We start from the raw sequence: 56,693 nt of genomic DNA, 5'->3' as shown, positions 1-56,693 counted from the left end.
AAAAGGCGCTGAAATCGCTGCGATGAAACAGCTTGTAGGAATAGCTAGCTTCCCCCATGGGAACCTCCTTGGTTTGACCGGGGCGATCTGGTTTCTCCTCAAACCTGAACCGACCGGCATATCCTCACTGCGTCGCGACATGCAAAACAGCGCCCCCATGGGGGTGTCATCAGCACGCGCGCCACCAGCATCTGTTACCGAATGGATTTCGATGTCCCGTATCTCAAGCTCCCAGATCCGCTTGGCTTCGCGCACGCCTTTGGACTGACGGGGAGTGTACAGAATGGCCCTTGCTCACAAAATACCGGGCTTCGCAAAGTACCTTCAAATGAAATTTGAAAAACGCAGAATTGATCGGTGATTCTGCGGAATGCCGGTTCGGGTCTTGAAACGAATTCTCAAACCAAACCCCACTATGTGCCATGAAGCTGCATTTGCCACTGCGGGCATCACCGCCTGCGAGATGCAATAATTTCCCCCGAAGAGCGCTCCAATGATTGAGTCAACCAACTAACTTTGTTAACCGCTTATAAATTGCGCCACTGAAAGGGTAGGTAATGTCCAACAATGATTTTGAGTCTCGGCACCTCGAAACGCTGGATCGGGATCTTGGGCGCCTGTCCAATCTTGAACTTGCAACAGCCTATGTTGGACGCCCACTGGTTGGGCCAGGCATTGCGATGGTTTTCATCGTACTGGCTGGCATTCTCGCCACGATGTTCTTTGGCCAGTCCAACAATGCTTTTATCGTCGCCGTCGCCGCAATCTTTGGGGCCTATATGGCACTGAATATTGGGGCGAATGATGTCGCCAACAATATGGGGCCGGCAGTTGGCGCCAACGCATTAACAATGGGTGGCGCCATTGCCATCGCCGCCATTTTTGAAAGCGCAGGAGCCCTTTTGGCTGGTGGCGACGTTGTTTCGACAATTGCCAAGGGCATTATCGCCCCTGAAAGCATGCAGACTTCGTCAATTTTCATCTGGGCGATGTTGGCCTCTCTTCTTTCTGCTGCGCTTTGGGTAAATCTGGCAACGTGGATCGGGGCACCGGTCTCCACAACGCATTCTGTTGTCGGGGGTGTGATGGGTGCCGGAATCGCGGCCGCAGGATTTGCAGCCGTGAACTGGACAACGATGAGCAAGATCGCCGCCAGTTGGGTGATCTCTCCTGTTCTGGGCGGGGCGATTGCTGCCGGCTTCTTATGGTTTATCAAGGCCCACATCATCTATCAGGACGACAAGATAAAAGCCGCGCGAAAGTGGGTGCCTGTCCTGGTGGGCATCATGGGTGGTGCATTTGCATCTTATCTTGCCCTGAAGGGCCTGAAGAAGGTGATCAAGATCGATCTGCCGACTTCCCTACTGATCGGTGCCGCCGTTGGCACGCTCATTTGGGTTGTCATGGTCCCGATCATTCGCCGACAGTCAGCGGGATTGGAGAACCGAAACAGATCGCTCAAGGTTTTGTTTGGCATCCCGCTTGTCGTCTCTGCTGCCCTGCTCAGCTTCGCCCACGGCGCCAATGACGTTGCGAACGCAGTTGGACCTCTGGCGGCGATTGTTCAGGCCTCTCAGGACGGAAACTTCACGGATGCCATTTCAATCCCGTTATGGGTGATGGTGATCGGTGCGATGGGTATTTCGTTCGGCCTGTTTCTCTTTGGACCGAAACTCATTCGAATGGTCGGCAGCCAGATTACCAAACTCAATCCAATGCGGGCCTATTGCGTCGCCCTGTCGGCAGCAATCACCGTGATCGTGGCAAGCTGGCTTGGCCTGCCGGTCAGTTCGACTCACATCGCGGTCGGGGGCGTGTTCGGTGTGGGCTTCTTCCGCGAGTGGGATGCCGAGCGTCGCATGAAAAAGGCACGCATTGCGATCCCCAGTTTGCCCGAACAACAACGGGAAGAACGTCGTCGCCGAAAACTTGTTCGTCGATCTCACTTTTTGACGATCATAGCGGCCTGGATCATCACCGTTCCAGCTGCGGCGCTTCTGTCGGGGTTGATTTTCTTCCTGATCAGTTTGATCGCCACATGACAAACCACATCCGTTCATCTGCCGGATGGGCGGATGTGGTGTTCCGCCCGGTGAAAACTTATTAGCAGCCCGTCAGCGTAACTTCCTTGGGTAGCGCGATGATTGCAAACCCATGAATGCCACCGCCCGGCAATCAATGGCCGGTCGCGTTAACGTTTGTCCCCACCGTCGCAATACCGACAAAATACCGACGTTGCACCGCATCGGATTTTTCCAAGCTGGCGGAACTTCCTTCCCCCGCCGTTCGCAGGGTGTGATCAGGGTGGCTACACCACCACGGCCAGCCGTTCCTGCTTCCCCACGCCAAAGACCCGTTTGTAGCGCGCCACCTCTGCAGCGGGTCCCATCGCCTTTTCAGGATTGTCACTCAGCTTGACAGTCGGGCGCCCATTGGCGCTGACCGCCTTGCAGACAAGCGAAAACGGGGCAAGCCGGTCATCAGGCGTCAAGCCTCTGAAATCATTTGTCAAAAGCGTGCCCCAACCAAAGCTTACATTGACCCTGCCGGTAAATCTGGCCTGCAGCTCAACGATCTTTTCGACATCCAATCCATCGGAGAATATGATCAGTTTTTCACGCGGATCTTCGCCCCGTTCCTGCCACCAGCGGATCGCCGTTTCCGCCCCCGTGGTCGGGTCACCAGAATCAATCCTAATCCCCGTCCAGCCCGCAAGCCAATCCGGTGCATTGTCTAAAAACCCTTTAGTTCCAAAGGTATCCGGCAAAATGATCCGCAAATTTCCATCATGTTCCTCATGCCAATCCGACAGCACATCATAAGGTGCCCGCGCCAGTTCTGCGTCGCTATCTGCAAGGGCCGCATAGATCATCGGCAGCTCATGCGCATTGGTGCCGATCGCCTCGATATCGTGTTTCATGGCGATCAGGCAGTTTGAGGTGCCGGCGAAACTATCGCCCAGACCCTCGATCATGGCCTGCACGCACCAGTCCTGCCACAGATAGGAATGACGACGCCGGGTCCCGAAATCCGCGATGCGCGTCACAGATCCCTTTAAATTTCCTATTTTTTCCCACAGCTTAGTCATCGCGCGCGCATATAGGATCTGCAGCTCGAACCGGTCCATCGGGTCCAGAACAGCGCGGCTGCGCAGCTCCATCAGGACAGACAATGCCGGTATCTCCCACAACATCACTTCGGGCCAACTGCCCTCAAATGTCAGTTCATACTGATCCCCAACACGTTCCAAATGATAGGGAGGCAGGCGCAGTTTTTCGAACCATTCCATGAAGTCATGGCGAAACATCTGCCGTTTGCCGTAAAACATATTGCCGCGCAGCCATGTGCTTTCGCCTCGGGCGAGCGACAAAGATCGGATATGATCCAGTTGCTCTCGCAACTCGCCCTCATCAACCAGTTTGGCCAACGGCACCGACGTTGTCCGATTGATCAGACTAAATGTCACCTGCGTGTCGCGGCGGTTTCTGAACACGGACTGACACATCAGAAGCTTGTAAAAATCCGTATCGATCAGGGATCGGACGATCGGATCGATCTTCCACTTGTGATTATAAACGCGGGTGGCGATATCAACCATTCTGGCTCTCCATAAGCCCTGATAATTAGAGCAAATCTAACACCCGACAAGCAAGGACGAATATGTTAGTGTTTGATTTTCCTTGCTGCGACATAGGCGATCCCCCCGATTATCAGGCCCCAAACCGCCCCGCCCAGCCCAAAGATCGTTACACCAGAGGCGGTCGTCACCAATGTCAGGGCGGCGGCTTCCCGATCAGCAGGATCGGCCAATGCAGCGCTTGCCGAATTGGTCAGGACACCCAATAGTGCAATCCCCGCCAACGTTCCCAACAACACTGGTGGCCCCAAGGCCGCAAAGGCTGTTATAGCCCCGGCGAAGACACCAAAAACACAGTAGAAACCACCCGCTATCACTGCCGACCAGTATCGCCTGTTCGGATCAGGATCAGAATCGTCGCTCGCGCACATCATCGCCGTGATAGCGGCCAGACAGGTGGCGGGTGCCCCCAATGGCGCCGAGACGATGCTGAACCCGCCGACCGAGGTCATCAACGGCCCGGGCGCGGGTGAATATCCACATCCTTTCAATACCGCGATCCCCGGTACGTTTTGCGTGGCCATGGTCACGATGAACAGGGGCAGACCAATGCCCAAAACCGCATTTAGAGAAAATGCGGGCGGTATAACGATCGGGGTCGCAACCAAAGGTGCATCAATCTTGATGTTCAGGCCGGATTGCCAAAGGATGATCACAACAGCGGCGACCATTGCCGCCGGCACAGCCAATAGGCGGTGAATTCTGCCGCAGATAAACCAGGTCAACATAACCGGAACCACAACTTCTGGCGCGTCCGCCAATCCCTTGAACGGAACAATGCAAAGGGGCAACAAAACCCCAGCCAACATTGCTTGTGCCAAGACAGGTGGGATCGACCCGACAAGTCTGGCCAGCGGCTGCCAGAGACCGGAAATGGTCGTTAGAACCCCTGCCACCAAAAATCCGGCCACAGCACCGGCAAACCCTGCCTGATCTGGGGGTGTTACGGCCAATAGCGCCACCCCGGGCGTCGACCATGCAATGCTCACCGGTTGTCGGGTCCAAAGGCTGATCGATATGCCGCACAGCCCCATCGCGATAGCGGCGAACATCAATCCGGACGCAGCCTCCATCGGCGACGCGCCCACGCCATCAAGACCGCGCAATACAATCGGGAAAGAACTGAAAAACCCGACGACCGCGACGACGAACCCGGTAGATACTGTGCTAAGCGTTGGCGTTGAGTGCGTCACGTTCAATCGTCCAGATTGACACCAGCATTTTGCATGCCAGCCAATGCTGCGTTCAACGAGCCATCCAAATCAATCGCACGGCACAAGCTAAGGTCGACAGACACTGTGTACCCTAACTTGGCGGCATCAACCGCAGAAAAGTTAACGCAAAAATCCGTGGCGAGGCCCACTAACGTCAAATGTTCGATTCCACGGGTTTTCAAATACCCATCCAACCCGGTCGGGGTCGTGTGATCATTTTCAAAAAAGGCGGAGTAGCTGTCGATCGCGCGGCGAAAGCCTTTGCGAATGATCAGATCCGCTCGATCCGAATGAAGGTCAGCATGCAGCTGCGCCCCGTCAGATCCCTGAACACAGTGATCTGGCCATAGAACCTGCGGCCCATAGGGCATCTGCGTCACCTCGAACGGCCCAAGATCTGAGTGTTGGGAGGCAAAGGAGGAATGATCCGTCGGGTGCCAATCCTGGGTCAGGATAACCGTGTCAAACCCCGCCATCCGGTCATTGATCCTTGTGACAATCTCATCGCCTGCCGGCACCGAAAGCGCCCCCCCGGGGCAAAAATCGTTCTGCACATCAATGACGATCAACGCCGCCCTATCGTGATCCATCGCAACCTCCCTGATATGCAAATGGATGCGTTAGAAACTCAGGGCGGTCAACCCGGCTTGCAGAAGCACCTGCGCCAAGACGCAGCATCCCGGCCCCTTGATAAGATCAGGAGAGCGGAGTATCTCGCGCCTATGTTTACAGTTGCTGCACTCTATCACTTCACCCGATTCGATGATCTGCCTACCATTCAGGCACCGCTGCAAAAGCTGTGCGATGATGAGGGGATCAAGGGCTCCCTTCTGATCGCGCGTGAGGGGATCAACGGGACGGTTGCCGGAACACGCAAGGGCTTAGATCGGATGCTGGGCCATATACGCGCCCTGCCCGGCTGCGAAGGTTTGGAACATAAGGAAAGTCCGGCCGTAGAAATGCCCTTCAACCGGATGAAGGTGCGCCTGAAAAAAGAGATCGTCACGATGGGTCAACCTGATGTCGACCCGACGGCGGCGGTGGGACACTATATCGAACCGAAAGATTGGAACGATCTGATCCGGCAAGATGATGTTGTGGTCATCGACACGCGCAACGATTACGAAGTCGCGATCGGCTCGTTCGAAGGGGCCATCGATCCCTTGACCAAAAGCTTTGGCGAATTCCCCGACTGGTGGCAAAAGAACAAAGACCGCTTTCACAACAAGCGTGTGGCCATGTTCTGCACCGGCGGTATCCGCTGTGAAAAATCCACCAACTATCTGTTAGGCCAAGGGGTTGAAGATGTCTTTCATTTGAAAGGCGGCATTCTGAAATACCTCGAAGAAGTCCCCGCAGACGCCAGCACATGGGAAGGTGAATGTTTCGTTTTCGATCAACGCGTGTCCGTCGGGCATGGCCTGATCGAGGGACCACATCACCTGTGTTTCGCCTGCCGCCGCCCGATCCTGCCCAAAGATAAATCTCGCCCAGAATACGAGGAAGGCGTCAGCTGTCATTACTGCGTAGATGAAACCTCTGAGGCGCGCAAAGACGCCTTTCGCGAGCGTCAGAAACAAATCCAACTCTCCAAAGCGCGTGGTGAAACCCATGTGGGACCCCGATAGATTTTAGGATCACATCCAAATGACCCAAACTGCAGATGACCGCCTGATTGTTGCCCTGGATGTCCCTGATGCCCTCTCTGGGCTGGCGCTGGCGAATCAACTGGGTGATGCGGTCAGTTTTTATAAAATTGGCCTGGGCATGTTGACCGGTGGCGGCTTGGCCTTGGCGCGCGAGTTGAAAGATGAACAGGGCAAGCGCATTTTTCTGGATATGAAGCTGTTTGACATTGGTGCCACGGTCGAAGCAGCCGTGCGCGGTCTGTCACAGTTTGATCTGGATTTTCTAACCGTCCATGGCGACCCACATGTGGTGCGCGCGGCCCAAGAGGGCAAAGGCGGCAAAGATCTGAAGATTCTGGCGGTCACCATCCTGACCTCGCTGGAGCGTGAGGACCTTGATGACGGGTTGATCAAACCCGGCGACGTTCGGGATATTGTCCTGGAACGGGCCTCGAACGCGTTTGATGCAGGTGCCGATGGCGTGATCGCTTCTCCGCAGGAATCGGCCCTGATCCGTGCGTTACCAAATGCGGTGGGCCGGTTGATCGTCACCCCGGGTGTGCGTCCCGCCGGGGCCGATCTGGGTGACCAGAAACGGGTCACAACCCCAGCGCAAGCGATTGCCGATGGTTCAGACCATATTGTGGTTGGCCGCCCTATACATCGTGCCCCTGACCCTCGACAGGCCGTTTTGTCTGTGATCGCAGAGATGCGTTCACCGCAGGCGCAACACCCCAGCAGATAGACAACTCACTGCTTTGTCATTGATCAATTTGTGTTTCTGGCCCGTTTGATTTTCTCGCTCTTCGACCTGAAATGATCTATCCTGATCCGGCTATATCGGATTTCAGATGCCTGCCCTTTGCCGCGATTGCCTGACCTATGATCAGGACGACTTCACCCGCTGTCCCTCATGTCGCAGCCCTCGGGTCATCGCGCATGAAGAACTGTTTTCGCTTTCCATTGCGCATATGGATTGCGATGCCTTCTACGCCAGCGTCGAAAAGCGCGATAATCCAGATTTAGCAGACAAGCCTGTCATCATTGGGGGTGGAAAACGGGGCGTGGTGTCAACCGCGTGCTATGTGGCGCGTATTCGCGGTGTACGGTCGGCGATGCCGATGTTTCAGGCGCTTAAGAGGTGCCCAGACGCGGTGGTGTTGCGCCCACGCATGTCTGCCTATGCAGAGATGTCCCGGATAATCCGCGACATGATGTTGGAACTGACCCCGGCAATTGAACCCCTGTCTCTGGATGAAGCCTTTATCGATCTGACCGGCACCCAGCGCCTACACGGCGCCCCGCCTGCGGTGATGTTGGCACGCCTGGTCAAGCGGATGAATGATGAGCTTGGCCTGACCGGTTCCATCGGACTGTCGCATAACAAGTTTCTGGCAAAGGTCGCATCCGACCTCGACAAACCCAGCGGGTTTTCCATCATTGGTAAGGCAGAGACCGGCGACTTTCTGCATGACAAACCCGTGCGGTTAATTTGGGGGATTGGTCCGGCGGCGCAGGTGTCCCTGGACAAGGCGGGAATTCGTACATTTGATGACCTTCTGCGTTGGAACAAATCTGATCTGATCGAACGATTTGGGTCCATGGGGGATCGCCTGTGGCATTTGGCACGTGGGCAAGATCGACGGCGGGTCAATGCCCGGGCTCCGGTGAAAAGCATTTCAAAAGAAACCACGTTTTTTGAGGATACATCAGACCCAGATCTGTTGGACGGCCATATGTGGCGCCTGTCCGAACAGGTCGCCGACAGGGCAAAGGCCAAAGGCTATGCCGGGCGTGTCGTCACACTAAAACTACGCCGGGCCGATTTTTCGCTTTTGACGCGCCGGGTCAGCCTTATTGACGCCACGCAGATCGCAGATCGGATTTATCGAACTGCCCGCAATCTGTTTGACCAGCTGTCGGAGTCGGGGCCTTTCCGGCTGATTGGGGTCGGAATAAGCGATCTGCAGGCTGATTCTGAGGCTGACCGCAGCCCGGATCTGTTGGATCCGAACGCGTCCAAACGCCTAGAGGTGGAGCGGGCAACTGATAAAATTAAATCGCGGTACGGGAAAGAAGCGATTCTAAAAGGACGTGCTCTGCGCTGATCACACAGAACAATTCCATCACTCAGCCGCCATGGGCAAATCATTTCGACCGATGTCAGAGAGGCGTCTTATCACCCGTGTCATGGCCGAACGGAACGTGTTGAAATCATCATTCGGTGCCACGGTTTTCTCATCCATGTACAAAGAACGGTTGATCTCTATCTGGATGGCATGTTGCCGTTGGGCGGGCTGGCCATATCGTTGAACCATATAGGCACCTGCAAAGGGCGTGTTGCGGACGACATGCAGGCCAACAGACTGAAAGGCATCCTCAATCTGATCAACAATTTCTGAGCTGGCAGAGGTTCCGAACCGATCCCCCAAAACGATATCGGGGCGGGGCTCTCCGAACGGGCAAACGCGATCAACGGCCTCATAAGGCATAGAATGGCAATCAACTAATATCGCCTCTCCGAATCGGGCCTTGGTTTCAGATATCAGGTTCTGCAAAGCACGATGGTATGGGTGCCAGTTTTGGTCGATCCGCGACTCGGCCTCTGCCAATTTCATTTTGCCACGGTAAATTGCCCGCCCCGATGCAACGACACGGGGAATCACCCCAAGCCCAGAGAGTATCCGCGGATTATGTGAGCCGGGCTTCAGCCCCTCAATAACTGCCGGGTCGAGCTCATCAGGCGCGCGGTTCAAATCAACAAAGGCACGCGGCACCTGCGCGACCAGCAGCGTCGCGCCATGATCAGGCGCGGATTCAAACAATTGATCTACATAAGCGTCTTCAGAACTGCGAATCGCCAGGCGATCCAAAACCGACTGGCGCAGGAAGGCCCAGCTATAGTCGCGCCCACTATGCGGGGAGGCGAAAATAACGCTGGTTGACCACTCTTTTGGGCGTTCCAGTCGATATGGGGCGTTCTGCATGGCGGCTCCTTCTGAAATTAACTATAGACCGATTTGTAAAACGACCAAAAGCTCTTGATCCCCCTTGCTGAACCTTTTATAGACCCCTCGACAGACGCGGTGCCGCCCGCGTCCCTTTTGTTTGGACAGGTGGCAATGCTGTGTTATTGGGCGATTAGCTCAGCGGTAGAGCACTACGTTGACATCGTAGGGGTCACTGGTTCGATCCCAGTATCGCCCACCATCCCCCGGAAACGGGGACGAATTGAAACCTGGGGCGCCTGCGCGCCGCGATATGAGGAGAAGGCTATGAAAGTCCGGAACTCGCTCCGTTCGCTCAAGAACCGTCATCGCGACTGCCGCGTTGTGCGTCGAAAGGGCCGTGTCTATGTTATCAACAAGACACAACGTCGGTTCAAAGCCCGCCAAGGCTGAACTTTGACAAAACTAATGAAGATCAAGCCGCTCTTTTGGGCGGCTTTTCTTTTGCCTAAACCATAAACACGAAAAGGCCCCGACCGAATGATCAGGGCCTCTATCTGCGTGTTTCGAAGTGGATCAGACGCCAGCCTTTACGATCGCATCGGCCAGAATAGTCACGGTGGTTTCATTCAAACCAGCGATATTCAATCTCGAATCACCGATCATATAGATGCCGTGATCCTTACGCAGGGTTTCTACCTGTTCAGGTGTGGCGCCAAGACGAGAGAACATGCCACGATGCTGGGCGATAAACCCAAAGCGGTCAGATCCTGACAGGCGCTGCAATTCACCCGCCAATTGTTCGCGCAGCTTCAACATGCCCAGACGCACATCTTCCAGCTCTGCCTTCCAATCGGCGCGCAAATCATCGTCGTTCATGATCACGCTGACCAACCGCGCCCCGTGATCTGGCGGAAAAGAGAAATTCTGACGATTCAGGAAGGCAAGGTTCGCTTGGGTTACTTCCCGCAATGATTTATCCTGGGACACCGCCATCAGGATGCCGGTGCGTTCCCGGTAGATGCCAAAGTTTTTGGAACAGCTGGCGGCAATCAGTGTTTCAGGCATTTCCGATGCCACCATCCGTAAACCAGCGGCATCTTCCTCCAGCCCGTCACCAAAGCCCTGATAGGCAATGTCGATCAACGGTGTCACGCCTTTGTCCTGCATCAACGCGATGACCTCGGCCCATTGTGGCAGCGTCAGGTTTGCCCCTGTCGGATTGTGACAACAGGCATGCAACAAGACCACGTCGCCCGCCTTGACCGCGTCCAGATCGGCCATCATGCCGTCGAAATCGACCGCCCGGGCCTCATTGTCGAAATACCGGTACTCTGCCATGTTTATGCCAAGGTATTTCAGAATTGAGGGGTGGTTTGGCCAGGTTGGTGCCGACAGCCACACAGTGGCATCGGGCGCCGCACCTTTCACCAGCTCCAGCGCCTGGCGAATTGCGCCCGTCCCGCCGGGTGTTGCCACAGCTGCAACATTGCCGCGGTCCACACTTGTGCCAAGCGCCAGAGACACCATCGCATCGGCAAAGGCCGGATCACCCGCCAGCCCTGTATAGGCCTTGGTGGTTTCTTCCTGCCACCATTTTTGTTCCGCCGCCTTCACTGCCCGCATGACAGGCGTATTGCCGGAGGCATCCTTGTAAACACCGACACCCAGATCGATCTTATCGGTCCGCGGATCCTCGCGATACATTTGCATCAGCATCAGGATCTTATCGGGCGGGGTGGGTTTTAGATTGTTCAGCATAGTTTGTCAGGCTCCGGTTTCGACCTTCAGGTCGTTATACATGCCCCATTCCGACCAAGATCCGTCATACAAGGCGTGACGATCATGGCCGATCCGTTCAAGGGCGAGGTTGATGATCGCGGCGGTCACTCCTGATCCACAAGACGTGATCACCGGCTTTGTCAGATCCGCACCTGCTGCGGCGAAAACCTTTTTCAACGCGTCCGGCGATTTCATTGTGCCATCAGCGTTCAACAATGTCGCATAGTGGACGTTCCTGGAATTGGGGATATGCCCGGCCCGCATGCCGGGGCGGGGTTCTGGCTCTTCACCACTAAACCGGCCGGGACCGCGAGCATCCAGGATCTGATAATCCCCAAGTTTGGAGGCAGAGGCGACCTGCGTCACATCCTTGATCAGGTGTGATTGGCGCTGCACCGTCATATGCCGGTCACGGATGACCGGGGGCATGTCGTCGATCGGATGACCTTCGGCCTTCCATTTTGGAAAGCCCCCATCCAGAACCGCGATATCCGTTTTGCCCATCAGGCGAAACATCCACCAAACGCGGGCCGCAGAAAACAAGCCGGCGCCATCATAAACCACCACCTGATGTCCATCCCCAACCCCCAAAGCCCGCATCCGGGACATGAACTTTTCTACGGGCGGCACAGTGTGGGGCAGTTGCGAGCGATGATCGCTGATCTCATCGATGTCAAAAAACCGCGCCCCGGGGATATGGGCCGCATCATATTCGGCCCGCGCATCCCGTCCCATGTCCGGCAGATACCAGCTGGCATCAAATATCCGTAGATCCGGGTCTTTCAGATGTGCGGCGAGCCATTCGGTGGAAACGAGCGTCTTAGGATCATCAGCGGTCATACTGCACCTCGTCAGGGAGCTGGGCGTTATTCAGTGCCTACCGAGAGGGGAGGCCGGAGGCAAGGTCGGACAACAATGGAAGTGGCACCAAACGGAAAAATTCGCCTCAAGATTAGTCTTCATGCAGGCTGGATCAGCCGTTTCGCAGCAACCGTTGTTTTTGCCGTCCCCAATCACGCGCGGCCTCTGTCGCGCGCTTGTCATGAATTTTCTTACCCTTGGCGATGCCGATTTTCAGTTTCACGATGCCTTTGTGATTGAAATACAGAACCAGAGGCACCAACGTCATTCCCGCCCGGCTTTGTGCCTGATGCAGCTTTGACAACTCGCGCTTGCTGACCAGCAGTTTCCGGCGGCGGCGTTCTTCGTGCCCCCACTGTCGGGCCGGTTCATAGGGGGCGATATAGCTGTTGACCAGCCACAGTTCCCCATCTTCCACGTAGGCATAGCTTTCGGCAATGTTAGATTTCCCAACCCGCAGGGATCTGACCTCGGATCCCATCAGAACGACACCGCATTCCAGATCATCCTCGATCGCATAGTCATAGCGTGCACGCCGGTTGTCGGCGATCACCTTGTAATTCTTATCCTCGGGTTTCTTGGCCATTGCGCTGATCTATGGTGTCAGACGGGGCAAGTCCAGTGATGCTCACCCCATCTGATCTTAGAAATCCAGATTTTCCACGTTCAGGGCATTTTGCTGAATAAATTCGCGCCGCGGCTCAACCACATCGCCCATCAGCTTGGTGAACAGATCATCCGCCTCGACCATGTCATCGATCTTGACCTGTAAAAGCGTGCGCGCATCCGGGTCCAGCGTGGTTTCCCACAACTGATCAGGGTTCATCTCCCCCAAGCCCTTGTAGCGTTGCAAGCTCAAACCCTTTTCACCCTCAGCCAGGATCGCCTGAAGCAGGTCCGATGGACCATGGATCAGGGTTTCCTTGTCTTTGCGCACCAGTTTGGCTGGCTTGCCATAGATCTCTATCAAGGCGTCGGTAAAGCTGCCCAATTTACGTGCCTCGCCAGACCGGATCACGTGGCCATCCAACGTGCGAACCTCTTCGACACCACGCAACAGACGCGCCAGACGGATACCCTTGTCCTGCGTCGGGCGACCTTGCCAGCCACGTTCGTATTCCACGGCGATCTGATCCAGGCGCGCCGCTATTGCATCCGCTACACCCTGAAGGTTGGCATCAACCACCCCCGGTACGAACGCTGCCGCAATCGCCGCTTGTTCCAGAATGTGCTGCGGATAATGGGTCGGGAAAACTTGCAGGATGCGACGTATTGAGCGTGCCTCTTCGACAACGCGCAAAAGGTCCTGACCAACAATTTCTTCGCCCGTCGCCAGAAGCATCGAGGCACCCTCTGTGCCCTGCTCAATCAGATAATCATCCAGTGCCGCCTGATCCTTCAGATACACCTCAGACCGCCCGCGTGCCACTTTGTACAAGGGGGGCTGCGCGATATAAAGATACCCACCTTCAATCAGTTCTGGCATTTGCCGGTAAAAGAAGGTCAGCAAAAGCGTACGAATATGCGCGCCATCCACATCAGCATCAGTCATGATGACGATCTTGTGGTAGCGCAGCTTGGCGATATTGAACTCGTCTCGCCCGATCCCCGTGCCCAGAGCCATGACCAGATTACCGATCTCCTGGCTGGCTAACATCCGGTCAAACCGGGCACGTTCCACATTCAAAATTTTACCGCGCAGGGGCAGGATGGCCTGCGTGCGCCGATCCCGGCCTGTCTGTGCCGAGCCACCCGCAGAGTCACCCTCGACCAGGAACACCTCGCTCTTGGCCGGGTCTTTTTCCGAACAGTCTTTCAGTTTGCCCGCCAAAAAGTTCACATCCATCGCCGTCTTACGGCGCGTTAGCTCACGCGCCTTGCGCGCAGCCTCCCGGGCCAAAGCCGCTTCGATGATCTTGCCGACAATGGACTTGGCCTCATTGGGGTTCTCTTCGAACCACTCGGCCAGTTTTTCATTCATCAGGCCTTCGACAGCCGGGCGCACTTCGGAGCTGACCAATTTATCCTTGGTTTGGCTGCTGAATTTTGGGTCCGGCACCTTAACCGACAGAACACAGGTCAATCCTTCACGAGCATCATCGCCGGTAAAGTTGATCTTCTCCCGCTTCGCGATACCGCTGGACTGGGCATAATTGTTGATGGTCCGGGTCAGCGCACCCCGGAAACCCGCCAAATGGGCCCCGCCATCGCGCTGTGGAATGTTGTTGGTAAAAGGCAGCACCGTTTCGTGGTAGCTGTCGTTCCACCACATCGCGACCTCGATCCCGATATCGTCACGCTCTCCGCGGACATAAATCGGCTCGGCCAAGGCCGGGCTTTTATGGCGATCAAGGTATTTGACGAACTCCTTGACGCCACCTTCGTAGAAAAGTTCGGATTTCAACATCTCTGCCGGGCGATCATCTTCGAGCAGAATTCGCACACCAGAGTTTAGAAAGGCCAGTTCACGCAGACGCTTTTCCAGCGTGTCGAAATTGTATTCGAGATTTGAGAAAGTATCCGTCGAAGCCAGAAACCGGACTTCTGTCCCCTTGCGGCCATTGGCGTCCCCGACAACGCGCAAATGCTCTACGGTTTCACCACGTTCAAACCTTGCATAATGTTCCTTGCCATGCCGCCAGACCCGCAGTTCCAGCCAATCGGACAGCGCATTTACCACCGAAACACCGACGCCATGCAGCCCGCCCGAAACTTTGTAGGAGTTTGAGTCAAACTTCCCCCCGGCATGGAGCTGGGTCATAATGACTTCGGCGGCGGAAACGCCCTCTTCCTCATGAATATCGGTGGGAATGCCGCGTCCGTTATCGCTGACCGAGACACTATTGTCGGCATGCAGCGTTACAGACACAGCATCTGCGTGACCAGCCAATGCCTCGTCGATCCCATTGTCCACGACTTCATACACCATGTGATGCAAACCGGACCCGTCATCCGTGTCACCGATATACATCCCAGGGCGCTTGCGTACAGCCTCTAACCCTTTGAGAACTTTAATAGAATCGGCGCCATATTCTTCTGGCACCTGCGCGCTTTCGACCATTCTGCTCATTCCCATTTTATTGGCTCAAGTTATAGGCTTTTCAGGGGGGAATGTCACGCAATTGGCACAATATTTTGTGCCCTTGGGAAATGAGATTTCTGCCCCTCGCGCTGGCATAAAACGCACGGGTCAATGGCAGCAAACTTCTAACAGAATTCGCCGTCCAATCCGCACAAACGTTTCAAGGCACGGAAGCTGTTACGCTTGTTCCTTCACTCTCAGACACTTCGAAGTATTGTGCGCGTTGACCCAACGCCTCAAACAACTCCGCGCCGGTTCCGGTCATCCAGGCCTGCGCACCAAGCGCGCAAATTTCATCAAACAATGCCGCCCGTCGATTTTCATCCAGATGTGCAGCGACCTCATCCAACAAAAGAACAGGGGGCGCGCCGATTTGCTCTTTTAGCGCCCTCGCATTAGCCAGGATCAGCGACAACAGCAATGCCTTTTGTTCGCCCGTAGAACAATCGCGCGCCAAGGCCCCTTTCGCCGCATAAATGGCCGACAGGTCCGCCCTGTGGGGGCCAATTAGCGTTCGTCCTGCGATGAGATCATTTTGACGCGACCGACCCAACGCGTCTTTCAGGTCATATGATTCCTCGGGGGTCTCAGCGCCCTCTGGATCAGATATCTCCAGCTCTGCGGTCGGGAAGCGCGCCTCAGAGACCGCCTGAGCCGCGATTAATGCCGCAAGCGCCTGTTTCCGGTTTCTGGTGATCATGGCACCAGATTCAGCCATCTGCGCTTCCAGCGCCCGATACCAATGAGGATCGCGAACCTGATCTTTCAACAGGCGATTTCGCTCTCGCATTGCTTTTTCGTAGTTTAGGGACGCTTCCGCATGGCTCGGCTCAAAACTCAAGGTCATGCGATCCAGAAACCGGCGGCGTCCTTCGGCACCTTCGATCCACAACCGGTCCATGGATGGAACCAACCACAACACCCTAGCAATTCGGCCCAAAGCAATTTGGCTCGCAGCTTTGCTATCGATTTTAACCTGCCGCGATTGTCCGGGCTCCGCCCAACATTCGACCTCGTGATTTTGTCCGAAGCTTTCAAACTCGGCCCGTATTTTCCACCCCAATCCTTCCGGCCGGCGGGCAAGGTCATCCACTTTTGCACGCCGCAACCCCCGCCCGGGGGACAGCAACGAAACCGCTTCCAGGATATTGGTTTTGCCTGCGCCGTTCGCGCCATAGATTGCAATCGGTCGCGCATCACACTGCAATCGGCAGATCTTGTGCGACCTAAAATGCGAAAGGCTTAGCGCCGTCAGGGCAAGGTTGGTCATCGCCGCAACTCATGTCTGAGTGATAGGAAAACGGCCTTCCGAGGAGATTCTGTTCCGTCTCGCTTCTTCGTCACACGCGCATCGGCATGACAACATAGATGGCGGTTGTGTCGCCACCTTCTCGCATCAATGTCGGATCGCCCGAAGAATTGAACAAAAATACCGCATTCTCACGATCCACCTGGCTAGCAATTTCCAACAGATATTTCGCGTTGAACCCAATTTCCAGCCGTTCGTCGTCATAGGCTACGGCCAGTTCTTCCTCGGCGGCGCCAGCATCCGGGGCGTTGACGGATAAGATCAACCGATCCTCGTCCAAGGATAATTTCACCGCACGCGACCGTTCTGACGACACCGTCGCCACACGATCAACAGCTTGTGCAAACTCTGCGGCATCCACTTCGAGCTTTCGGGTATTGCCCGTCGGGATAACGCGCGTGTAATCCGGGAAGGTTCCATCGATCACCTTGGATGTCAGGGTAATATCTGGCGTGGCAAAGCGCACCTTGGTTTCCGAGACAGAAACCGCAACCTGCAGATCGTCGTCATCCAATAACTTGCGCATTTCCCCCACCGTCTTGCGCGGTACAATAACGCCCGGCATATCGGCTGCGCCATCGGGCAGCTCTGCATCGATTTGCGCCAACCTATGACCATCCGTGGCGACACAACGCAGCACTTTCCCATCAGTACTATCGGCCACATGCATGTAGACACCGTTCAGATAGTAACGAGTCTCTTCGGTGGAAATTGCAAATTTCGATTTATCGAACAAACGGCGCAGCACTGGGGCTGGGGCCGAGAAATTCGCCGAATATTCGGACGACGCCATCACCGGGAAATCTTCCTTTGGCAAGGTCGCCAGTGAAAAGTTTGACCGGCCAGCCTCTACCGTCAGCCTGCCCGTTGCCCCATCATCTGTCAGCGTGACCAATGACCCATCCGGCAGTTTGCGAACAATTTCATGCAAGGTAACGGCGGAAACCGTAGTGGCGCCTGCGCGCTCAACTTGGGCAATGGCCTTGTCTACGACCTCGATATCCAGATCGGTAGCACGGAAACTGACCGCTTCGCCTTCGGCTTCGATCAGAACATTGGCAAGGATCGGAATGGTGTTTCGCCGTTCCACCACAGACTGTGCCTGAGACACTGCTTTCAGCAACGCACCACGTTCGACACTGATTTTCATTTGATCGCTCCCTCGCGCACATCCGGGGCAGCGAATGTACCTGACTCAATCCCCCGGTAAAGTCTTTTGTTGGACTGTCTGATGGATTGGCGGGACCGTCAAGGCCCCGACCGTTTAAAATCAGGCTTCGAGGCTGCGACGCAGCAATTCCAGATCTTCGTCCATCTGATTGTCGAGCAGGCGCAGTTCTTCTATCTTGCGCACTCCGTGCATGACGGTCGTATGATCCCGCCCACCAAAACGACGGCCAATCTCCGGCAGGCTGCGCGACGTTAGCTGCTTTGCAAGATACATGGCAATCTGACGCGGGCGGGCGATGGTGCGCACTCGTTTCGGACCGATCATTTCCGACAAGCGGATATTATAGTGTTCTGAAACTTTGCGCTGAATTTCCTCGACCGTAATTTTGCGATCGGATGCGCGCAAAATATCCGCAAGACAATCCTGCGCAAGTTCCAGCGTGATTTCACGACCAACCAGTGATGCAAAGGCAAACAGCCGGGTCAGCGCACCTTCAAGAACGCGCACATTTGTGGAAATGCGATGGGCCAGAAATTCCAGAACGCCATCGACCATCACAAGTTCGGGATGCTGAACCCGATACTGATCGACCTTGTGTTGAAGGATACCCAAACGCAATTCATAGTCCGTCGGATGCAGATCAACGACCAAGCCACATTGCAGGCGGCTGCGAATGCGATCTTCCAGATCCTTAATCTCACCCGGGGCCCGGTCGGCAGAAATGATTATCTGCTTGTTCTGATCGACCAAGGCATTGAACGTATGGAAAAATTCTTCCTGCGTACTGTCTTTGCCCGCAATGAATTGCACATCATCAACCATCAGAATATCAACGGAACGGAACAGTTCCTTGAAATCCATCATCCGGCGTTCTCTCAGTGCCCGCACAAAGCGATACATAAATTGTTCAGCGGACAAATAAACGACATTCAGGTCGGGTCTCTGGGTCTTCAGCTCATGCGCGATCGCGTGCATCAGGTGCGTTTTACCCAGCCCCACTCCACCATAAAGAAAGAGGGGATTGAACGATACCGGGCCGCCTTCGGCCACGCGCCGCGCCGCCGCATGGGCAAGCTCATTTGGTTTGCCGACAACAAACCGGTCAAATGTAAAACGCGAATCCAGTGGCGCACCGGGAAGATCGGATGGGGCAGCATCCAGGGTTTCTGATGAACGCGACGCTGTTGGTGCAGAACGGGTTGTTGGCTTTGCCGTTGTTGCTGCGGGTACGCGGCCCCCTTGTTGTAACACGGAAAATTCGATCCGCTTCACGGACTGACCCGCCTGCTTCATGTGGTGCAGGATATGATCGCCAAAGTTCCGAGACACCCAATTGCCAATGAAACTTGTTGGTACATTGAAAACCGCTACGCCTTCGCGCAGGTCGGCAAGCTCCAGCGGTTCGATCCAGTTTACAAAATTGCTTTGCCCAACAGTCTTTGCCAGTTCATCTCGTACACGTCCCCAAGTGTCATCTGTCATTCTTACTTCTACCTGTCTGCCGTTCTGTTCAGGACTGACGCCATGCCAACCCTCGGACTTTCCAGCCGTTCACACAGCCACGATGCCCCCGTGCATCCAGATCTCCTTCGAACCCTTCGGCAACATTTATGCAATCAGCTTCGACCCCATCTTTCGACAGGACTTCGGCGACTGCTTTAGCAGCTGAGAGGGACCGCACACCGGAACGGCAGATGAATAGCAGCTTTGCCGGCATATCCGGCCCAAGCGCTTCAACAACCTGCTCCGCAAAATGCGGGTTAACGGACATTTCAGGAAAGCTGGCCCATTCGACGAGCAGTGTCGATTGGCCCAACGCCGTCAGATCAGGAACGCCAATGAAACTCCATTCGGCTCTTGATCTGACATCAATAAGCACGGATCTGTCATCATTTTCCAGTGTATCCCAAGCCTGCTGAGGCGATACCTCAGCCACACACTGGGCAACGCGGCCCGTGCTCATCCCTATGTCCCCCCAAAGTAGACGTGAATCGCACCGCCAAGCTAACAAGCCGAAAGCCACGCGCGCAACAGAACTTCATCCTTGACTCTGACCTTTACGGAAACGAATCCCAATCGCGCTTAAATTTCCATTTGAATCCAGAGAGGATGTGGAAAGACAAAAAAAATGGCGTGACCAATTTGACACGCCATTTCAAATTTTAAGATGTCGGGAAAATTACCCCAGAGCTTTGACTCGGGCAGAAAGCCGGGACAATTTGCGTGCAACGGTGTTTTTGTGCAGAACACCTTTGGTCACACCGCGATGCAGTTCGGGCTGTGCGGCGCGCAGAGCAGCTTCTGACTCCGCTTTGTCGCCGGAGATGATTGCTTCTTCGACTTTACGCAGGAAAGTCCGGATGCGCGAACGACGCGCTTTGTTGATTTCGAAACGACGCTCGTTCTGACGGGCGCGTTTTTTTGCTTGAGGCGAGTTAGCCATGTTTATCAAACCTTATTTCGGGTCACATATATCTGTCGCACGTCTACGAGACCCAACCGGAAAGGCGTCAACCGGGGTGATTCTGGCCAAGGCGGGCCTCACGCGCATGTATAACGGGGGCATATAGATGGTTTTGCGGAGAATGCAAACGGGAAATTAAACCTACTTGTCGCGAAACTGAGGTTCCCGCTTTTCGCTAAAGGCCGCCATTCCTTCTTTTTGATCTTCGGTCGCAAAGAGAGAATGGAACAATCGCCGTTCAAACAGCAGACCTTCGGCTAACGTCACCTCGTAGCTGCGATTGACCGATTCCTTTGTCGCCATAAGGGACAACATGGATTTTTCTGAAATCTTCTGCGCCGTGGCGAGCGTTTCTTCCATCAGTTTTTTGGCAGGCACAATACGGCTGACCAGCCCGGCGCGCTCCGCTTCGTCGGCCATCATGAACCGACCGCTCAGGTTCATATCCATGGCTTTGGATTTGCCAATGTATCGGGTCAGTCGTTGTGATCCACCCATACCCGCCATAACGCCAAGATTGATCTCTGGCTGGCCGAATTTGGCGGTATCCGAAGCAATGATAAAATCACACATCATTGCCAGCTCACAGCCACCACCCAGCGCATAACCGGACACGGCAGCGATAATTGGCTTGCGAAACGTCCGAAACCGTTCAGCAATAGCCCCAAACAAATCAGAGCCAGCTACCTCTGCAAAGCTTTTATCAGCCATCTCCTTGATATCTGCGCCTGCGGCAAAAGCCTTCTCGGATCCAGTGATGACAACACAACGCACCCGACTATCCTGCTCTGCATCGTTCAGAACACCCGATAGTTCAGACAGCAATTGAACATTAAGCGCGTTCAGAGCGTCTGGACGGTTTAACTGAATGACTTTGACGTTGTCTTGCAGCTCAACGAGAAGGGTTTTATTGGCCATGGATAATTGCCTTTTGGAAATTCGTCAGGCTCAGAGCCATAACATCCTACCGCCCGGGATCAAGTCATCTTTGGCATTTGGGGCAATAGAATGTTGATCTTCCGGATTGCACAATTCTTGTGATTTGCGCATCACAATCCTCAGTGGGACACGCCTGCCCTTCTTTATCGTAAACTTTGAATTTGTGTTGAAAATAGCCCAGTTCGCCATCGGTTTGGCGATGGTCTCGCAAAGACGATCCACCTGCTTCAATCGCTTCTTCCAGCACTGTTCGAATGATTGGGGTCAGCGTCACAATGCGTGATGCGGCAATATTACCCGCAGCGCGCGTTGGACGAATCCCAGCGCGGAAAAGCGCTTCGGACACATAAATGTTTCCAAGCCCGGCAATGATTCTCTGATCCAAAAGGGCGGATTTGATCGGCATTTTTCGCCCAGTAAGGCGCGATGCCAGGTAATCCGCATGAAAGCCATTTCCCAAAGGTTCCGGCCCCAGCCCGGCCAACAGCTTGTGTGCTTCAAGCTGGGACGTTGGTGCAAGATCCATCGCTCCAAAACGCCGGGTATCATTGAACGTCATCCGTGCCCCGCTATCCATCTCCAATATCACGTGATCATGCTTCTCAGGCACCGCATGTTCGCGGTAAAAACCGCCCAGCATCGCGCCAGATATCAACATGCGCCCGGACATGCCCAAATGAATGATTAGGGTTTCGCCCGTCGAAAGATCGCACAAAATATACTTCGATCTACGCCTAAGCGACGTAACACGAGCATCTTTCAAGCGTTCCGCCATCCTGTCCGGGAAAGGCCACCGCAGATCGGGTCGGCGCACATCCGCGCGGACAATCCTCTGTCCCTCCATCACCGGCTGCAATCCGCGGCGAACCGTCTCGACCTCTGGCAATTCTGGCACGTTGCTCTTTCCTTGCTCTTTCACACATTGTATCGCGGCATGAGCGGCTTATAAGAATGCCTTGATAACGAAACGGCAAGACCCATGACCAACAAGACCACCCATTTTGGTTTCAAGACCGTGGACGAGGCTGACAAGGCCGGGATGGTGCATGGGGTTTTTAGCAATGTCGCCTCGAAATACGATGTGATGAACGATGCCATGTCGATGGGCGTCCATCGCCTTTGGAAAGACGCAATGATGGATTGGCTGGCCCCGCGCCCCGGCCAACATCTATTGGACGTGGCGGGCGGCACTGGCGACGTTTCCTTTCGATTTCTAAAACGCGCAGGCGATGCACATGCCACGGTTTTGGACATGACCGAATCCATGTTGGTAGAGGGTCGTAAACGGGCAGAGGCTGATCGGATGTCAGATAGCCTGGATTGGGTCGTGGGCGATGCCATGGCACTGCCGTTTCCTGATAACAGTTTTGATGTCTATACGATCAGCTTTGGCATTCGAAACGTTACGCGTGTTCCCGACGCCCTGTCCGAAGCGTGCCGTGTTCTGCGTCCCGGCGGGCGGCTGATGGTGTTGGAATTCAGCCAAATACCAAATGACATGATGCAAAAGGTCTATGACCTCTATTCCTTCAACATCATCCCGAAAATGGGCCAGTTGATCGCAAATGATGCGGACAGCTATCAGTATTTGGTCGAATCCATCCGACAGTTCCCGGATCAGGACACATTTGCGGCCATGATCCGTGACGCGGGCTTTGCCAATGTCAAGTACCGCAATCTTTCCATGGGCATCGCGGCCCTGCATTCCGGGTGGAAAATCTAGATGCGTGGTCCCCATAATATCTGGCGACTGGCGCGCACTGGCGCCACCTTTGAACGCACTGGAGCGATGCGCGTTATTCTGGATGCAATGGATGCGCCCAAACCCTTGCGTATCGCCGCACGCGTGCTGGGCTGGCCCTTCAAGTTGCTGGGGCTTCGGGGCGATCAAAACATGCCGCCTGTCACACGCGCGCTGACTGCCCTTGGTCCTGCCTACATCAAATTTGGGCAAATTCTTTCGACCCGGCCTGATGTGGTTGGCGACGACCTCGCCACCCAGTTGCGGGTTCTGCAAGACAAGCTGCCGCCCTTTGCCACCGACGTGGCAAAAGCAAGTGTAGAGACAGAGCTTGGTCAGCCCGCAGATGCGCTGTTTTCAGAGTTTAGCGACTCTGTCGCCGCCGCCTCCATCGCACAGGTGCACAAGGCACGGCTGCGCGACACCGGCGAAGAGGTCGCCGTCAAGGTGCTGCGCCCCGCAATTGAACGCGCCTTTCGCAAAGATATTGACGCCTTCTATTTCGCAGCGTCCGCTATTGAATTTCTTTCCCCTGCCTCCCGCCGCCTGCGGCCCCATGATGTGGTTGAGCATTTTGAGGGCGTCGTTATGGGCGAACTTGACCTGCGTCTGGAAAGCGCTGCCGCGTCGGAGTTTGCGGCAAAGACCGAAGGGGACGAGGGTTTTGCCCTCCCATCCGTTCATTGGCACGTGTCCAACCGCCGAGTCATGACCTTGGAATGGGCCGAAGGTGTTCCGCTGGGTGACAACGCCGCGCTGGACGCGGCAGGTCATGATCGGGTTGCACTATCAGAAAGGGTTTTGACGCTCTTTCTGTCACATGCCCTGCGGGATGGGTATTTCCACGGCGATATGCATCAGGGCAATCTGAAGGTTCAGGAAAACGGGTCCATCATCGCCTTTGACTTTGGCATCATGGGTCATATCGACGAATACACGCGCCGGGTTTATGCAGAGATTCTCTATGGTTTCATCAAGCGCGATTACATACGTGTGGCCGAAGTGCATTTCGAGGCAGGCTACGTTCCCGCAAACCAGGATGTCGATAAATTCGCCCGTGCCCTGCGTGCTGTTGGTGAACCGATATTCGGTCAGGATGCCACCAATATGTCGATGGGAAATCTCCTGAGTTACCTGTTCGAGGTGACCGAACGGTTTGGGATGCAAACCAGGACAGAGCTGATCCTTTTACAGCGCACTATGGTGGTGGTCGAAGGGGTGGCGCGCTCGCTCAATCCCAACATAAACATCTGGAAAACCGCCAAACCAGTGGTCGAAAACTATGTCCGAGACAGCATTGGCCCCAAGGCGCTGGTCCGCGATCTGGCTCAAACCTTGCGTGTCATCTCCAGATTTGGGCCGCATCTTCCGGCCATGGCAGAGGCTGCGCTGATACGTCAAACCACCGCAATACCGACGCAAAACCGACAAAGCTGGTGGACTGCTTTTGGGTGGGGACTGCTGGGCGCGGTACTGGCGTTGGCGGCGGCTGGGTTTTGTTCCTGGTACTGGGGTTAACCCTCAGATCAGCGCTGACAGTGCATTAAGTTCCAGGTCCATGGCATCACGATAGTCATGCGCCCCACGCTCTGACTTCCATAGGCAATACGCAGCCATTCGCCAATGATACCAAGGCGCAAGGGCACGGTAACGCTCTTCAACCTCTCCAGATCCGTAAGTTTCAAAAAAATGGTTTATAAACAATGCTGTTGGCACTGTGCCGCCATACAGGTTCTGCATTGCGGGAGATAAAAATATCCCAATATCCGCGGCGGGTTCACCCAACATCGGACATTGCCAATCAATAAGGCGGGTATCGTTTTCGGTCTGCAGAATATTATTGGCAACCACGTCACCGTGAAGCAAGCAACGCTGCGTATTTGGAGGGACGACCATCCGTGGCCTATAGCGGCTCAGTTTCTCTGCACTGCTGCGATCACAGGCAGACAGGATCTCATCGGTTTGGATTCGCAGCTCTTCCGATCCCGTTGGCGCAAATGGAAGGCTGACATCTGTTTTCAAACCGTGCAAGCGCGATAGCAATCGTGAAACAACGCCAACGTTGCTCGTCCACGGAGTTCCATCCACATAGTGATAGATAACGCAGGGCCCTTGTTCGCTTACGGTACTGACGTGTAGATCAGCGGAAAGCCCAAGTCCGGCAAGGCTGGTTAAAACTGCCGCTTCTGCAACACCGTCATTTCGAAACAGTGGTGTTTGCCTGTCATGGGGATAAAGCTTTACAACTAAGCAAGGGGCATGATCCTGATCAACGCGCCACAAGTAATTTGTCCGCCCACCCGCCAACGGCGACCATCTTGCCTGGGCTTCGATCAGGCCCCGAGATGTGAGCTCCGATGCAAGCAGATTTGCTGTCTCTCGATGTGTTTGCTGCGACACCAACTGCTTGCGCTCCGTCGTTCAATTCAGCGCAAACGCTAAATTCTCACGATGAAGAGAACAAGCATCAAATCAGGTTTCTACTGCCTTCAACTCCCCCTGAGTACGGGCGACCATCGGAAGATTGGGCCTGGTTTGGTTGAGCATTCTCTGGTGGCATAGCCCAAATACCACGCCACATGTCTTCCATATTATCCACAAATCCAACCAGAGCGTTTGGTTTTTCAGATACAGCAAATCCAACCGAGCCTTACGTGGAATGCACCGATTGTAATATATCTGTTCGGTTTCATTGACGGTCTGGCACTGTCGTAAAATACGCTCCTCATGCTCATAAAATACAAGGCTAGCCAAGCCTGTCACACCGGGAACTGATTGCAGGACATCTTTGTAAAATTCAGGACACTTTTCGACATGATACTGCAACGGTGGCCGAGGGCCGACAAAGCTCATATCGCCGCGCAGTATATTCCAAAACTGAGGCAATTCATCCAGCCGACTCGCCCGCAAGAAACGGCCAATATCTGTCACTCTGTCCAACGCCGCACCACCCGACACCCCGCAGGTATCTCCTGACCGCTTCATCGTACGGAACTTCCACATATAAAAGGACTTGTCTGGAGTGCGCATTCGTTCGGATCGGTATAGGATCGGGCGCCCATCACAAAGAGCAACCGCAATTGCAACCGCCAGCATCGGAAATATCAGTATCGGGACCAATATAGTGACGAGAACCAAGTCCAACACACGCTTGCCAAGCTGGTTCGAGTGGTTCGGTACATCCATATTGTTTTCACAACGGGATCGCATCGTCGACCTTTCACACAAGTATACAGCTATCGCTACCTTGCGTGATTCCAGTTAACTCCCGATTACTTGCAACCAAAACCCAGTCTGTTTTTGAGTCTATTTGAGAAGACCATCCCAGCCCCTGTACCAGTCGACAAATTCGCGGACCCCGCGGGATAAAGGCGTGACTTCGATCTCTCCAACCAAGGCGCGTATAAGCGACGTATCAGCCCATGTCGCGGGCACATCACCGGGCTGCATTTCCATATAGTTTTCCATTGCCTTGATGCCCAGTGCACCTTCTAGCGCGGATATGAAGTCCATCAACTGCACCGGTGAACCCGTCCCAATATTGACGACTCTATGTGGCGCAACCGGGGAAAGACTATCACCGCCAACAGGCTCCCCAACAACTGGTGCTGAAGGGATCAATCTGCATATCGCCTCAACCAAGTCGTCGATATAGGTAAAGTCTCGCAGCATGTCACCGTGATTATATATATCTATTGGCTCGCCGGCGATGATCCGCTTCGCGAATTTCATCGGTGCCATATCCGGCCGACCCCATGGGCCATAAACGGTAAAAAAACGAAACATTGTCGTGGGCAAATCGTAAAGATGGGCATAGCTGTGGGCCATGGACTCCGTCGCCTTTTTGGTCGCTGCGTAAAATGACATCTGATGGTCCGAACGATGCGTTTCCACATAAGGCATCTCTGAATTTGCGCCATAGGCAGAAGATGTCGACGCCAGCAACATATGCTTTGGCGGATAGTTGCGCGCCGCCTCCAACAGCTCAAACGTCCCGATGAGGTTGGATTCCAGATAGTCTCTAGGCGCATCGATTGAATGTCGCACACCTGCTTGGGCCGCCAGATGCACCACGATTTCTGGCCTGTGTTCGGCAAACAATTCCGCGAGGCGACCAGGGCTCTCGATTGAATCCTCAACTTCGGCAAAGCCGGAATACCCGCGCAGAATCTCCAATCGCGCCTTTTTTAGTTCGGGGTCATAATATGCATTCAGATTGTCGATCCCGATAATGTTTTTGCCTTCTGCTAACAGGCGGCGGCACAAGTGGAAGCCGATGAAACCGGCTGAGCCGGTGACCAGAATGCGCGTCATTTGTCCTCGCAACTTATTTGGTCGCAAGACTATTGCCTGATCTAGTCGGGAACAAGGCGCATGATGCAGGTCGGATTTTGCAGATATGTTTCGCAACTTGTGGCGCACGCTAAACATTTTGCGCCGTATAACAGGGCAGGGATAGAGGAGATCACTATGACAGTTCAAGACCGAGTAAGATTGCGCGCAGGTGGCCGCAGTGCGCGTCATGCTCTGCGTTCTGCTCCGCAACATGACATGTTGCCCGGTCTGACGCGCAATATACCGTTATGCGAGGTCATGAGCGGGGAACAAGTGCATCGCATTGACGAGGCATCAATGCATATCCTTGAAAATGTGGGGGTTCATTTCCGCGATCCCATCGCTTTGGAAGATTGGAAACGGGCGGGTGCAAAAGTGGTTGACGAAACCGTTTTTCTGGACCGTGGTCTGGTTCGTGAATTGATCAAAACCATTCCTTCTGATTTTACCTATCATGCCCGCGATCCGAATAAGAACGTACGCTTGGGCGGCAAGCATTCGATCTTTGTCCCCATGACCGGCGCACCGTTTTTGCGTGATTTGGATGATGTCAGGCGCAATCCGACGCTCGATGACTTGGCAATGTTTCACAAACTCAGCCACATGTCGCCAGCAATGCACAGCTCGGCCCACCATATTGTCGAACCTTATGATCACCCGATTAGCCAACGCCACCTGCGTATTACCTATTCGTCAATGAAATATTCCGACAAAACGTTCATGGGCATGACCACCAGCCCTAAGAATGCAGAGGACGTGCTGGATATGTGCGAAATCCTCTTTGGTGATGGGTTTCTGGAGGATCACCCCGTCGTAACCGGCAACTGCAACGGAAACTCGCCACTTGTCTGGGATGAAACGATGCTGGGCGCGATGCGAGCCTTCAATCGGCGCAATCAACCTGTACTGTGCTCGCCCTTCGTTCTAGGCGGGGCCAACACACCGGCCTCTGTTGCGCCAACTGTTGCCCAGTTGAATGCAGAGGCATTGTCTGCCCTCGCCTACACACAAGTCATTCGCAAGGGATGTCCAGCGATCTATGGCCATTACTTATCGACGGTGTCGATGAAATCCGGCGCGCCTATGGCTGGCACGCCGGAAATCAGCCTGATGAACTTCATGATCGGACAGATGGCGCGGTATTACGACGTGCCCTGGCGGACCTCAAACACGCTGGGTGGGGCCAAAACCTTCGACGCCCAGGCGGGTTACGAATCCGCCACTACCTTATCTTCGGTCATGCATGCCGGGGCCAACTATATCTGGCACTCGGCTGGCTGGAATGAGGCAGGTATGCATTGTTCTGTTGCCAAGTTCATTGTCGATGCCGAGCAATGCGCTATGGCCTACCGCATGGCCGAAGGGCCGAAATGGGACGATTTTGACGAAGCCCTTTCTGCCGTCAGCGATATCGGCCCGGGTGGGCATTATCTGGGCCACCCGCATACACTGGAAAACTTTCAACAGGCGTTCTTTATGCCGGAAATGTTTGACAACAACTCTATCGAGCAATGGCAAGCCGAAGGTGGTGTCGAAATCACCGAACGCGCCCTGACTCATGCGCGCAAAATGTTATCGGAATATCAGGAACCAAAACTGGACGAGGCAAGGAACGAAGCGCTTCTCGATTATATTTCCCGCCGCGAACGCGAAATTCCCGCCGCAGATGCCCTTAATCAGGACTATTGATCAATTCCATGTCTTCCTTTCACCCTAAATACCTCGGGGTCCGGGGCAGCGCCCCGGAAGTGCCCCCTTGGATCGTCGACACGGTGTCCATTATATGACGGGCCTTCTTGATCTGCTCCAAATACGCCACTTGACCCTGCGCAACCGCATCGTCAGCACTGCGCACGCACCGAATTATGTCGAGAACGGGCATCCGCGCGACCGCTATCGCCTGTATCACGAAGAAAAGGCCAAAGGCGGCCTCGCCATGACAATGGTCGGAGGCTCGACCAATATTGCGCCGGACAGCCCGTCGGTATTTGGTCAGCTTTATGCCGGTGATGACAGTATCATCCCATGGTTTCAGCGTCTGACCGATGGCGTTCACCAACAGGGCGCAGCGATCATGTGCCAGATCACCCATATGGGCCGACGCACCGCCTGGGATGACGGGTATTGGTTGCCTGTGATCGCACCATCGGGGGTGCGTGAACGTGCCCACCGCGCCTTCCCCAAGGTGATGGAGGTCGAGGACATCGCCCGTGTCGTTGACGATTTTGCCGCCGCCGCACGGCGGTGTCACCAAGGTGGTTTTGACGGGATAGAGATTTTGTCACACTCGCACCTACTGGGTCAGTTCCTGTCACCTATCGTCAACCAACGAGAAGATGACTATGGCGGGTCCTTGGAAAATCGGATGCGCCTGATGCGACAGGTGCTTGATGCCGTGCGCGCCCAAACCGGACCAGACTTCATCCTGTCCATCCGCATCACAGGTGATGAAGCCGCCCCGGGCGGACAAACCGCCGAGGAATGCGTTGAAGTTGCCCGAATGCTGGAGGCCGCCGGTCAAGTCGATCTGCTGAACATCATGGTCGGGGCTCCTTATGACGACTTGGGCCTGGCCGAATGGGTCCGCCCAATGGGTTTGCCCGCAGCCCCGCATCTCGGCATCGCAGGTCGCATCCGACAGGCGGTTAACCTGCCGATCCTGCATGCTGGTGGTATCGCCGATATCGCAACCGCACGCCATGCTTTGGCCGAAGGTCTGGTTGATCTGGTCGGTATGACCCGTGCCCACATCGCGGACCCACATCTGGTGGCAAAGCTTAAAGCCACGCAAGAGGATCGTATTCGACCCTGTGTCGGCCTCGGCTATTGCGTGGACCGCGTGAACCAAGGCAAACCGGCGGTTTGCGGCCACAATGCCGCAACGGGGCGAGAGGCCACGCTTCCGCACTTCATTCCTCACGCGGGCTCTGCAAAGCGCGTCATTGTGGTTGGTGGTGGACCCGGTGGATTAGAAGCTGCGCGTGTTTCCGCCCTACGTGGCCACCATGTGACGTTGAATGAGGCGTCAGATCGATTGGGTGGGCAGCTCAATCTCGCAGCAAAAGGGATGACTCGGCGGCAAATTTGGGGCGTGGCGGACTGGCTAATATCCGAGGTCGGCAACTTGGGAGTGACCACCCATCTAAATCACTATGTTGAGGCAGAGGATATCACGGAACATTCGCCAGACTTGGTCGTTATTGCCACTGGGGCTTGGCCCCATCCCCCCGATCTTCCGGGTGCGCAACTAATCCACAGCATCAATGATGTGTTGTCGGGCGAAGTTCGGTTGACTGGCGATGTGCTTCTGGTGGATGAGGTTGGCGATCATCCCGCGGCCGTCACCGCCGATGTATTATCGCGCGATGGCTGCAGGGTTCGGCTGATCACGCCCGACCGTACATTGTTGCATGATCTGGGCCCGACGACTTCATCCGTCGCACTACGAGATTTATCCTCGCAAGGTGTCGTGTTTTCCTGCCTACAAGAGCTTGCCGGCGTCCGCCCTGATGGAAATCGCAAACGTGCCATGCTGCGTCATGTCCTGACAGGTGACACCGAAGAAGTTGTCGTAGATGCAGTCGTTCACGAAAATGGTGCTGCACCTATGGATGAATTGTATTTCCAGCTAAAACCGTTCTCTCTGAACTTTGGTCAACTGGATCATCAGGCTTTGATCGATGGGCGCAACCCTTTCAAATTGCACAATTCGGGTGGTCAGTTTCATCTGGCCCGAATTGGCGATGCAGTCACCCGCCGCAACTTGCACGCCACGATCCTGGACGCCATGCGAGCCTGCATTTTTTTCTAACTTTCGTTGGTCGCTTTTGATTAAGCCTCGTGTCGGTAATGCGCGCGTCAATAGTAAAGCGATCGTTCTACCATAGTTGTCATGGAGAGTATCAAACTCAGAATCGCCCGCAATCTGGATGCGCAGTTTGCCGAAATGGGCTTTGCTATACCGGGCGTGGATTCCTTGCGCGAAAGCGCCGATGTCTCCCTGCGCACTCTCTACAAGTATTATCCCAGTCGCGAGGCGATGATCGTCGGTGCGCTGGAATATCGCAACGAGGTCTATCTGGATTGGATCTCTGGTGGCCCAAAAACCGGTCAGGGCCATATCCTGCATATCTTTGAGAGGCTTGGCGAATGGTTAGTGAAAGGTGCGAATAACGGCTGTTTGTTCCTGAATGCTCTTGCTGCATATCCGGATGCACCGGGCGTGCGCCAGATAGCTGAACATCACAAAAATTGCGTGCGGGTCGAATTCGCCCGTCGTCTGAAAAACATCGCCCCCCATTCTGACACCGAAGAGCTGTCGGAAGCTTTGCTAACCATTCACGAGGGGCAAACTGACACAGCAATGACACGTTCCCCAGAAATTGCCACACGCGCAGCCCTTCGGCTGGCCCGTGCCTTGCTGACAGCAGAAGGAATACCAAAATGATACCGGGCACCATGCATGGCGTACAGTTGATTGGCCATGGCGGGTTGGATCAGCTTGTTTACCGCGATGACCTTCCTGTCCCCAAACCAGGGGCAGGTGAAGTTTTGATCAATGTCACCGCTGCAGGTATCAACAACACCGATATCAACACGCGGATCGGCTGGTATTCCAAAGCCGTGGCCACTGATACCGAAACCGGCGGGGCAGACGGGTTTGATGCTGTCGATGATGACGACGCCAGCTGGTCCGGCATTCCCCTAACCTTCCCGCGCATTCAGGGGGCAGATGTTTGCGGCAATATTGTCGCTGTGGGGTCAAACGTGGATACAGTCCAGATCGGCCAGCGCGTGCTGGTGCAAACCATCCAACCGGTACACGGGTGTGCCCCCTTTACCTGCATCACGTTCGGATCCGAATGTGATGGTGGATTTGCCCAATATGCAGTGGCGAAATCGGAGTTCACGCACGCCATCGATTGCAATTGGACCGATGCCGAACTGGCCTCAATCCCCTGCGCATATTCCACCGCCGAAAACATGCTACACCGTGCCAGCGTGGGTGCCGAACGCGTGCTGATCACCGGGGCCTCGGGTGGTGTGGGATCTGCTGCTGTGCAACTGGTGAAACGCCGGGGCGGTAGTGTTATTGCGCTCAGCTCTGCCAGCAAAGCGGAAGATGTTCGCGCGTTGGGTGCGGATCAAATCGTCGACCGCAACGCCGATCTGGTGGCCGAGTTGGGCAAAGACAGTGTTGATGTCGTCATTGATTTGGTTGCCGGTCCCGCCTGGCCCAGCCTGTTGGATGTGTTGCGCCGTGGTGGGCGATATGCCACTGCAGGCGCGATAGCCGGACCAATCACAGAATTGGATGTGCGGACGCTCTACCTGAAAGACCTGTCATTATTCGGCTCAACCTTTCAGGCGGATCACGTTTTCCCAGATCTGATCGACTATGTCGAGCGCGGCGAAATCCGCCCCGCGCTGGCCGCGACCTATCCCCTGTCCGAAATCCATCGGGCACAAGAGGACTTTCTCGCCAAGACACATACCGGCAAGCTTGTACTGATCCCCCCGCAGGTGAAATGATGAAGATCACGGAAATCCATATCTACCAACATGACCTGCCGGTTCAAAACGGCCCATATACCATGGCCAATGCAGAAGTTTGGGCACTGGACACCACATTGATCAAAATCATCACAGAAACTGGCGTGGTCGGTTGGGGAGAAACCTGTCCCGTCGGCCCGACCTATGCGGAAGCACATGCCACCGGCGCCCGCACCGCGCTCTGCCAAATGGCCCCGGGCCTGATCGGCACCGACTGCCTGCCCCTAACCCTACACCGCCAAATGAACAGCCTTTTAACTGGCCACAACTACGCCAAAGCGGCGCTGGATATTGCAGTGCATGATGCGCTTGGCAAATCACTGGGCTTATCGGTAGCCGATCTGTTGGGCGGGGCTGCAACAAACCGCGTACCTTCCTATTACGCGACCGGTGTGGGGGCACCTGACGACATTGCCCGCCTTGCTGCGGAAAAACGTGATGAGGGCTATCCGCGGCTGCAAATCAAGGTTGGCGGCCGACCTGTCGAGATCGACATCGAAACCATCCGCAAAGTGTGGGAGGCCGTCGGCACCACCGTGCGCCTTGCCGTGGACGGTAATCGCGGATGGACCACACGTGATGCCATCCGTGTGAGCCGCGAATGTCCCGATATCCCGTTCATCATGGAACAGCCCTGCTACAGCGCCGAAGATCTGCGCCAAATTCGACCCATGGTCCAACACGCGATCTACATGGATGAAAATTCCGTCGATCTGCCTTCCGTGATCAACGCCGCAGGAACCGGGCTCGTGGACGGGTTCGGGATGAAAGTCACCCGCATCGGCGGTCTGCATAACATGCGCGCTTTTCGCGATATTGCAGAGGCAAAACGCCTGCCCCACACCTGTGATGACAGCTGGGGCGGGGATATCATTGCTGCAGCCTGCACCCATATCGGTGCGACGGTGAAGCCCGAATTGCTAGAAGGCGTCTGGCTCGCCGCGCCCTATATCGAGGGCAACTATGACCCAGTGAGCGGGATTAAGGTCGAAGGTGGTCATATCGCCCTACCTTCTGGGCCCGGCCTAGACATCAGCCCTGATGAAACGCAATTTGGCGCACCTGTCGCCTCTTTCGGAGGTTAATGATGAAAATCGCGAAAATAGACATGTACCGGATCGACCTTCCCTATGCCGGCGGAGCTTATGAGCTCTCTGGTGGGCGGGTCTACACCAGCTTTGATGCCTCGATCATCCGCTTAACCACGGATACCGGTGTCGAAGGTTGGGGTGAATCCACCCCATTTGGGCCCAACTACATCGCCGCACACGCCCTTGGGGCACGCGCGGGAATCACCGAAATCGCCCCGTATCTGCTGGGCCGTGATCCCAGGCAATTGGACCGCATAAATGACGCGATGGATGAGGCCCTGTCCGGGCACAATCATGCCAAAGCGGCCATTGATGTCGCCTGCTGGGATGCATTTGGTAAATCCGTCAACATGCCGGTGTGCGAACTGTTGGGCGGTTCAACTGGTCAACGCCTGCCAACGATCAGTTCTATCTACGCAGGATCACCCGACGACATGCGCGCCCGTGTCGCCAAGCACCGCGCCAAGGGTTACATGGGTCATTCCATAAAAATAGGTGCGAGCGAGGCAGAGGGCGGCCCCGCCCTGGATGCCGAACGCATCGCTGCAAGTCTGGCCGATCGTCAACCGGGCGAGTATTTCATCGTCGATGCAAATGGTGGGCTGATCCCAGAAACTGCGCTACGAATGTTGCGCTTGCTGCCCGAAGGGCTAGACTTTGTGCTGGAAGCCCCGTGCGCGACCTGGCGCGAAACCCTATCGTTGCGCAAGCGTTGCAATGTGCCGATCATCATCGATGAATTGGCGCAGCAGGACGCAGACATCGCCATGATCGTCGGGCAGGACATGGCCGATGGGATTGGATTGAAGATCACCAAGGCTGGTGGTCTGACCCATGCCCGCCGTCAGCGTGATATCTGCCGGGCGGCAGGCCTGACGATGAGCGTGCAAGACACTGTCGGATCTGCGATCGCCTTTGCCGCGATTGTGCATATGGGGGCGACCGTGCCCACCAAACTGCTAAGATGCATTCTGGACACGCGCGACATGGTCACCACTCAAACCGCCAGCTTTGATGCCCCTGTGGAACAGGGAGGTGTACTGCCGCCCCAAGCCCCGGGCCTCGGCCTTTTCGTCAACACTGAGATCTTGGGCGATCCGGTCGCCACATGGGGTGCATGATGGACTTCACGGGAAAAACCGCGCTGGTCACCGGCGCGGCAGGAGGCATCGGAACCGCAATCACCCGGATGCTGCGGGGCCAAGGCGCCTGCGTTGCGGTCGCGGATCGCAACACGGACGGGATAGAGGCCGATGCTCAGCTGCCCGGTGACCTGCTTGATCCCTCCTATGCAGACAACCTGCCTGCCCAAGCGGCAGAGGCGCTGGGAGGGCTCGACATTGTGATCAACAATGCAGGCGTCATTACGCGCGGATCGGTCACGGACACATCTGATGACGATTGGGCACTGTCGTTGGGTGTAAATGTCGAAGCCCCATTCCGCATCTGCCGGGCTGCGATCCCGATCATGGCTGATCAGGGCGGTGGGACAATTGTCAACACCGCATCGTGCTGGGGCCTGCGCCCCGGTCCCAACCACGCGGTTTACTGCATGACCAAGGCAGCGATTGCATCGCTCACCCAATGCATGGGTCGTGATCACGCCCATTTGGGCGTCCGTATCAACGCCGTCTGTCCGAACGAGGTCAACACGCCAATGCTGCGCACCGGATTTGAAATGCGGGGCTTTGATCCCGATACGGCCGTGGCGGAACTGGGCAAGTCCGTGCCCCTTGGTCGGATTGCTGAACCCGCGGATATTGCCGATGTGGTCCTGTTTTTAGCATCCGACGCTGCGCGATACATGTGTGGCACTTTGGTAGAGGTCAACGGTGGAAAGGCCGTGTCATGAACCGGTTTATAGGAAAGGTCGCATTGATCACAGGCGGGCGATCTGGCATTGGTCAGGCCATTGCCCGACGATTGCAAGATGAGGGCGCGCGTGTCTTTACAGCTCAACGCGGCGAAGACTCTGAGTTTGACTCGATTTCAGCTGATTTCACCGATCCCACCAACCCAGCCCAGGTGATCTCTGAAGTGATTAACCGTGCGGGGCAACTGGATGTTTTGGTCAACAACGCTGGCATGATGCAGGAAGCGCGGATCGAGGACATGGCCGTTGTGGATTGGCAAAAGACCTTAACCGTCAATTTGACTGCACCTTTTCTGCTGATCCGATCCGCCCTACCACATCTGCGAGAAACAAAAGGTGCAATCGTCAATATCGGGTCCATCGAGGGACTGGGGGCCAACCCCCACCACGCCGCCTATTGCGCTTCAAAGGCTGGACTGCACGGCCTGACCCGCGCTGTGGCCATCGATCATGGGCCAGAGGGCATCCGTTGCAACGCCGTCGCCCCAGGTTGGATAGATACCGAATTGAACACCGAATTTGTTGCATCCATGCCCGACCCCGAAACCTTCCGTGCCAAAATTGGATCCATACACCCCGTGGGTCGGACCGGCGCACCTGAAGAGGTTGCCGCACTGGTAGCGTTTTTAGCATCCGAAGAAAGTGGTTTTGTCACGGGCCAGATTTACACAGTAGATGGGGGGCGCATGGCGAAACTGAGTTTGCCATAGCAGAAAAAACTCACACCGAATGAGACCACAATCGACTTGGCATTTGACGCGACCCACCCCATATGCGGGCCATGGAAAACACACAGAATGCCTCGCCTGCCTCACTTCGGATAAAAGTCGCTGAATTTTTGGCCCGCCCCTTGATCAGACACCTGATTTTGGGCGTGATCCTGTTCAATGCAATTATCTTGGGGTTGGAAACTTCTGATACTGCAATGGCTGTTGCTGGCGGCTTGATTACACAGTTAGATCGACTGTGTCTGTCGATATTTGTGGCAGAAATCGCGGCAAAACTCTTTGCCCACCGCGCGCGGTTTTTCCGTGATGGCTGGAACATCTTTGACTTTGTCATTGTCGGGATTTCGCTGATCCCCGCGACGCAAGGGTTGTCGGCGCTACGTGCACTGCGGATCCTGCGTCTGTTTCGGGTGATATCTGTGGCACCGTCTTTGCGCCGGGTTGTCGAAGGATTGATTAACGCGCTACCCGGCATGGCGTCGGTGTTTTTGCTGATGGGCCTGATCTTTTACATAGGCGCGGTTATGGCGACCAAACTGTTTGGCGCCGCGTTCCCCGAATGGTTTGGCACTTTGGGACAATCTGCCTATTCGCTCTTTCAGATCATGACCTTGGAAAGCTGGTCCATGGGGATCGTCCGCCCGGTGATGGAGGTTTATCCGTACGCTTGGGCCTTTTTCGTTCCGTTCATTCTGGTTACAACAATTGCCGTAGTGAATCTGGTTGTGGGTTTGATCGTGAATTCAATGCAAGACGCCCATCATGTAGAAGCTGATGAACGGACGGATCACTACCGGGATGCAGTCTTGGAACGGTTAGAGAAGATAAAGGCGCTTTTGAAAGCACGCTCCAACTAGCTTCAGACCTTCAAAATAAGAACGCCGCCCCAAAGGACGGCGTTTCGAAATCGAATGAGTGAGTTCTTAGAAACCCAGACCTTCGTATTTCTTTTTGAACTTTGACACGCGGCCACCGGTATCCATCAGACGGGCGCCACCGCCGGTCCAGGCCGGGTGCACGCTGGGATCGATATCCAGTGCCAATGTATCGCCCTCGGACCCGTAGGTGGAGCGCATTTTCACGATATCGCCGTTGGTCAGTTTAACGTCGATAAAGTGGTAATCGGGGTGCAGATCTTTTTTCATAATCTCTGTCCTTCCACTCAGGCTTTGGGCTTGTAGTTGGTGTCTTCTGCGATCCGTGCGGATTTACCACGGCGCGAGCGCAGGTAATACAGTTTCGCGCGGCGTACACGGCCACGGCGAACAACGGTGATGCTATCGATGTTAGTCGAATGCAGCGGGAACACACGTTCCACACCTTCACCGAAAGAAATCTTGCGAACAGTGAACGAACCGGCAATGCCAGCACCGTTTTTGCGGCTGATGCAGACACCTTCGTAGTTCTGCACACGGCTGCGTGAGCCTTCGGTCACTTTGTAGCCAACACGGATGGTATCACCCGCTTTGAAATCTGGAATGTCTTTGCCGAGAGCAGCTACTTGCTCGGCTTCCAGCTGTGCGATCAGGTCCATCTGACACACTCCTATATTACCCGTGGTTAATCCACGAAGATTTGCGCGTCCTCAGAGCTCTGTGTCTTCAACCGGGTCCGCATCTGCGCCCGCCAGAGATCAGGTCGTCATTCCTTGTTCAGGGCCATCTGCGCGCCAGTTTAGACCGAAGAAAGTCAAGGTTCGCAAATAACCAAACGCCCGGAATCGCTTTCGCGCCCAGCCCCGCGCCTTTTAGGCGCAAAGCGTAGCAGGATCAAGGGATAAGCGCCGGGCAAGAAAGATTGGCGGAAATCGTGTATAGTCGAGGCTTGGAGAACAAATACGGGGGATTAATTATGTCATCTACACAGCTGAAAAATCGCGTGGGAGCCGCTGTCTCAAAAGAGGCAATAGAGGAATTCGGCAACCAAGTTCGCGGGCAGCTTATCGTTCCGGGCGATGCTGATTATGAAGAGGCACGTCGTATCTGGAATTACATGATCGACAAACATCCCGGTGCAATTCTACGCTGCCAGGGAACAGCCGATGTTGCGGCAGCGGTCAAATTTGCGAATGAACACAATATTCTGGTTTCAGTACGCAGCGGCGGGCACAATGTCGGGGGTCGCGCCTTGTGCGACGATGGGTTGGTCATAGATCTGTCGCGTATGCGTGCCATTCATGTTGACGCTGCGAACCGAACGGTCCGCGCACAGGGGGGCGCCTGTCTGGGGGATGTAGACCGAGAAACGAATCTGCACGGACTCGCTGTGTCGTTGGGCGTGGTCTCCATGACCGGAATCGGCGGACTTACGACTGGCGGTGGATTTGGTTGGTTGGCCAGAAAGTATGGCCCAGCCTGTGACAATGTTATCGAGGCAGAGGTGGTCACGGCTGACGGATCCATCAAAACCGCGAGCGCCGCAGAAAATCCGGATCTGTTGTGGGGGATTTGTGGTGGCAGCGGAAACTTTGGCATTGTGACGTCATTTCTTTACCGTGCCTATCCACTCTCCACCGTTCTTGGTGGGATGATTGCCTATCCACGGGAGTCTGCCGCGAATGTCTTGCGGGGATATCGGGACATTGTTGAAACAGCCCCTGATGAGCTAACGGTCTATGCCGCGTTATTGTGGGGGCCTGATGGTACACCGCTGACGGCATTCGTCCCCTGCTGGATCGGCGATGACAAAGAGGTCGGTCATGCCGCGATCAAACCCTTGACCGAGATTGAAGACCCCTTGGTCGTGGATCTGCACGAGCTACCGTTCCCGGCGATGCAGTCAATGCTGGATGCGGCCTATGGCCCGGGCAGCCGGAATTATTGGAAATCCACCTATTTGACTGGGCTCTCAGATGATGCAATCGACACGATTGTCGAACAATCCAAGGGAATGACCCCCGGGGGATCAGGCATGTTGATCGAACATTGTGCCGGTGCGACAGATTCCAAAAAAATAGGGGACAACGCCTTTGCGCAACGCGGTCATGACTATCTGATCGCAATCTTGCCTCTTTGGACAGACGCGGCAGATGACGACGCGCAAGTGGCCTGGGCGAGAGGTACAGAAGTCGCACTTAAACCCTATTCGGCCGGTGGGACCTATCTGAACTATCTCGGAGTTGATGAGGATGAAGCAATCAAGGCGGCATACGGGGCAAACCTGGATCGCTTGAAAGAAGTAAAGCGAACTTATGATCCCAATAACTTCTTCAGCGCCAACGCAAATATCGTGCCGTAAGAGTATCCATCTCGCCAGGAACAGAACGTGACGCCAAAGGTGTCATGTGATCCACAGTACCTAAGACAGTGGATCGGTTCTGTAGAGAGTGATTTTGAGGCTGCCATTCACAACCGATCCACCTGCGGGCAGAAATGGCAGGCCTGTTGCCTTGGCCAACCCGGCGTCAGTGGTGATCAGCCCGACGCGCCAGCCGGTAAATCGTTCTTTCAGCACCTTGCCCAGTGCCCCATAAAGGCCAAAGAGCAGTTTTTTATTGCCGATCCGCGCGCCGTAGGGTGGATTGACGATGATCAGGCCGGGCGGGCCGTCGGGCGGTTCAATGTCAGATATCGCTTTGGTGACAAACTGGGTATTGGTAACCACACCTGCCCGCGTGGCGTTATCAATGCTCATGCGGATTGCGCCTGCATCACGATCAGAACCATAGAATGTCAAAGTTATGTTCTGGCTCTTGTGCCGCTCTTTCATTTCCACCCATTCGATCGGGTCGAAAATGGCAAGGTGCTGAAAGGCAAATTCCCGGTCCCGGCCAGGGGCCAGACACAGCGCGATCTCAGCGGCCTCTATGACAAACGTGCCGGAACCACACATGGGGTCAAGAATGGGTTCAGAGCCATCAAAGCCGCATTCATGCAAGAACATTGCCGCCAATGTTTCGCGCATTGGGGCCTTGTTGACAGCAACCTTATGCCCGCGTTTGTGCAAAGACTCGCCCGATGTGTCGATGCTGAAAGTACACAGATCATCCTCGATCCGTACCTTTAGTACGACAGCTGCCTCTTTGGTGATCTGAACACCCAGCGTTTCTGATATGGCGCGTTCAATGCGCTGCGTAGCGGCCTTGGCGTGATAGATTTTCGACTTTCGGCTGGTGACTTCGACCCGGATCGGAACATCGGATCGCAAAGTATCGCCCCACGGAAATTTTCGCGCCCGCTTGTCCAGCTGTGCCAGATGAAACGCCCGGAAGCTTCCAATGCGTGCCAAAACCCGACCGGCCCCGCGTAAGCACAAATTGGCGCGCCAGACGTCGGGCCAATTTCCTTGAAACGTGACCCCGCCGACAGTTGACAGGGGATCAGGAAACCCCTGCTCGGCCATCTCAGCGCACAATACATGCTCCAACCCCGGTGGGGCCATGACGAAGATTTCAAAGGGCGTATCAGACACGGGATCAATCCTTACTGCGCCGATACGCATCCCACAGGTCAAGGCGGCGTTGACGGGTCAGTTCTTCTGCCTGCTCTTTGCGCCATTCAGCAATCTTGCCATGATGCCCAGACATCAAGACATCAGGAATTTTTCGTCCTTTCCACTCTGATGGGCGCGTATATTGCGGATGTTCAAGTAACCCATTGGAATGGCTTTCATCCTCGATACTCTCGGCATTTCCAAGAACCGACGGTAACAGGCGTACAGTTGCATCAATCATCGCCTGCGCCGCAATCTCGCCCCCGGTCAGGACAAAATCACCAAGGCTGACCTCTTCAATTTCATAATGATCCAGCACCCGCTGATCGACGCCTTCAAACCGGCCACACAGCATGGTCAGCCCGTCACATTCCGACCAGCGCCGCGCCGTAGCCTGATCAAAGAGCTGACCCCGAGGCGACAAATAGACGATTGGCCAGCGGGCGCGATCGTCTGGTGTGGCCTCGGCAGCTTCGTCCAATGCGCGTGAGACGACATCGGCCCGCAAGACCATCCCGGCCCCGCCACCCGCAGGAGTATCATCCACATTCTTGTGCCTGCCTTCTCCAAACGGGCGCAAGCCAATGGCTTCCAACCTCCACAACCCATCTTGCAAGGCCTTGCCGGTCAGACTGGTCCCCAACACCCCAGGGAAGGCTTCGGGGAACAAGGTGATGACCTTAGCCGTCCACGCGCCCTTCAGGCGCGGGTTATCTTGCATCAGTTCGCGCGGCTTTAGCGTCGCGCCGATCGACAGGCGGCCATGGGATTTAGGCTTGTCCGGCATCAAAACAATCCTTCGGGCGGGTCGGCTACGATGCGCCCTGCCGACAGATCCACGGTTGGGACGATCTCTTTGGTAAATGGGATCAGGACCGTTTCGCCACCCACATGTAGCTCTAACAGGTCCGAGGCGCCGTGGTTCAGCACCGCCTTGACTTTGCCCAACCGGTTTCCGCCAGCATCCAGAACCTCCAACCCGATCAGGTCAGAATGGTAAAACTCGTCATCGGGTAGATCCGGCAATTTGTCCCTGTGGACATACAGTTTTACGCCTTTCAGGGCATCTGCCTGTTCTTTGGTGGACACAGAAGATAAGCGTGCATTGAACCCGTTTTTGGTCGCAGATATCAGACCGACTGAGGTGACAAAGCTACCATCTTCAGACGTCAATTCACCATAGGTTTCAATGGCTTCTGGTTCAGCGCAATAACTCTTGAGCCTTACTTCACCGCGCACGCCAAAGGAGCCAGCGATAGACCCGACGCATATTTTGTCTTTCATGCCTAATCTCCGTCAACGCAGTATCCGGCGCGCTGCCATTCCCCACCTGATGTAACGCAGAGTTCTTTTTGATGCGAGCGTTCAAACCAAATGCCGGTCAGAAAGGCCAAGCCCATCAGAATGGGCAGGCGGAAGATCCGGAAAAGGAAAAACAACCAACCCGCCCTAAATCGTTTCGATGGGAAGAGTTTCGAGGCGCTCTTCCCAGCCCGCACGCTCCAATTCGGGGCTGTCCAGCTCCTCTTCGGGCCAACCGACGCAAAGATATGCAACCAAACGCCAGTTTTCCGTGATACCCAGATCCTGAATCAGCCTGTCTGGATCAAGAATTGACACCCAGCCAACACCAAGCCCATAGGCGCGCGCCGCGAGCCAGAACTGCGTGATGGCCGCAACCACCGAATAGCGCCGCATCTCAGGCATTGTGGCGGCACCCAAGCCTGCGCCCTTGTCGGTTTCTTCGTCACAAAAAACCGCCAATTGCACAGGCGCATCCTGCATGCCTGACAATTTTAAACCGGCGTAAAGCTTTGCTTTTTCACCAGAATATCCTGACAACGCATTGCTGTTTTCGGTCTCAAAATTCAATCGCGCCAATTCGCGTGCTGACCCGGATTCAACTTTGATCACCCGCCAAGGTTCGGACAGACCGACAGAGGGCGCGAGTGCGAATGTCGACAGGCAATCTTCTACCAATCCGGGATCAACCAGATCGGTGCGGAAGCGGCGGACATCCCGCCGCCACCGCATCAAGAGGTCAAGCTCTTGCCGGAACTGATCGCTGAACTCAGGCACGAGCGACAAGGACCGTCTTACTCTTCAGCCGCAGCTTCTTCAGCTGGTGCCGCAGCGGCTTCGGCAGCTTCTGCGGCCTTGGCAGCTTTTTCTTCAGCACGTTCCTGAGCTTTCTTGCCCGGGACGGCTTTCTTCGGATTGCTGCGTTCTTTTTTCTCAACAATTCCAGCAGCTTCCAGGAAGCGTGATACACGGTCAGTCGGCTGTGCGCCTTGGCCGAGCCAGTGCTGGACGCGCTCTGCGTTCAGTTTTACACGCTCTTCTGAATCTTTCGGCAGCAGCGGGTTGTAGGTGCCCAGTTTTTCGATGAAACGGCCATCACGCGGCATGCGGCTGTCGGCAGCAACAATTGCATAATGGGGGCGTTTTTTGGAACCGCCGCGGGCGAGACGAATTTTCATAGCCATGGTGAGTTTCTCCTATTTCGTAGCTATTTGAAGGGGTTATCCCCTGTCATTTCTGATGTTGTTCGTGATGATGGATGACTTCCTGAATAATGAAATTCAGAAATTTCTTGGCAAATTCCGGATCAAGGTTGGCACGTTTTGCCAAATCCTCCAGCCGGGCTATCTGCATTTCTTCCCGTGCGGGGTCGGACGGGGGAAGGTCGTGTTCTGCCTTGAGCACACCGACTTGCTGAGTGTGCTTGAAGCGCTCGCCAAGCGTGTAGACGAGGATCGCGTCCAGACGGTCGATCGACTCGCGGTGCTCTTTCAAAAGCGCGGCGGCGCGGGTGGCTTCACTCTTCATTTCGACCCTCCAACGGCTGTCTGTATTACGTCGGTATTACAACTGTATTGCGACGGTGCGGATTTGGCAGTGTCTTCAGCAGAAGGATGGCGCCAAATCTGACAAGGCTCGCCAAACAGTACAAAGTCTCTTTCAGCAACAGCGCCCAAACGTTTCGCCAGCGCAGCCGAACGGAGATTGGCGTGGGCGATATAGCTGACCGCCGTTGTCCACCCCAATACGTCATACGCGAATTTACGTGCGGCCAGTGCTGCCTCAAAGGCGATACCCTTTCCTTCGACGTTGTCCGACCACAGATGCCAGGCAATTTCCGCTTCGGGGTACTCAGCCGGGTGATGTGGCCCGATCAGTCCCAGAACCTCGGCGCTTTCCCGGCTTTCGACAATGAATCTGCCGAAGCCCTTTTCGGCCCAATGCTCCAGAACATCTGCAAACCGGGTCCGGGCCACATCTTCGGGGACTAAAACCCCGGTCGCAGTGCGACGCTCTGACCCATAAAACGCAATATAGGCGGGCTCATCCCGATGTTCGGGAGCCCTCAAGATCAAACGATCTGTTTCTATGATACGGTTCGCGGCCATCAGGCGTCAGTATCCAAAGCGGCAGTTGGCCAGCGCATAAGTAATGGTCGCGCGGGTGGTGTCATTGACCATCTCTTCGGAATGCTCCAGCAGTTCGACATCGCGGCACAGCAGTTTTTCGGCCACTTCAATTTCAGCCAGCAAACCACGGCGATACTTGCCGACCGATGTGCCGCGTTCGGTTGTTTGAACTTCGGCGCGGTTTTCAGAGACGTTGATGATCATCTGAACGCCCTCTGACGTGGCGTAGTATGTTTGATTTTTTTGTGCGACCGGATCACAGGCCGACAGGGTGATAAATACCATAGCGGACAAAGAGAGTAGGTGTTTCATTGAATGCCTCCTTCTGAAATACGGGGGGCCTGCGCCGGGGTGCCCGTCGTCAGGCGATACACGATCATACCAGCAATCATCGATGCAAAAAACAGAAGGCCCGAGCCACCCCCAAAGCTGAGCGTTGCCATGGCCGGACCGGGGCACAGGCCAACCATTGCCCATCCGAACCCGAACAGCGCCGATCCGATAACCAGACGACGGTCAATCAACGGGTTGGGTTTGGCGGGGAACGGCGTGCCCAGTGCGCTGGTTTTGCGCCCCTCGGCAAAGCGCCAGGCGATCGCCATCGGGATCAGCGCACCGCCCAGAACAAAGGCCAATGTCGGATCCCAAGCCCCAAAGATATCCAGCCAGCCCTGAACCTTGTCAGTGTTGGTCATGCCAGATGTCAAAAGACCCAGACCAAAGAGGGTCCCAGTGAGAAAGGCGTAAACGACGCGCATCAGATCACCCCCAACAAGTGGCGGGCAATCAGCATCACAATACCGCCGAACAAAAGGTAGATCACAGTGGCGGCAATGCCCCTGCGCGACAGACGAGAGATGCCACATACCCCGTGGCCCGATGTGCACCCATTGGCCATCCGTGTGCCGAAACCCACGGCAAGCCCGCCCAAAATGATCACGAACCAATTGTCGGTGATATTGGTCGCCGGGGCCATACCGAGCCAAGCAACAACTGCAGGCGCGCCAACCAGCCCGGCGATCAGTGCGATCCGTTCAGCCAGATTGTTGCGTCCAGTTCCGTCTACCAATCCGCCCAAGAGGCCACTGGCACCCATGATCTGACCGTTCAGGAGCAAAAACATCGCCCCCGCCCCGCCGATCATCAGACCGCCGATCAGGCCCAAGAGCCAATCAGAGGGGATCGCGTTCAACATTACTTCTTCTTCCCGAAACCGCTGAGCCCGGGGGGCAGGGCGCCACCGCCCAGACCTGGCAGGCCGCCGGGCATTTTTCCGCCCAGTTGCTTGGCCGCTACTTCCAATGCTTTGGGGTCCATTTGGCCCGGGTCCATGCCACCTGGTAGTCCACCGGGCATACCGCCACCCTTGCCGAACATGCCGCGCATGGCTTGTTTCATCATGCCGCCCTTGCCCATTTTGCCCATCTTTTTCATGACGTCAGACATCTGGCGTTGCATTTTCAGGAGCTTGTTCAGTTCGCTGACTTCCATACCCGCACCGGCGGCGATCCGCTTTTTGCGGCTGGCCTGCAAAAGGGCCGGATTGACGCGTTCGCGTTTGGTCATCGATTGGATCAGGGCGATCTGGCGTTTGATCACCTTGTCATCCATGCCGGCGGCCTCTGCCTGGGCGGCCATCTTTTTCATGCCGGGCATCATGCCCATCAGGCCTTCCATACCGCCCATTTTCAGCATCTGTTCAAGCTGCATCTTCAGATCGTTCATGTTGAACTGACCCTTGGTGAAGCGCTTCATCATCCGTTCGGCCTGTTCGGCCTCGATGGTTTCCTGCGCCTTTTCCACCAGCGATACGATATCGCCCATGCCCAAGATACGGCCGGCGATACGGCTGGGTTCAAAGGTTTCCAGCGCATCCATCTTTTCGCCAAGACCGACAAAGCGGATCGGCTTGCCAGTGACGGCGCGCATCGACAGGGCCGCACCACCACGTCCATCGCCATCCATCCGGGTCAGGACCACGCCGGAAATGCCGATCTTGCCGTCGAATTCCTCTGCCACCTCAACCGCGACCTGACCGGTCAGGCCGTCAACGACCAGCAGCGTTTCGCGTGGATTGACGGCGTCGCGGACATCCTCGACTTCTTTCATCAGGACTTCGTCGATTTGCAGACGGCCTGCAGTGTCCAGCATGTAAATGTCATAGCCACCCAGCGTGGCCTGCTGTTTGGCGCGTTTGGCAATCTGAACAGCGGATTCACCGGCCACGATGGGCAGGGTATCCACGCCGATCTGGGTGCCCAGAACCTGCAGCTGCTGCATCGCAGCGGGGCGGTAGATATCCAAGGACGCCATCAGGACGCGCTTGCCGTTCTTTTCCTTCAGACGCTTGGCGAGCTTACCGGTGGTGGTGGTCTTACCAGAGCCCTGCAGACCCACCATCAGGATCGGGGCCGGGGCATTGTCGATCTTCAGCTCACCCGGATCGCCCTCACCTTCCAGCACATGAACCAGTTCGTCATGGACAATCTTGACGACCTGCTGACCGGGGGTGACGGATTTGGTCACCGACTGACCGGTGGCTTTTTCTTGTACCGCTTTTACGAAATCACGGGCAACGGGCAGAGAAACGTCAGCCTCTAGCAGGGCAACACGGACCTCACGCAAGGCGGTTTTGACGTCATCCTCAGACAGCGCACCCTGTTTGGTCAGCCGATCAAAGACACCAGAGAGGCGTTCTGACAGATTTTCAAACATACTCTCGGCCCCTTCACCGTTGTTTCCATATGCCGGAGATAACCCCCGACGCCCAAATAGCCAATGACCCCCGTGGGCGAAACTCGCTGACGGGGGTCGATCCCTGCTCGACGCATTGGGACCGGAAGCATTGACAGACTCCCGGATTTGCGCGGGATTTACGGGGTTAGCGGGGGGGAGTCAAGGGTACGCGTAGAGCGTTTTTTCCAGTTCAGCTTGACTTCGGACGGGTCAATATCGGCAGTGCCGCACTGAAGGGGCCAATCCAGAATGACATGGAGATGACGCGCTCCTGCTCTTCAGCCGACCAGAATAGTGGGCCCAAAAATGTGGCAAACAGCCATGACCCCAGAATTGCCGCGATCATCGCCAAAGGGAAGGAAATGAATTCGCCGAATTTGTGTTTCACGCGCCGGGTGATGTACCACGACGTTGCATACCCAATGATGAATGGCAGCAATAGTCCAAAGATCACTTTTGTACCCCTTTGTAGTCTGACCTGCCCCCGATTGCGCACGGAAACCGGGGGCAGGCGATAATCAATCCCCGATGGCCTGATGGGCCTCGTTCGCGCTTTCAAAAATATGCGGCTGGACCCCGCGTTTTGTCAGGGCCTCTTGCATTTTCAGGCGCATGAAAGCGCTGGTTGTATAGCGCGTGGTCGAGGAAAAGTAGTGTTCCAGCATATATTCATTTAGCTGGGCATAGTCATCATACAGGTCATCGGCAATCCGACAGCTGTTGTGGTTAAAGACGGCTATGACGCGTTTTCCTGTGTCTTTGCAGGCATTTTCCAGGACTTTTGTCAGATCTTCCACATCGCGTTTCCGGGTGACGTGCCAACCCTCGAGATTGACGAAGAGGATGTTGCGGTCGGCGTCATAGGTGACGCGCTCCTTTAACTTCACGTTCAGCAAATCTTCGGCCAGTCCCATGGGTTCATCGCGGAAGATACGTGGATCCATCATCTCCACTTTGTCGATGATCGGCTTGAATTCCATCTGATCCAGGATGTCGCGCTGCATATCGACCCCAGGTGCGATTTCGATCAACGCCAGACCCTTTGACGTCAATTCGAACACGCACCGTTCGGTGACATAGAGCACGGGTTGCGACCGCGTACTGGAAAACGGGCCAGAGAATGTCACCTGCTCGATCAGGCGGACAAACTTTTTGTTCCGCCCCTCTTGCAGGATCTTCAGTTCGCCATCTTCAACGGCAACCCGCAGCCCACCGGCGGTGAAGGTCCCGGCAAACACAACGGCGCGTGAGTTTTGCGAAATGTTGATGAAGCCACCGCAGCCATTCAAGCGCCCGCCAAAGCGGGAGGCGTTAACGCTGCCCTCTGCATCGCATTCGGCCATGCCCAGACACGTCAGATCCAGACCACCGCCATCGTAAAAATCAAACATCTGGTTTTGGTCTATGATTGCATCTGCATTGGCAGAGGCGCCAAAGCTTGATCCCCCAGCCAGAACACCACCGACGGCACCGGCCTCTGTCGTCATGGTGATATAGGGGGTGACTTTTTCCTCCGCCGCGACGGCCGCAACACCATCAGGCGCACCAACACCCAGATTAACAGCCCCGTTTGGCGGCAGCTCAAACGCGGCGCGGCGGGCGATGATTTTGCGTTGATCCAACGGCATCTTGGCGATGCTTTTTACCGGCACACGAATTTCACCCGACAGGGCCGGATCATGCAGGACGCCATAGTTCATCCGGTGCATCTCTGGTGGGTCGGCAACGACCACGCAATCAACCAACAGTCCGGGCACCTGGACCTGCTTGGGCAAGATTGATCTGTCCTGCACAACACGTTCGACCTGGGCAATGACAATACCGCCATTGTTATGGGCGGCCATGGCCTGCGCCAGAACATCCAGCGTCAGCGCCTCGCGCTCCATGCTGAGGTTGCCGTAAGTGTCTGCCGTTGTCGCACGAATGAACGCCACATCGATCGGGGTTGCCTTGTAGAACAGCCAATCCTCGCCCTCGACCTCAACCAGACGGACGATGTCCTCTTTGGTAACATCGTTGACCTTGGCCCCGCCGTGACGCGGATCGATATAGGTGTGAAGGCCGACCTTGGAAAACAGGCCGGGCTGGCCTGCGGCACAAGCCCGGTAAAGCTGCGAAATGACACCTTGGGGCAGATTGTACCCGCAGATCCGGTTTTCCTGGGCGGCTTGCGCGACCTTTGGCATCCGGCCGAAATTGCCGGCAATCACTCGTTTCAGCAGCCCATCATGGTGCAAGCGCCCGGTCCCCAAACCTTTGCTGTCACCGGCACCCGCGCACATGATCAGCGTCAGATCACGCGGCGAACCCCGTTCGAGAAAACGTTTCTCTAACGCTGCGTGCAGCATTTCAGGAATGCAACTTTGAACAAAGCCGGTTGTTGTGACAACATCGCCATCCCTGATCAGGGCCATGGCTTGGTCGGCGGTGATGATCTTGTCCCTCACGATCTTTTCCTGACAATAAAGTTATATTCACATCATTATAGTAAATGCCGCGTAAGAATCGACAACATTTTTGCAGTTATGTGACATTTCATTTTAAGGGCAACGTATATTTGGGTATACCGTGGATAAGGAGCGCAGAAGACCACAGTTTGGGGCAATTGGTGAAGGGCACGGTTTTCTTTGTCCAAGAATTCAAGCTACTATGACAGCCAAATATAGCGCTTGGCCAAGTGAATGCACGGTGACCCATCTAGGTGCAGGCCAAAGACGAAGGATAAGAAATGAGCCTGAAATCGGAAAATCCGATTGAGAATATCAGTCACGGTGTCGGCGCGACGGTCCAGACGGTGGTGGACACATTGTCCGCACGAATCACCTATGAGGAATATCCGACCGATACACGCTTACCTTCGGAGCGGCATTTGGCATCCGAGCTTGGTGTGGCCCGTAATACGGTACGCGAAGCATTGGAAATTCTGGAAAACCACGGGCTGATCAAACGACGTGCAGGATCAGGAAGCTTTGTGACCTTTCGCAAGGGTCAAAAGGATACCCAGACTGCATCCTTGAACTCTATCGCCGACGAAACCAGCCCGATGGACCATCTGGTGGTGCGCGGAATTTTGGAACCCGAAATCGTGCGTTTGGCAGTGATCAACATGACCCCGAGGATGATTTCGGAGTTGGCGGAAATCCTGTCGCAGATCGAATCCATCCAAACAAACGTGAACAAGTTTATCGAGCTGGAAGATCGGTTATTCACCCAGATCGCCGAAGGCACCGGCAATCCGTTGCTGACATCTTGCTACCGTCTGACAATCGATACATTTCGCGAAAGTTACCGCACCAAGCTGCGCCGCCGAACATTGACGCCAAAACGTATTCAGGATTTTCAGAAACGCTATAATACGCTTTTCAATGCCATCGCGTCGCGCGACATCGCCTCTGCCGTTGAGTTCATCAAGTTACATCTGATTGAAGAGCAGAAATTGCTGCTGCAGGAGTTTTGAGACAACCCCGATAGGGGCAGGATCAAGTGGTTATCCCACGCGCGCCCAAATCCACGCCTTGATGCGAACGTTGGATACGCTGTTCCCATGTCTGACCAAGGGCCAACATTTCCTGGCGAAGCAGTTCCCCATGCTGATCCAGCCATTCTGGCAGTGACCCAAACTCTACTATCTTGGCCTTGCCATCCTCGATCGCGACGACCGGCCAATCCCCGACCAGTGCGTTGCTGATGCCAAACAGCTCTTCTCCCCACCATTTGGCCGACCCAAAGGCGTGCGTGACCTCTCCCAACTGTTTCATGGCGGCCATGACAGAGACGCTGTTCACCGTATCGGCCTTTTGCACCGCGGCGTGCCAGATATCCAGAATGACGGCGTATTCCCATGACACCGCGCTCCAACTGCTGGGATAGAGGGCATTGTATTGTTCGTAAAACAGATCGGGCTGGTTAAAGAAGAACTCATTCTCACGCAGGGCCGGATCATCAAAATCGGGAAACTGAAAGATCACGCCTTCCATAAATTCCTTTGACGTTTTTTCGACCAAAGCGTTGTAATAGTCGATGGTGCAGGAAATGATCTGCCCCTGAAACCCCTGTGCGTAAGCATATTCGGTCATCGCATGAACCATGGGCGTATAACTGCAGCACCAGCATAAAATGTCGGGGTTTTGGGCCAGCATTGGCACCACGATTTCTGCGGCGCTGACATTCTCTTCATACTGGATCTCTTTTACCACATTGATCCCGGCTGCCTTGAACGCCGCCCGATAGGAGGCAAGACCAGGCAGCCCGAAAGCGTCTTTCTGGCTGCACATGGAGACGGTTTTCAAATGTGGTTTCTGTCGCGCAATCCAATCAACGCCGGTCACAACATAGATGGGGTGCGCCTCGCTCGGGGCGATCAGGTAGGGCGAGTCCGGGGAAAGATCGCTGGGCAACAATGTCGAGGTCAAGACGCGCTTGTCCGTCAGATAGCTGGCCACGGGCGTGTAGGTGTCACCCCCCAGCATCATCAACAATTGCACATCATGTTTCTGGACCAGTTCGGTCGCCCCCTGAACCGCTAGCCGGGGGTCATACTGACAATCAACAGCGTGAATGCGGACCGGATATCTTTGGCCCCGAATGAGAATGCCACCAAGGTTGTTCAACCAGCTTTCCCAAATACGACAGCCATGCAAACCCGGCAGTCCCCATGATTCGACCTGACCGCTTAGAGGGGCGAGAAAGCCAATATTTATTGTGCTTCCCGCCCCTACAGAGAGGTTCGGGAAGGTTCCAGCCACCGCAAGCCTGTGCGCGAAGCTTGGAGAATTTATCATTATATCAGTCCTTTCCTGCACCCAAAGCTTAGACCATCCAGGCGCTTTGGTCCAGTTTCGGCATTTATTATTGACAAATGGGTCTCTCACCGGTTCAATTAGGTTCAGACCAATTGTACCAAATAGAAAGATTGGTACAGGACCGGAGGACACATCACACAAAGGGCCAAACGGCCTTCCATCATTTTCCGTTGACCCCGCAAAAGAACGGCTGCGCGGCAAATGATTACAAACTGCAAAAAACATCGCGAACAACATGGAGTTAGAAATGGCGAATTCTTGGAGATTTTCGACGCTGGCAGACCGCCATCGCGCCCTGGGGTCGAACCTGGAAGACTGGAACGGCATGGGGACTGCTTGGTCCTATGACAAGGATATCGAAGGCGATTATCTGGCCATCCGCACCAAAGCAGGCCTGATGGATGTATCTGGCCTGAAGAAAATTCACATCACAGGCCCCCATGCGGCGCAGGTGATCGACAAGGCCACCACCCGCAATGTCGAAAAAATCAAGCCGGGACGTTCGACATATGCCTGTATGCTGAATGATGAAGGTAAGTTCATCGACGACTGCGTCATCTATTGCATTAGCCCGAACAGCTGGATGGTGGTGCACGGCACCGGACACGGACATGAGCAGATCACCATGGCCGCTGTCGGCCGTGACGTATCAATTCAGTACGACGACAACATGCATGACCTTTCCCTGCAGGGCCCTGTTGCTGTTGACTATCTGGCCAAACATGTCGATGGCATCCGCAACCTGAACTATTTCAGCCATATGCATACCAGCCTGTTTGGGTGCCCGGTGATGATTTCACGTACCGGCTACACCGGCGAGCGCGGCTATGAGATTTTCTGTCGTGGACAGGATGCCCCGCAAATTTGGGATACCATTCTGGAAGATGGCAAAGACATGGGTATCATTCCTTGTCAGTTTGCCACTCTCGATCTGCTGCGCACCGAAAGCTATCTGCTGTTCTACCCGGGTGACAACTCTGAAACCTATCCGTTTGACGATGAGCCCTGTGGCGACACATTGTGGGAACTGGGTCTGGACTTCACCGTATCGCCCGGCAAAACCGGCTTCCGCGGCGCGGAAAACCACTATGCCCTGAAAGGCAAAGAACGGTTCAAGATTTACGGCGTGCGTCTGGAAGGAACCGAACCGGCAGAAGAGGGTGCGCCCCTTTACAAAGACGGCGAACAGGTCGGGTTTGTCACCTATGGTATGTATTCCAGCCTGAACAAGCACAATGTCGGTATCGCACGTATGCCGGTGGATTGTGCGGTCAACGGAACTGCCATGTCCGTCAGAAACAGCACTGGTGAAATTGCCTGTGTGGCCGAAGACATGCCGTTCTATGACAAAGACAAGAAGATCCGGGTCGCCAAAGGCTGAACCTGATTGCGGGCGCCCTGCAGCAGCGGGCGCCCTTTCCATTCCATTCACGTATGTGAGCAAACGAATGACGAAAACGAAATTCCCTCCCTCTATTCTCAGTCGCCCGGTTTATGGCGAACTGGAAATCCGGCCGGGCAAGGTGCATCTGATGGTTGCCGATGCCGAGGGCGCCGAAGCCATTTTGGAATTGGCCGCGTCCGCACCACAAGGTTTCTGGGAGAAGGCGCATATTATTTATCTGCCAAAGAAAACCGGTGAAACCTATACCGCAAAGCTGAAGGCGCTCGGCGCTGGTTCTTTCTATGTCGGTCCCTCTTATGAAGCCGCAAAACCGCGTATCGCCGACACATTCGCCAAGGCACATATGGGGTTGCAGATCTACCTTGCCGGCACCGAAGGCCTGATGGGTCAGGCGCTGGCAGCCGCGATGGCGGCGGGGTATCCGCATACCGCAATTCAAACCGAACATCGCGGATCGACCGCCCGGCGCATGCAATGTGTGCATTGCAAAGGCATCACCGAAGATGTGATCACAGATCCGTTTGTGTGCAGCCATTGCGGATTAAACTTGTTTGTGCGCGATCATTATTCGCGCCGGCACGCTGCCTTCCAAGGGGTTTGCATTGACGCCGAAGACCCCGGCGACGTGCCCGAAGCTGTGGAGATGTTCAAATGAGTGCCGGTACAGCAAAAATCAATGTCACCGTTGCCGAGGTCAAACCGATCAACGAAGTGGTGACGCGTTTCAAATTTGTACGCTCCGGCGGCGGTGATCTGCCGACCTTTTCCGGTGGCGCCCATACAGTTGTGGAAATGCGCGACGGCGACACGCTGCGTCTTAATCCCTATTCGCTGATGTCTGATCCGGCGGATCGCGGATCTTATACGATCTCGGTTCGTCGTGATGACGAAGGCCGGGGCGGTTCGCTTTATATGCACAATCAGGTGCAAGAGGGGATGGAGATGGTGATCTCTAACCCGGTGAACCTGTTCTCCGTCGACTTGCGCGCCAGAAAGATCCTGATGATTGCGGGCGGCATCGGCGTGACGCCGTTTATGGCCCAGATGCATGAGTTGTCGACCATCCACAGCAATTTCGAACTGCACTATGCCATTCGAAACGCATCGTTGGGCACCTATGCCAAGGAATTGTTAGAGCAATACCCCACCAGCGTTCATGTTTATAACGACAGTCTGGGGGAGCGGATCGATCTGCAAAACCTGCTGGATGGGCAACCTTTGGGAACACATCTATATGTGTGCGGCCCGAAAGGCATGATCGAATGGGTACGCAATACCGCGGCAGAATCCGGCTGGCCCGAAGAATCTGTACGCTTTGAAGAGTTTATCACCCCAGCATCCGGTATGCCGTTCACGGTAGAGCTGCGCAAAAGCGGTATCAGCTTTGAAGTTGGCGAACATCAATCACTGCTCGAGGCGATCGAGGCCGCTGGTGTCGATGCACCCTATCTGTGCCGAGGTGGGGCCTGCGGACAATGTGAAACCAATGTTGTCGAAGCCGATGGCGAGATCAAACATTACGATCACTGGCTCACAGAAGAACAGCAAGCCGAAGCAAAGCTGATCATGCCCTGTGTGTCGCGCTTTGAGGGCAACAAACTGGTCATCGACCGGTAAGGAGAAAGACAATGACAATTCAATTCAACGACGAAACCTTCCGCGACGATTTCACGTTCAAAAACTCTGCCAAAGCCGTGCGCCGGTTCCCGTTCCCGTTTCACGAAGACAGCTATATGTATTCGGTTAACCTGGAGCCGCACGTGTCTTACAAACCCGGCTCCCCCTTTCAGCACGCGTTTGATGTGGATGAACATTACCTGTCGGAGATGCGCGACCGCGCCATGGTGTTGGCGGATGATCCGCTTCGGTGTCAGTCGCTGCCGCATATGACATTGGCCGGTTGGGATTTGCTGGAATACATCATGGAGGCCAAGGCCCGTGACTATCCCGACATGTTCAGCCTGACCAAGGACGGCAACAATTGGCATTGGATCAACAAGCCAATGGAAATCGACCAGTCGTTCACCTTTCTGGATGAAAGCACCCTGCCCTATGGTCCGATGGAATATATCACCCGTCAGACCCAAGGTGATTTTGCCCTGTTGGACCAGCGCGAAGATAACCTGTGGATGGATGCGGGTATGATCACCACCCAAGCGGATTGGAGCCTCGATTTCGACATTGGCATGAACTTTTATGAATGGCATGCCCCGGTTCCGCTGGCCCATGAAATGGGCGTGTTCCAACGGGCGCTGAAGTTTCTACTGAACATGCAACAAGGGGTGCCGACACGGCGCCTGAATTGGACGATGACGGTTAATCCGTTGTTGGATACCAGCCCGGAAAACTATCACAAATGGGGCCCGACCAAGACCGGCATGACCCTGGATACGATCGGCCAAAAGCAGCATTTGCGGGTTGAACTGCAATCGCTGTTCCGACTGCCACGTTCAAATGCCATTGCCTTCCCGATCCGGGCCTATCTGTGCAGCTTTGAGGATCTGGTCAGCGTACCGAAATGGGGGCGGCGCCTGCACCGCGTCATTCGTGACTTGCCCGATGAACTGGCCGAATACAAAGGCTTTGCCCGAAACCGTCCGCTGATGATCGAATATCTGTCGCAGTTTGATGATGGGGCGGAAACATCCCCGGGCATCTTCCCTGATGATGCCTGATGCCGTGAAAAAACCAACCCGCCTGATCGACGAGATCGGCGGGGAGGAGGCGATCCGAAATCTGGTGGAGCGGTTCTACGATATCGTGGAATCGACCCCAGAGGGTGAGAATATCGAACTGCTGCATGGGCGCGGACATGGGCTTTCCCATGCGCGGATTGAGCAGTTCAACTTTCTATGCGGTTTTTTTGGCGGGCGGCAGTATTACAAGGAAAAACATGGGCATGCTGATGTAAAACTGATGCATGCCCATGTTCCCATCACGCTGGAAGACGCAGAAAACTGGTTGAAATGCATGGACCGGACCTTATCGGAGCTGAACCATTCCGGGCCAGGATTTGAAAGACTGCGCACAACATTCAGACGTGTGGCATTGGCCCTGGTGAATGAACCCAACCCGGCCTAGCGGCGCGCAGACACCGCCCACCGAGCCAGGGCGGTGATGGCAATAATCACCCACAAGACCTCGATCATGATCGCCCCGGCGTTGGGTCGGAAATAGAGCGACAGTAGGATAAATCCTGCACCGACCAGATTGATCAGGTTGTAACCGGGTTTTTCGGCGTGAACCCAGCCGCGCGTCACCGCCAGATAGGCCCCGGCGATCATGAATGATCCCAATACCCCGATCCAGTCAATCACCGTCATCTCGCCTAGCATACCAGAGCCCATTCATTGTTTTTCATTTGCCTGACGTGGGCATCGCGCAATACTCGCGATGCCCCGCACCATTTACAAGTTCGGATAAAGCGGGAATCTGGCGCAGAGCTCTGCGACTTTGGCGCGGACGGCGGCCTCGACCTCGGCGTTGCCGTCGGGGCCATTGGCGGCCAGGCCGTCAACAACTTCGACAATCA

The 56,693-nt window shown here is 55.2% G+C and carries 59 protein-coding genes and 1 tRNA gene (1 of these 60 running past the window's edge); 24 read left to right on the top strand and 36 right to left on the bottom strand.

The genetic code is table 11. The annotated features are described in order from the left end of the window. Positions 1–58, bottom strand: the 5' portion of a protein-coding gene (locus tag AC2D8P_RS07955) for a xanthine/uracil/vitamin C permease (protein WP_484701766.1). Its footprint begins 1,526 nt before the window's first position; 58 of the gene's 1,584 nt are visible here — the first part of the coding sequence; its start codon is at positions 56–58; the stop codon falls past the left edge of the window. Between the two features lie 499 nt (positions 59–557). On the opposite strand from AC2D8P_RS07955, the gene AC2D8P_RS07950 reads away from it, so the two are divergent. After that, on the top strand, positions 558–2,042 hold the full coding sequence (locus tag AC2D8P_RS07950; protein ID WP_484701765.1) for an inorganic phosphate transporter: 1,485 nt from the start codon (positions 558–560) through the stop codon (positions 2,040–2,042). Between the two features lie 266 nt (positions 2,043–2,308). On the opposite strand, the gene pncB is transcribed toward AC2D8P_RS07950, so the two are convergent. From pncB to pncA, 3 genes are all read right to left on the bottom strand, one after another. Then, positions 2,309–3,598: a nicotinate phosphoribosyltransferase gene (gene pncB / locus AC2D8P_RS07945; RefSeq protein ID WP_484701763.1), complete on the bottom strand. Its 1,290-nt coding sequence runs from the start codon at positions 3,596–3,598 to the stop codon at positions 2,309–2,311. A 65-nt stretch (positions 3,599–3,663) separates the two neighbouring features. Further along, entirely contained in the window at positions 3,664–4,830 is a 1,167-nt protein-coding gene (locus AC2D8P_RS07940; RefSeq protein WP_484701762.1) for a benzoate/H(+) symporter BenE family transporter, read from the bottom strand. A 2-nt stretch (positions 4,831–4,832) separates the two neighbouring features. Then, positions 4,833–5,441 (bottom strand): bifunctional nicotinamidase/pyrazinamidase, encoded by a 609-nt coding sequence (gene pncA, locus AC2D8P_RS07935; RefSeq protein WP_484701760.1) that lies wholly within the window; start codon positions 5,439–5,441, stop codon positions 4,833–4,835. A gap of 132 nt (positions 5,442–5,573) precedes the next feature. Between pncA and trhO the strand changes: the two genes are divergently transcribed. The 3 genes from trhO (at position 5,574) to AC2D8P_RS07920 (ending at position 8,587) form a co-directional block, all read left to right on the top strand. Beyond that, positions 5,574–6,479 (top strand): oxygen-dependent tRNA uridine(34) hydroxylase TrhO, encoded by a 906-nt coding sequence (gene trhO, locus AC2D8P_RS07930; protein ID WP_484701759.1) that lies wholly within the window; start codon positions 5,574–5,576, stop codon positions 6,477–6,479. Between the two features lie 19 nt (positions 6,480–6,498). Next, complete coding sequence (pyrF, locus tag AC2D8P_RS07925; protein WP_484701758.1) at positions 6,499–7,224, top strand: orotidine-5'-phosphate decarboxylase; 726 nt, start codon at positions 6,499–6,501, stop codon at positions 7,222–7,224. A 106-nt stretch (positions 7,225–7,330) separates the two neighbouring features. After that, the gene (locus AC2D8P_RS07920) at positions 7,331–8,587 is read left to right on the top strand and encodes a DNA polymerase IV (protein WP_484701756.1); all 1,257 of its coding nucleotides are present in this window, start codon (positions 7,331–7,333) and stop codon (positions 8,585–8,587) included. An 18-nt stretch (positions 8,588–8,605) separates the two neighbouring features. On the opposite strand, the gene AC2D8P_RS07915 is transcribed toward AC2D8P_RS07920, so the two are convergent. After that, positions 8,606–9,466 carry an N-formylglutamate amidohydrolase gene (locus AC2D8P_RS07915; RefSeq protein ID WP_484701754.1) on the bottom strand — a complete coding sequence of 287 codons (861 nt, stop codon included), beginning with the start codon at positions 9,464–9,466 and terminating at the stop codon, positions 8,606–8,608. A gap of 148 nt (positions 9,467–9,614) precedes the next feature. On the opposite strand from AC2D8P_RS07915, the gene AC2D8P_RS07910 reads away from it, so the two are divergent. Then, positions 9,615–9,689, top strand: a tRNA-Val gene (locus tag AC2D8P_RS07910). 65 nt (positions 9,690–9,754) lie between these two features. Then, complete coding sequence (gene ykgO / locus AC2D8P_RS07905) at positions 9,755–9,880, top strand: type B 50S ribosomal protein L36 (RefSeq protein ID WP_005850168.1); 126 nt, start codon at positions 9,755–9,757, stop codon at positions 9,878–9,880. Between the two features lie 123 nt (positions 9,881–10,003). Here ykgO and AC2D8P_RS07900 read toward each other — a convergent pair whose 3' ends face one another. The 11 genes from AC2D8P_RS07900 to mutM form a co-directional block, all read right to left on the bottom strand. Continuing rightward, positions 10,004–11,188: an amino acid aminotransferase gene (locus AC2D8P_RS07900; RefSeq protein WP_484701753.1), complete on the bottom strand. Its 1,185-nt coding sequence runs from the start codon at positions 11,186–11,188 to the stop codon at positions 10,004–10,006. Between the two features lie 6 nt (positions 11,189–11,194). Further along, positions 11,195–12,049: a 3-mercaptopyruvate sulfurtransferase gene (sseA, locus tag AC2D8P_RS07895; protein ID WP_484701751.1), complete on the bottom strand. Its 855-nt coding sequence runs from the start codon at positions 12,047–12,049 to the stop codon at positions 11,195–11,197. A 133-nt stretch (positions 12,050–12,182) separates the two neighbouring features. Beyond that, the gene (smpB, locus tag AC2D8P_RS07890) at positions 12,183–12,656 is read right to left on the bottom strand and encodes an SsrA-binding protein SmpB (protein ID WP_484701749.1); all 474 of its coding nucleotides are present in this window, start codon (positions 12,654–12,656) and stop codon (positions 12,183–12,185) included. Positions 12,657–12,713: 57 nt separating this feature from the next. Continuing rightward, complete coding sequence (gene gyrB / locus AC2D8P_RS07885) at positions 12,714–15,131, bottom strand: DNA topoisomerase (ATP-hydrolyzing) subunit B (RefSeq protein ID WP_484701870.1); 2,418 nt, start codon at positions 15,129–15,131, stop codon at positions 12,714–12,716. A 181-nt stretch (positions 15,132–15,312) separates the two neighbouring features. Beyond that, positions 15,313–16,422 carry a DNA replication/repair protein RecF gene (recF, locus tag AC2D8P_RS07880; RefSeq protein ID WP_484701747.1) on the bottom strand — a complete coding sequence of 370 codons (1,110 nt, stop codon included), beginning with the start codon at positions 16,420–16,422 and terminating at the stop codon, positions 15,313–15,315. A gap of 70 nt (positions 16,423–16,492) precedes the next feature. Beyond that, entirely contained in the window at positions 16,493–17,611 is a 1,119-nt protein-coding gene (dnaN, locus tag AC2D8P_RS07875) for a DNA polymerase III subunit beta (RefSeq protein ID WP_484701746.1), read from the bottom strand. A gap of 120 nt (positions 17,612–17,731) precedes the next feature. After that, positions 17,732–19,114: a chromosomal replication initiator protein DnaA gene (dnaA, locus tag AC2D8P_RS07870; RefSeq protein WP_484701744.1), complete on the bottom strand. Its 1,383-nt coding sequence runs from the start codon at positions 19,112–19,114 to the stop codon at positions 17,732–17,734. A gap of 28 nt (positions 19,115–19,142) precedes the next feature. Further along, positions 19,143–19,595, bottom strand: coding sequence for a rhodanese-like domain-containing protein (locus AC2D8P_RS07865; RefSeq protein WP_484701742.1), 453 nt, complete (start codon positions 19,593–19,595; stop codon positions 19,143–19,145). 216 nt (positions 19,596–19,811) lie between these two features. Continuing rightward, complete coding sequence (gene rpsT / locus AC2D8P_RS07860) at positions 19,812–20,075, bottom strand: 30S ribosomal protein S20 (RefSeq protein WP_484701741.1); 264 nt, start codon at positions 20,073–20,075, stop codon at positions 19,812–19,814. Positions 20,076–20,237: 162 nt separating this feature from the next. Next, the gene (locus AC2D8P_RS07855; protein ID WP_484701739.1) at positions 20,238–21,014 is read right to left on the bottom strand and encodes an enoyl-CoA hydratase; all 777 of its coding nucleotides are present in this window, start codon (positions 21,012–21,014) and stop codon (positions 20,238–20,240) included. A 64-nt stretch (positions 21,015–21,078) separates the two neighbouring features. Beyond that, entirely contained in the window at positions 21,079–21,930 is an 852-nt protein-coding gene (gene mutM / locus AC2D8P_RS07850; RefSeq protein WP_484701737.1) for a bifunctional DNA-formamidopyrimidine glycosylase/DNA-(apurinic or apyrimidinic site) lyase, read from the bottom strand. Between the two features lie 84 nt (positions 21,931–22,014). On the opposite strand from mutM, the gene ubiE reads away from it, so the two are divergent. Together ubiE and ubiB are read left to right on the top strand one after the other, a co-directional pair. Next, positions 22,015–22,758 (top strand): bifunctional demethylmenaquinone methyltransferase/2-methoxy-6-polyprenyl-1,4-benzoquinol methylase UbiE, encoded by a 744-nt coding sequence (gene ubiE, locus AC2D8P_RS07845; protein WP_484701735.1) that lies wholly within the window; start codon positions 22,015–22,017, stop codon positions 22,756–22,758. Beyond that, positions 22,759–24,294 carry a 2-polyprenylphenol 6-hydroxylase gene (gene ubiB / locus AC2D8P_RS07840; protein WP_484701733.1) on the top strand — a complete coding sequence of 512 codons (1,536 nt, stop codon included), beginning with the start codon at positions 22,759–22,761 and terminating at the stop codon, positions 24,292–24,294. It begins immediately after the preceding gene. Between the two features lie 3 nt (positions 24,295–24,297). Here the strand turns inward: ubiB and AC2D8P_RS07835 are convergent, their stop codons facing one another. From AC2D8P_RS07835 to AC2D8P_RS07825, 3 genes are all read right to left on the bottom strand, one after another. Further along, a complete protein-coding gene (locus tag AC2D8P_RS07835) occupies positions 24,298–25,176 on the bottom strand; it encodes a phosphotransferase family protein (RefSeq protein WP_484701732.1) in 879 nt (292 codons plus the stop codon). 72 nt (positions 25,177–25,248) lie between these two features. Next, on the bottom strand, positions 25,249–25,962 hold the full coding sequence (locus tag AC2D8P_RS07830) for a sugar transferase (RefSeq protein WP_484701730.1): 714 nt from the start codon (positions 25,960–25,962) through the stop codon (positions 25,249–25,251). A gap of 120 nt (positions 25,963–26,082) precedes the next feature. Beyond that, positions 26,083–27,090 carry an NAD-dependent epimerase/dehydratase family protein gene (locus AC2D8P_RS07825; protein WP_484701729.1) on the bottom strand — a complete coding sequence of 336 codons (1,008 nt, stop codon included), beginning with the start codon at positions 27,088–27,090 and terminating at the stop codon, positions 26,083–26,085. A gap of 156 nt (positions 27,091–27,246) precedes the next feature. Here AC2D8P_RS07825 and AC2D8P_RS07820 point away from each other — a divergent pair, with 156 nt between their 5' ends. The 9 genes from AC2D8P_RS07820 to AC2D8P_RS07780 all read left to right on the top strand — a co-directional run bounded on the left by AC2D8P_RS07820 (position 27,247) and on the right by AC2D8P_RS07780 (position 37,213). After that, positions 27,247–28,800 carry a trimethylamine methyltransferase family protein gene (locus tag AC2D8P_RS07820; protein WP_484701727.1) on the top strand — a complete coding sequence of 518 codons (1,554 nt, stop codon included), beginning with the start codon at positions 27,247–27,249 and terminating at the stop codon, positions 28,798–28,800. A gap of 94 nt (positions 28,801–28,894) precedes the next feature. Beyond that, positions 28,895–30,922 (top strand): oxidoreductase, encoded by a 2,028-nt coding sequence (locus tag AC2D8P_RS07815; RefSeq protein WP_484701726.1) that lies wholly within the window; start codon positions 28,895–28,897, stop codon positions 30,920–30,922. 81 nt (positions 30,923–31,003) lie between these two features. After that, positions 31,004–31,558, top strand: coding sequence for a TetR/AcrR family transcriptional regulator (locus AC2D8P_RS07810; RefSeq protein ID WP_484701725.1), 555 nt, complete (start codon positions 31,004–31,006; stop codon positions 31,556–31,558). After that, entirely contained in the window at positions 31,555–32,643 is a 1,089-nt protein-coding gene (locus AC2D8P_RS07805) for an alcohol dehydrogenase family protein (RefSeq protein ID WP_484701724.1), read from the top strand. Before AC2D8P_RS07810 ends, AC2D8P_RS07805 begins: the two co-directional genes overlap by 4 nt. Beyond that, positions 32,643–33,749, top strand: coding sequence for a mandelate racemase/muconate lactonizing enzyme family protein (locus AC2D8P_RS07800; protein WP_484701722.1), 1,107 nt, complete (start codon positions 32,643–32,645; stop codon positions 33,747–33,749). Before AC2D8P_RS07805 ends, AC2D8P_RS07800 begins: the two co-directional genes overlap by 1 nt. Positions 33,750–33,751: 2 nt before the next feature. Continuing rightward, complete coding sequence (locus AC2D8P_RS07795; protein WP_484701721.1) at positions 33,752–34,876, top strand: mandelate racemase/muconate lactonizing enzyme family protein; 1,125 nt, start codon at positions 33,752–33,754, stop codon at positions 34,874–34,876. Continuing rightward, positions 34,873–35,607, top strand: a complete 735-nt coding sequence (locus AC2D8P_RS07790; RefSeq protein WP_484701720.1) for an SDR family NAD(P)-dependent oxidoreductase — start codon at positions 34,873–34,875, stop codon at positions 35,605–35,607. Before AC2D8P_RS07795 ends, AC2D8P_RS07790 begins: the two co-directional genes overlap by 4 nt. After that, entirely contained in the window at positions 35,604–36,338 is a 735-nt protein-coding gene (locus tag AC2D8P_RS07785; protein WP_484701718.1) for an SDR family NAD(P)-dependent oxidoreductase, read from the top strand. Before AC2D8P_RS07790 ends, AC2D8P_RS07785 begins: the two co-directional genes overlap by 4 nt. A 71-nt stretch (positions 36,339–36,409) precedes the next feature. Continuing rightward, the gene (locus AC2D8P_RS07780) at positions 36,410–37,213 is read left to right on the top strand and encodes an ion transporter (protein WP_484701717.1); all 804 of its coding nucleotides are present in this window, start codon (positions 36,410–36,412) and stop codon (positions 37,211–37,213) included. A gap of 66 nt (positions 37,214–37,279) precedes the next feature. On the opposite strand, the gene rpmE is transcribed toward AC2D8P_RS07780, so the two are convergent. Both rpmE and rplS read right to left on the bottom strand, forming a co-directional pair. Next, complete coding sequence (gene rpmE, locus AC2D8P_RS07775) at positions 37,280–37,501, bottom strand: 50S ribosomal protein L31 (RefSeq protein ID WP_484701716.1); 222 nt, start codon at positions 37,499–37,501, stop codon at positions 37,280–37,282. A 17-nt stretch (positions 37,502–37,518) separates the two neighbouring features. After that, positions 37,519–37,890, bottom strand: coding sequence for a 50S ribosomal protein L19 (gene rplS, locus AC2D8P_RS07770; RefSeq protein ID WP_484701715.1), 372 nt, complete (start codon positions 37,888–37,890; stop codon positions 37,519–37,521). A 317-nt stretch (positions 37,891–38,207) separates the two neighbouring features. Here rplS and AC2D8P_RS07765 point away from each other — a divergent pair, with 317 nt between their 5' ends. Continuing rightward, the gene (locus tag AC2D8P_RS07765) at positions 38,208–39,593 is read left to right on the top strand and encodes an FAD-binding oxidoreductase (protein ID WP_484701714.1); all 1,386 of its coding nucleotides are present in this window, start codon (positions 38,208–38,210) and stop codon (positions 39,591–39,593) included. Positions 39,594–39,653: 60 nt separating this feature from the next. Here AC2D8P_RS07765 and AC2D8P_RS07760 read toward each other — a convergent pair whose 3' ends face one another. From AC2D8P_RS07760 to AC2D8P_RS07700, 13 genes are all read right to left on the bottom strand, one after another. Beyond that, a complete protein-coding gene (locus AC2D8P_RS07760; RefSeq protein WP_484701868.1) occupies positions 39,654–40,736 on the bottom strand; it encodes a THUMP domain-containing class I SAM-dependent RNA methyltransferase in 1,083 nt (360 codons plus the stop codon). A gap of 34 nt (positions 40,737–40,770) precedes the next feature. Then, positions 40,771–41,574 carry a tRNA (guanosine(37)-N1)-methyltransferase TrmD gene (trmD, locus tag AC2D8P_RS07755; RefSeq protein ID WP_484701712.1) on the bottom strand — a complete coding sequence of 268 codons (804 nt, stop codon included), beginning with the start codon at positions 41,572–41,574 and terminating at the stop codon, positions 40,771–40,773. Next, positions 41,574–42,071, bottom strand: coding sequence for a ribosome maturation factor RimM (gene rimM, locus AC2D8P_RS07750; protein WP_484701711.1), 498 nt, complete (start codon positions 42,069–42,071; stop codon positions 41,574–41,576). The genes trmD and rimM overlap by 1 nt, the downstream gene beginning before the upstream one ends. 165 nt (positions 42,072–42,236) lie before the next feature. Then, positions 42,237–42,866: a 5,6-dimethylbenzimidazole synthase gene (gene bluB / locus AC2D8P_RS07745; RefSeq protein ID WP_484701866.1), complete on the bottom strand. Its 630-nt coding sequence runs from the start codon at positions 42,864–42,866 to the stop codon at positions 42,237–42,239. Positions 42,867–42,883: 17 nt separating this feature from the next. Further along, positions 42,884–43,273 (bottom strand): 30S ribosomal protein S16, encoded by a 390-nt coding sequence (gene rpsP / locus AC2D8P_RS07740; RefSeq protein WP_484701710.1) that lies wholly within the window; start codon positions 43,271–43,273, stop codon positions 42,884–42,886. A 46-nt stretch (positions 43,274–43,319) separates the two neighbouring features. Continuing rightward, a complete protein-coding gene (locus AC2D8P_RS07735) occupies positions 43,320–43,616 on the bottom strand; it encodes a chorismate mutase (protein ID WP_484701708.1) in 297 nt (98 codons plus the stop codon). After that, on the bottom strand, positions 43,613–44,197 hold the full coding sequence (locus tag AC2D8P_RS07730; RefSeq protein ID WP_484701707.1) for a GNAT family N-acetyltransferase: 585 nt from the start codon (positions 44,195–44,197) through the stop codon (positions 43,613–43,615). The genes AC2D8P_RS07735 and AC2D8P_RS07730 overlap by 4 nt, the downstream gene beginning before the upstream one ends. Positions 44,198–44,203: 6 nt before the next feature. Continuing rightward, complete coding sequence (locus AC2D8P_RS07725) at positions 44,204–44,530, bottom strand: hypothetical protein (RefSeq protein WP_484701706.1); 327 nt, start codon at positions 44,528–44,530, stop codon at positions 44,204–44,206. Beyond that, on the bottom strand, positions 44,527–44,976 hold the full coding sequence (locus tag AC2D8P_RS07720) for a DUF6691 family protein (protein WP_484701704.1): 450 nt from the start codon (positions 44,974–44,976) through the stop codon (positions 44,527–44,529). Before AC2D8P_RS07720 ends, AC2D8P_RS07725 begins: the two co-directional genes overlap by 4 nt. After that, a complete protein-coding gene (locus tag AC2D8P_RS07715) occupies positions 44,976–45,401 on the bottom strand; it encodes a YeeE/YedE family protein (protein ID WP_484701864.1) in 426 nt (141 codons plus the stop codon). Before AC2D8P_RS07715 ends, AC2D8P_RS07720 begins: the two co-directional genes overlap by 1 nt. Before the next feature lie 11 nt (positions 45,402–45,412). Continuing rightward, positions 45,413–46,933 carry a signal recognition particle protein gene (gene ffh, locus AC2D8P_RS07710; RefSeq protein ID WP_484701703.1) on the bottom strand — a complete coding sequence of 507 codons (1,521 nt, stop codon included), beginning with the start codon at positions 46,931–46,933 and terminating at the stop codon, positions 45,413–45,415. Positions 46,934–47,144: 211 nt separating this feature from the next. Next, positions 47,145–47,408 carry a hypothetical protein gene (locus AC2D8P_RS07705; protein WP_484701702.1) on the bottom strand — a complete coding sequence of 88 codons (264 nt, stop codon included), beginning with the start codon at positions 47,406–47,408 and terminating at the stop codon, positions 47,145–47,147. Between the two features lie 64 nt (positions 47,409–47,472). Next, positions 47,473–49,401 carry an acyl CoA:acetate/3-ketoacid CoA transferase gene (locus tag AC2D8P_RS07700; protein ID WP_484701701.1) on the bottom strand — a complete coding sequence of 643 codons (1,929 nt, stop codon included), beginning with the start codon at positions 49,399–49,401 and terminating at the stop codon, positions 47,473–47,475. A gap of 281 nt (positions 49,402–49,682) precedes the next feature. On the opposite strand from AC2D8P_RS07700, the gene AC2D8P_RS07695 reads away from it, so the two are divergent. Next, entirely contained in the window at positions 49,683–50,411 is a 729-nt protein-coding gene (locus tag AC2D8P_RS07695; RefSeq protein WP_484701700.1) for a FadR/GntR family transcriptional regulator, read from the top strand. A 22-nt stretch (positions 50,412–50,433) separates the two neighbouring features. Here AC2D8P_RS07695 and AC2D8P_RS07690 read toward each other — a convergent pair whose 3' ends face one another. Beyond that, positions 50,434–51,732: an ABC transporter substrate-binding protein gene (locus AC2D8P_RS07690; protein ID WP_484701863.1), complete on the bottom strand. Its 1,299-nt coding sequence runs from the start codon at positions 51,730–51,732 to the stop codon at positions 50,434–50,436. Positions 51,733–52,003: 271 nt separating this feature from the next. Between AC2D8P_RS07690 and AC2D8P_RS07685 the strand changes: the two genes are divergently transcribed. From AC2D8P_RS07685 to AC2D8P_RS07665, 5 genes are all read left to right on the top strand, one after another. After that, the gene (locus AC2D8P_RS07685; protein WP_484701699.1) at positions 52,004–53,137 is read left to right on the top strand and encodes an aminomethyl transferase family protein; all 1,134 of its coding nucleotides are present in this window, start codon (positions 52,004–52,006) and stop codon (positions 53,135–53,137) included. 67 nt (positions 53,138–53,204) lie between these two features. Next, complete coding sequence (locus AC2D8P_RS07680; protein ID WP_484701698.1) at positions 53,205–53,816, top strand: dimethylamine monooxygenase subunit DmmA family protein; 612 nt, start codon at positions 53,205–53,207, stop codon at positions 53,814–53,816. Beyond that, complete coding sequence (locus tag AC2D8P_RS07675; RefSeq protein WP_484701697.1) at positions 53,813–54,778, top strand: PDR/VanB family oxidoreductase; 966 nt, start codon at positions 53,813–53,815, stop codon at positions 54,776–54,778. Before AC2D8P_RS07680 ends, AC2D8P_RS07675 begins: the two co-directional genes overlap by 4 nt. Before the next feature lie 11 nt (positions 54,779–54,789). Further along, on the top strand, positions 54,790–55,836 hold the full coding sequence (locus AC2D8P_RS07670) for a heme-dependent oxidative N-demethylase family protein (RefSeq protein WP_484701696.1): 1,047 nt from the start codon (positions 54,790–54,792) through the stop codon (positions 55,834–55,836). A gap of 4 nt (positions 55,837–55,840) precedes the next feature. Then, the gene (locus AC2D8P_RS07665; protein ID WP_484701695.1) at positions 55,841–56,242 is read left to right on the top strand and encodes a group II truncated hemoglobin; all 402 of its coding nucleotides are present in this window, start codon (positions 55,841–55,843) and stop codon (positions 56,240–56,242) included. Here AC2D8P_RS07665 and AC2D8P_RS07660 read toward each other — a convergent pair. Next, positions 56,239–56,508, bottom strand: coding sequence for a CBU_0592 family membrane protein (locus AC2D8P_RS07660; protein WP_484701694.1), 270 nt, complete (start codon positions 56,506–56,508; stop codon positions 56,239–56,241). The two genes, AC2D8P_RS07665 and AC2D8P_RS07660, sit on opposite strands and share 4 nt — an antisense overlap. Between the last annotated feature and the right edge of the window lie 185 nt (positions 56,509–56,693).

The organism is Roseovarius sp. YIN77 (assembly GCF_057219155.1).
This window is presented reverse-complemented; position numbering and strand designations above follow the sequence as displayed.

Excerpts from the sequence above, each read along its gene's own strand:
- AC2D8P_RS07950 (WP_484701765.1), top strand. The coding sequence starts at position 558 with ATGTCCAACAATGATTTTGAGTCTCGGCACCTCGAAACGCTGGATCGG.
- pncB (WP_484701763.1), bottom strand. The coding sequence starts at position 3,598 with ATGGTTGATATCGCCACCCGCGTTTATAATCACAAGTGGAAGATCGAT.
- pncA (WP_484701760.1), bottom strand. The coding sequence starts at position 5,441 with ATGGATCACGATAGGGCGGCGTTGATCGTCATTGATGTGCAGAACGAT.
- trhO (WP_484701759.1), top strand. The coding sequence starts at position 5,574 with ATGTTTACAGTTGCTGCACTCTATCACTTCACCCGATTCGATGATCTG.
- pyrF (WP_484701758.1), top strand. The coding sequence starts at position 6,499 with ATGACCCAAACTGCAGATGACCGCCTGATTGTTGCCCTGGATGTCCCT.
- AC2D8P_RS07920 (WP_484701756.1), top strand. The coding sequence starts at position 7,331 with ATGCCTGCCCTTTGCCGCGATTGCCTGACCTATGATCAGGACGACTTC.
- AC2D8P_RS07915 (WP_484701754.1), bottom strand. The coding sequence starts at position 9,466 with ATGCAGAACGCCCCATATCGACTGGAACGCCCAAAAGAGTGGTCAACC.
- ykgO (WP_005850168.1), top strand. The coding sequence starts at position 9,755 with ATGAAAGTCCGGAACTCGCTCCGTTCGCTCAAGAACCGTCATCGCGAC.
- AC2D8P_RS07900 (WP_484701753.1), bottom strand. The coding sequence starts at position 11,188 with ATGCTGAACAATCTAAAACCCACCCCGCCCGATAAGATCCTGATGCTG.
- sseA (WP_484701751.1), bottom strand. The coding sequence starts at position 12,049 with ATGACCGCTGATGATCCTAAGACGCTCGTTTCCACCGAATGGCTCGCC.
- smpB (WP_484701749.1), bottom strand. The coding sequence starts at position 12,656 with ATGGCCAAGAAACCCGAGGATAAGAATTACAAGGTGATCGCCGACAAC.
- gyrB (WP_484701870.1), bottom strand. The coding sequence starts at position 15,131 with ATGGTCGAAAGCGCGCAGGTGCCAGAAGAATATGGCGCCGATTCTATT.
- recF (WP_484701747.1), bottom strand. The coding sequence starts at position 16,422 with ATGACCAACCTTGCCCTGACGGCGCTAAGCCTTTCGCATTTTAGGTCG.
- dnaN (WP_484701746.1), bottom strand. The coding sequence starts at position 17,611 with ATGAAAATCAGTGTCGAACGTGGTGCGTTGCTGAAAGCAGTGTCTCAG.
- dnaA (WP_484701744.1), bottom strand. The coding sequence starts at position 19,114 with ATGACAGATGACACTTGGGGACGTGTACGAGATGAACTGGCAAAGACT.
- AC2D8P_RS07865 (WP_484701742.1), bottom strand. The coding sequence starts at position 19,595 with ATGAGCACGGGCCGCGTTGCCCAGTGTGTGGCTGAGGTATCGCCTCAG.
- rpsT (WP_484701741.1), bottom strand. The coding sequence starts at position 20,075 with ATGGCTAACTCGCCTCAAGCAAAAAAACGCGCCCGTCAGAACGAGCGT.
- AC2D8P_RS07855 (WP_484701739.1), bottom strand. The coding sequence starts at position 21,014 with ATGGCCAATAAAACCCTTCTCGTTGAGCTGCAAGACAACGTCAAAGTC.
- ubiE (WP_484701735.1), top strand. The coding sequence starts at position 22,015 with ATGACCAACAAGACCACCCATTTTGGTTTCAAGACCGTGGACGAGGCT.
- ubiB (WP_484701733.1), top strand. The coding sequence starts at position 22,759 with ATGCGTGGTCCCCATAATATCTGGCGACTGGCGCGCACTGGCGCCACC.
- AC2D8P_RS07830 (WP_484701730.1), bottom strand. The coding sequence starts at position 25,962 with ATGGATGTACCGAACCACTCGAACCAGCTTGGCAAGCGTGTGTTGGAC.
- AC2D8P_RS07825 (WP_484701729.1), bottom strand. The coding sequence starts at position 27,090 with ATGACGCGCATTCTGGTCACCGGCTCAGCCGGTTTCATCGGCTTCCAC.
- AC2D8P_RS07820 (WP_484701727.1), top strand. The coding sequence starts at position 27,247 with ATGACAGTTCAAGACCGAGTAAGATTGCGCGCAGGTGGCCGCAGTGCG.
- AC2D8P_RS07815 (WP_484701726.1), top strand. The coding sequence starts at position 28,895 with ATGACGGGCCTTCTTGATCTGCTCCAAATACGCCACTTGACCCTGCGC.
- AC2D8P_RS07810 (WP_484701725.1), top strand. The coding sequence starts at position 31,004 with ATGGAGAGTATCAAACTCAGAATCGCCCGCAATCTGGATGCGCAGTTT.
- AC2D8P_RS07805 (WP_484701724.1), top strand. The coding sequence starts at position 31,555 with ATGATACCGGGCACCATGCATGGCGTACAGTTGATTGGCCATGGCGGG.
- AC2D8P_RS07800 (WP_484701722.1), top strand. The coding sequence starts at position 32,643 with ATGAAGATCACGGAAATCCATATCTACCAACATGACCTGCCGGTTCAA.
- AC2D8P_RS07795 (WP_484701721.1), top strand. The coding sequence starts at position 33,752 with ATGAAAATCGCGAAAATAGACATGTACCGGATCGACCTTCCCTATGCC.
- AC2D8P_RS07790 (WP_484701720.1), top strand. The coding sequence starts at position 34,873 with ATGATGGACTTCACGGGAAAAACCGCGCTGGTCACCGGCGCGGCAGGA.
- AC2D8P_RS07785 (WP_484701718.1), top strand. The coding sequence starts at position 35,604 with ATGAACCGGTTTATAGGAAAGGTCGCATTGATCACAGGCGGGCGATCT.
- AC2D8P_RS07780 (WP_484701717.1), top strand. The coding sequence starts at position 36,410 with ATGGAAAACACACAGAATGCCTCGCCTGCCTCACTTCGGATAAAAGTC.
- rpmE (WP_484701716.1), bottom strand. The coding sequence starts at position 37,501 with ATGAAAAAAGATCTGCACCCCGATTACCACTTTATCGACGTTAAACTG.
- rplS (WP_484701715.1), bottom strand. The coding sequence starts at position 37,890 with ATGGACCTGATCGCACAGCTGGAAGCCGAGCAAGTAGCTGCTCTCGGC.
- AC2D8P_RS07765 (WP_484701714.1), top strand. The coding sequence starts at position 38,208 with ATGTCATCTACACAGCTGAAAAATCGCGTGGGAGCCGCTGTCTCAAAA.
- AC2D8P_RS07760 (WP_484701868.1), bottom strand. The coding sequence starts at position 40,736 with ATGGCCCCACCGGGGTTGGAGCATGTATTGTGCGCTGAGATGGCCGAG.
- trmD (WP_484701712.1), bottom strand. The coding sequence starts at position 41,574 with ATGCCGGACAAGCCTAAATCCCATGGCCGCCTGTCGATCGGCGCGACG.
- rimM (WP_484701711.1), bottom strand. The coding sequence starts at position 42,071 with ATGAAAGACAAAATATGCGTCGGGTCTATCGCTGGCTCCTTTGGCGTG.
- rpsP (WP_484701710.1), bottom strand. The coding sequence starts at position 43,273 with ATGGCTATGAAAATTCGTCTCGCCCGCGGCGGTTCCAAAAAACGCCCC.
- AC2D8P_RS07735 (WP_484701708.1), bottom strand. The coding sequence starts at position 43,616 with ATGAAGAGTGAAGCCACCCGCGCCGCCGCGCTTTTGAAAGAGCACCGC.
- AC2D8P_RS07730 (WP_484701707.1), bottom strand. The coding sequence starts at position 44,197 with ATGGCCGCGAACCGTATCATAGAAACAGATCGTTTGATCTTGAGGGCT.
- AC2D8P_RS07725 (WP_484701706.1), bottom strand. The coding sequence starts at position 44,530 with ATGAAACACCTACTCTCTTTGTCCGCTATGGTATTTATCACCCTGTCG.
- AC2D8P_RS07720 (WP_484701704.1), bottom strand. The coding sequence starts at position 44,976 with ATGCGCGTCGTTTACGCCTTTCTCACTGGGACCCTCTTTGGTCTGGGT.
- ffh (WP_484701703.1), bottom strand. The coding sequence starts at position 46,933 with ATGTTTGAAAATCTGTCAGAACGCCTCTCTGGTGTCTTTGATCGGCTG.
- AC2D8P_RS07695 (WP_484701700.1), top strand. The coding sequence starts at position 49,683 with ATGAGCCTGAAATCGGAAAATCCGATTGAGAATATCAGTCACGGTGTC.
- AC2D8P_RS07685 (WP_484701699.1), top strand. The coding sequence starts at position 52,004 with ATGGCGAATTCTTGGAGATTTTCGACGCTGGCAGACCGCCATCGCGCC.
- AC2D8P_RS07680 (WP_484701698.1), top strand. The coding sequence starts at position 53,205 with ATGACGAAAACGAAATTCCCTCCCTCTATTCTCAGTCGCCCGGTTTAT.
- AC2D8P_RS07675 (WP_484701697.1), top strand. The coding sequence starts at position 53,813 with ATGAGTGCCGGTACAGCAAAAATCAATGTCACCGTTGCCGAGGTCAAA.
- AC2D8P_RS07670 (WP_484701696.1), top strand. The coding sequence starts at position 54,790 with ATGACAATTCAATTCAACGACGAAACCTTCCGCGACGATTTCACGTTC.
- AC2D8P_RS07660 (WP_484701694.1), bottom strand. The coding sequence starts at position 56,508 with ATGGGCTCTGGTATGCTAGGCGAGATGACGGTGATTGACTGGATCGGG.